This window comes from Streptomyces sp. SAS_281 (assembly GCF_052542855.1).
Map to the genome: position 1 here is coordinate 1 of NZ_JBMNDO010000036.1, position 53,373 is coordinate 53,373.

Annotated in this window: 57 protein-coding genes and 1 pseudogene (1 of these 58 only partly in view); 24 read left to right on the forward strand and 34 right to left on the reverse strand. The window is 73.2% G+C overall.

Annotated features, from left to right (window positions below; genetic code table 11):
• Positions 1-322: 322 nt before the first annotated feature.
• The 6 genes from ACN6LM_RS16110 to ACN6LM_RS16135 all read right to left on the reverse strand — a co-directional run bounded on the left by ACN6LM_RS16110 (position 323) and on the right by ACN6LM_RS16135 (position 7,082).
• On the reverse strand, positions 323-973 hold the full coding sequence (locus ACN6LM_RS16110; RefSeq protein ID WP_445066041.1) for a TIGR03086 family metal-binding protein: 651 nt from the start codon (positions 971-973) through the stop codon (positions 323-325).
• Positions 970-1,419: a hypothetical protein gene (locus ACN6LM_RS16115; protein WP_445066042.1), complete on the reverse strand. Its 450-nt coding sequence runs from the start codon at positions 1,417-1,419 to the stop codon at positions 970-972. The genes ACN6LM_RS16110 and ACN6LM_RS16115 overlap by 4 nt, the downstream gene beginning before the upstream one ends.
• 77 nt (positions 1,420-1,496) lie before the next feature.
• On the reverse strand, positions 1,497-2,168 hold the full coding sequence (locus ACN6LM_RS16120; RefSeq protein WP_445066043.1) for a TetR/AcrR family transcriptional regulator: 672 nt from the start codon (positions 2,166-2,168) through the stop codon (positions 1,497-1,499).
• 165 nt (positions 2,169-2,333) lie between these two features.
• Positions 2,334-2,963, reverse strand: a complete 630-nt coding sequence (locus tag ACN6LM_RS16125; protein WP_445066044.1) for an FG-GAP repeat domain-containing protein — start codon at positions 2,961-2,963, stop codon at positions 2,334-2,336.
• Positions 2,964-3,537: 574 nt separating this feature from the next.
• Positions 3,538-6,291, reverse strand: a complete 2,754-nt coding sequence (locus ACN6LM_RS16130) for an ABC transporter permease (protein ID WP_445066045.1) — start codon at positions 6,289-6,291, stop codon at positions 3,538-3,540.
• Complete coding sequence (locus ACN6LM_RS16135) at positions 6,288-7,082, reverse strand: ABC transporter ATP-binding protein (RefSeq protein ID WP_445066046.1); 795 nt, start codon at positions 7,080-7,082, stop codon at positions 6,288-6,290. Before ACN6LM_RS16135 ends, ACN6LM_RS16130 begins: the two co-directional genes overlap by 4 nt.
• Positions 7,083-7,253: 171 nt before the next feature.
• On the opposite strand from ACN6LM_RS16135, the gene ACN6LM_RS16140 reads away from it, so the two are divergent.
• On the forward strand, positions 7,254-8,414 hold the full coding sequence (locus ACN6LM_RS16140) for a sensor histidine kinase (RefSeq protein ID WP_445066047.1): 1,161 nt from the start codon (positions 7,254-7,256) through the stop codon (positions 8,412-8,414).
• On the forward strand, positions 8,402-9,073 hold the full coding sequence (locus ACN6LM_RS16145) for a response regulator transcription factor (protein ID WP_445066048.1): 672 nt from the start codon (positions 8,402-8,404) through the stop codon (positions 9,071-9,073). Before ACN6LM_RS16140 ends, ACN6LM_RS16145 begins: the two co-directional genes overlap by 13 nt.
• A gap of 23 nt (positions 9,074-9,096) precedes the next feature.
• On the opposite strand, the gene ACN6LM_RS16150 is transcribed toward ACN6LM_RS16145, so the two are convergent.
• The 5 genes from ACN6LM_RS16150 to ACN6LM_RS16170 form a co-directional block, all read right to left on the reverse strand.
• Positions 9,097-9,525: a hypothetical protein gene (locus ACN6LM_RS16150; RefSeq protein ID WP_445066049.1), complete on the reverse strand. Its 429-nt coding sequence runs from the start codon at positions 9,523-9,525 to the stop codon at positions 9,097-9,099.
• A 26-nt stretch (positions 9,526-9,551) separates the two neighbouring features.
• On the reverse strand, positions 9,552-9,776 hold the full coding sequence (locus ACN6LM_RS16155) for a hypothetical protein (RefSeq protein WP_445066050.1): 225 nt from the start codon (positions 9,774-9,776) through the stop codon (positions 9,552-9,554).
• 202 nt (positions 9,777-9,978) lie between these two features.
• Positions 9,979-10,635 carry a maleylpyruvate isomerase N-terminal domain-containing protein gene (locus tag ACN6LM_RS16160; RefSeq protein ID WP_445066051.1) on the reverse strand — a complete coding sequence of 219 codons (657 nt, stop codon included), beginning with the start codon at positions 10,633-10,635 and terminating at the stop codon, positions 9,979-9,981.
• A gap of 25 nt (positions 10,636-10,660) precedes the next feature.
• Positions 10,661-12,286, reverse strand: a complete 1,626-nt coding sequence (locus ACN6LM_RS16165; protein ID WP_445066052.1) for an ArnT family glycosyltransferase — start codon at positions 12,284-12,286, stop codon at positions 10,661-10,663.
• A gap of 103 nt (positions 12,287-12,389) precedes the next feature.
• The gene (locus ACN6LM_RS16170; RefSeq protein WP_445066053.1) at positions 12,390-13,220 is read right to left on the reverse strand and encodes a helix-turn-helix domain-containing protein; all 831 of its coding nucleotides are present in this window, start codon (positions 13,218-13,220) and stop codon (positions 12,390-12,392) included.
• Positions 13,221-13,292: 72 nt separating this feature from the next.
• On the opposite strand from ACN6LM_RS16170, the gene ACN6LM_RS16175 reads away from it, so the two are divergent.
• Positions 13,293-14,135 (forward strand): alpha/beta fold hydrolase, encoded by an 843-nt coding sequence (locus tag ACN6LM_RS16175; protein WP_445066054.1) that lies wholly within the window; start codon positions 13,293-13,295, stop codon positions 14,133-14,135.
• A 44-nt stretch (positions 14,136-14,179) separates the two neighbouring features.
• Here the strand turns inward: ACN6LM_RS16175 and ACN6LM_RS16180 are convergent, their stop codons facing one another.
• Both ACN6LM_RS16180 and ACN6LM_RS16185 read right to left on the reverse strand, forming a co-directional pair.
• Positions 14,180-14,575: an SRPBCC family protein gene (locus ACN6LM_RS16180; protein WP_445066055.1), complete on the reverse strand. Its 396-nt coding sequence runs from the start codon at positions 14,573-14,575 to the stop codon at positions 14,180-14,182.
• Between the two features lie 3 nt (positions 14,576-14,578).
• Entirely contained in the window at positions 14,579-15,178 is a 600-nt protein-coding gene (locus ACN6LM_RS16185; RefSeq protein ID WP_445066056.1) for a CGNR zinc finger domain-containing protein, read from the reverse strand.
• Positions 15,179-15,290: 112 nt separating this feature from the next.
• On the opposite strand from ACN6LM_RS16185, the gene ACN6LM_RS16190 reads away from it, so the two are divergent.
• The 3 genes from ACN6LM_RS16190 to ACN6LM_RS16200 all read left to right on the forward strand — a co-directional run bounded on the left by ACN6LM_RS16190 (position 15,291) and on the right by ACN6LM_RS16200 (position 18,034).
• Positions 15,291-16,538 (forward strand): NAD(P)/FAD-dependent oxidoreductase, encoded by a 1,248-nt coding sequence (locus ACN6LM_RS16190; RefSeq protein WP_445066057.1) that lies wholly within the window; start codon positions 15,291-15,293, stop codon positions 16,536-16,538.
• A complete protein-coding gene (locus ACN6LM_RS16195; protein ID WP_445066058.1) occupies positions 16,535-17,503 on the forward strand; it encodes an RNA polymerase sigma-70 factor in 969 nt (322 codons plus the stop codon). The genes ACN6LM_RS16190 and ACN6LM_RS16195 overlap by 4 nt, the downstream gene beginning before the upstream one ends.
• A gap of 177 nt (positions 17,504-17,680) precedes the next feature.
• Entirely contained in the window at positions 17,681-18,034 is a 354-nt protein-coding gene (locus ACN6LM_RS16200) for a beta/gamma crystallin domain-containing protein (RefSeq protein WP_445066059.1), read from the forward strand.
• A gap of 51 nt (positions 18,035-18,085) precedes the next feature.
• Here the strand turns inward: ACN6LM_RS16200 and ACN6LM_RS16205 are convergent, their stop codons facing one another.
• On the reverse strand, positions 18,086-18,571 hold the full coding sequence (locus tag ACN6LM_RS16205; RefSeq protein WP_445066060.1) for a VOC family protein: 486 nt from the start codon (positions 18,569-18,571) through the stop codon (positions 18,086-18,088).
• 81 nt (positions 18,572-18,652) lie between these two features.
• Between ACN6LM_RS16205 and ACN6LM_RS16210 the strand changes: the two genes are divergently transcribed.
• The 6 genes from ACN6LM_RS16210 (at position 18,653) to ACN6LM_RS16235 (ending at position 23,275) form a co-directional block, all read left to right on the forward strand.
• Complete coding sequence (locus ACN6LM_RS16210) at positions 18,653-19,129, forward strand: nuclear transport factor 2 family protein (protein WP_445066061.1); 477 nt, start codon at positions 18,653-18,655, stop codon at positions 19,127-19,129.
• A gap of 96 nt (positions 19,130-19,225) precedes the next feature.
• The gene (locus tag ACN6LM_RS16215) at positions 19,226-19,858 is read left to right on the forward strand and encodes an RNA polymerase sigma factor (RefSeq protein ID WP_445066062.1); all 633 of its coding nucleotides are present in this window, start codon (positions 19,226-19,228) and stop codon (positions 19,856-19,858) included.
• Positions 19,855-20,916, forward strand: coding sequence for a CU044_5270 family protein (locus ACN6LM_RS16220; RefSeq protein ID WP_445066063.1), 1,062 nt, complete (start codon positions 19,855-19,857; stop codon positions 20,914-20,916). The genes ACN6LM_RS16215 and ACN6LM_RS16220 overlap by 4 nt, the downstream gene beginning before the upstream one ends.
• Positions 20,917-20,945: 29 nt before the next feature.
• Complete coding sequence (locus tag ACN6LM_RS16225; RefSeq protein WP_445066064.1) at positions 20,946-21,689, forward strand: histidine phosphatase family protein; 744 nt, start codon at positions 20,946-20,948, stop codon at positions 21,687-21,689.
• Positions 21,690-22,160: 471 nt separating this feature from the next.
• Entirely contained in the window at positions 22,161-22,652 is a 492-nt protein-coding gene (locus ACN6LM_RS16230; RefSeq protein WP_445066065.1) for a nucleotidyltransferase domain-containing protein, read from the forward strand.
• Between the two features lie 176 nt (positions 22,653-22,828).
• Positions 22,829-23,275: a DUF2871 domain-containing protein gene (locus tag ACN6LM_RS16235; protein WP_445066066.1), complete on the forward strand. Its 447-nt coding sequence runs from the start codon at positions 22,829-22,831 to the stop codon at positions 23,273-23,275.
• A 68-nt stretch (positions 23,276-23,343) separates the two neighbouring features.
• On the opposite strand, the gene ACN6LM_RS16240 is transcribed toward ACN6LM_RS16235, so the two are convergent.
• Entirely contained in the window at positions 23,344-24,540 is a 1,197-nt protein-coding gene (locus ACN6LM_RS16240) for an alpha/beta hydrolase family protein (protein WP_445066067.1), read from the reverse strand.
• Between ACN6LM_RS16240 and ACN6LM_RS16245 the strand changes: the two are divergent.
• Positions 24,539-24,898 (forward strand): annotated as a pseudogene (locus ACN6LM_RS16245) (sigma factor); the annotation flags it as partial. The gene ACN6LM_RS16240 and the pseudogene ACN6LM_RS16245 sit on opposite strands and share 2 nt — an antisense overlap.
• Before the next feature lie 189 nt (positions 24,899-25,087).
• On the opposite strand, the gene ACN6LM_RS16250 reads toward ACN6LM_RS16245, so the two are convergent.
• The gene (locus ACN6LM_RS16250) at positions 25,088-26,011 is read right to left on the reverse strand and encodes an NAD(P)/FAD-dependent oxidoreductase (RefSeq protein ID WP_445066068.1); all 924 of its coding nucleotides are present in this window, start codon (positions 26,009-26,011) and stop codon (positions 25,088-25,090) included.
• A gap of 188 nt (positions 26,012-26,199) precedes the next feature.
• Here ACN6LM_RS16250 and ACN6LM_RS16255 point away from each other — a divergent pair, with 188 nt between their 5' ends.
• A complete protein-coding gene (locus ACN6LM_RS16255) occupies positions 26,200-27,039 on the forward strand; it encodes a class I SAM-dependent methyltransferase (protein ID WP_445066069.1) in 840 nt (279 codons plus the stop codon).
• Between the two features lie 3 nt (positions 27,040-27,042).
• Here ACN6LM_RS16255 and ACN6LM_RS16260 read toward each other — a convergent pair whose 3' ends face one another.
• Positions 27,043-27,648, reverse strand: a complete 606-nt coding sequence (locus tag ACN6LM_RS16260; RefSeq protein ID WP_445066070.1) for a hypothetical protein — start codon at positions 27,646-27,648, stop codon at positions 27,043-27,045.
• A gap of 206 nt (positions 27,649-27,854) precedes the next feature.
• On the opposite strand from ACN6LM_RS16260, the gene ACN6LM_RS16265 reads away from it, so the two are divergent.
• The 4 genes from ACN6LM_RS16265 to ACN6LM_RS16280 all read left to right on the forward strand — a co-directional run bounded on the left by ACN6LM_RS16265 (position 27,855) and on the right by ACN6LM_RS16280 (position 32,070).
• Entirely contained in the window at positions 27,855-28,898 is a 1,044-nt protein-coding gene (locus ACN6LM_RS16265) for an SGNH/GDSL hydrolase family protein (RefSeq protein WP_445066071.1), read from the forward strand.
• Positions 28,899-29,210: 312 nt separating this feature from the next.
• Positions 29,211-30,560 carry a vWA domain-containing protein gene (locus ACN6LM_RS16270; RefSeq protein ID WP_445066072.1) on the forward strand — a complete coding sequence of 450 codons (1,350 nt, stop codon included), beginning with the start codon at positions 29,211-29,213 and terminating at the stop codon, positions 30,558-30,560.
• Between the two features lies 1 nt (position 30,561).
• Positions 30,562-31,458: a hypothetical protein gene (locus ACN6LM_RS16275; RefSeq protein WP_445066073.1), complete on the forward strand. Its 897-nt coding sequence runs from the start codon at positions 30,562-30,564 to the stop codon at positions 31,456-31,458.
• Positions 31,459-31,509: 51 nt separating this feature from the next.
• Positions 31,510-32,070: a hypothetical protein gene (locus tag ACN6LM_RS16280; protein ID WP_445066074.1), complete on the forward strand. Its 561-nt coding sequence runs from the start codon at positions 31,510-31,512 to the stop codon at positions 32,068-32,070.
• 81 nt (positions 32,071-32,151) lie between these two features.
• Here ACN6LM_RS16280 and ACN6LM_RS16285 read toward each other — a convergent pair whose 3' ends face one another.
• Positions 32,152-33,084, reverse strand: a complete 933-nt coding sequence (locus ACN6LM_RS16285; protein ID WP_445066075.1) for a LysR family transcriptional regulator — start codon at positions 33,082-33,084, stop codon at positions 32,152-32,154.
• A 122-nt stretch (positions 33,085-33,206) separates the two neighbouring features.
• On the opposite strand from ACN6LM_RS16285, the gene ACN6LM_RS16290 reads away from it, so the two are divergent.
• Positions 33,207-34,442, forward strand: coding sequence for an MFS transporter (locus ACN6LM_RS16290; protein ID WP_445066076.1), 1,236 nt, complete (start codon positions 33,207-33,209; stop codon positions 34,440-34,442).
• Positions 34,443-34,506: 64 nt separating this feature from the next.
• On the opposite strand, the gene ACN6LM_RS16295 is transcribed toward ACN6LM_RS16290, so the two are convergent.
• Positions 34,507-35,292: a VOC family protein gene (locus ACN6LM_RS16295; RefSeq protein WP_445066103.1), complete on the reverse strand. Its 786-nt coding sequence runs from the start codon at positions 35,290-35,292 to the stop codon at positions 34,507-34,509.
• A gap of 100 nt (positions 35,293-35,392) precedes the next feature.
• A complete protein-coding gene (locus ACN6LM_RS16300; RefSeq protein ID WP_445066077.1) occupies positions 35,393-36,445 on the reverse strand; it encodes a phosphotransferase family protein in 1,053 nt (350 codons plus the stop codon).
• A 135-nt stretch (positions 36,446-36,580) separates the two neighbouring features.
• On the opposite strand from ACN6LM_RS16300, the gene ACN6LM_RS16305 reads away from it, so the two are divergent.
• Positions 36,581-37,117 carry a pyridoxamine 5'-phosphate oxidase family protein gene (locus ACN6LM_RS16305; RefSeq protein WP_445066078.1) on the forward strand — a complete coding sequence of 179 codons (537 nt, stop codon included), beginning with the start codon at positions 36,581-36,583 and terminating at the stop codon, positions 37,115-37,117.
• Positions 37,118-37,121: 4 nt separating this feature from the next.
• Here the strand turns inward: ACN6LM_RS16305 and ACN6LM_RS16310 are convergent, their stop codons facing one another.
• A complete protein-coding gene (locus ACN6LM_RS16310) occupies positions 37,122-37,703 on the reverse strand; it encodes an SMI1/KNR4 family protein (protein WP_445066079.1) in 582 nt (193 codons plus the stop codon).
• 146 nt (positions 37,704-37,849) lie between these two features.
• On the opposite strand from ACN6LM_RS16310, the gene ACN6LM_RS16315 reads away from it, so the two are divergent.
• Positions 37,850-38,344 carry an anthrone oxygenase family protein gene (locus ACN6LM_RS16315; protein ID WP_445066080.1) on the forward strand — a complete coding sequence of 165 codons (495 nt, stop codon included), beginning with the start codon at positions 37,850-37,852 and terminating at the stop codon, positions 38,342-38,344.
• 61 nt (positions 38,345-38,405) lie between these two features.
• Here the strand turns inward: ACN6LM_RS16315 and ACN6LM_RS16320 are convergent, their stop codons facing one another.
• The gene (locus ACN6LM_RS16320; protein ID WP_445066081.1) at positions 38,406-39,032 is read right to left on the reverse strand and encodes an anthrone oxygenase family protein; all 627 of its coding nucleotides are present in this window, start codon (positions 39,030-39,032) and stop codon (positions 38,406-38,408) included.
• A 175-nt stretch (positions 39,033-39,207) separates the two neighbouring features.
• Positions 39,208-40,674: a multicopper oxidase family protein gene (locus tag ACN6LM_RS16325; protein WP_445066082.1), complete on the reverse strand. Its 1,467-nt coding sequence runs from the start codon at positions 40,672-40,674 to the stop codon at positions 39,208-39,210.
• Positions 40,675-40,912: 238 nt separating this feature from the next.
• Between ACN6LM_RS16325 and ACN6LM_RS16330 the strand changes: the two genes are divergently transcribed.
• From ACN6LM_RS16330 to ACN6LM_RS16340, 3 genes are read left to right on the forward strand one after another with little or no spacing between them, the layout of a single operon-like run.
• Complete coding sequence (locus ACN6LM_RS16330) at positions 40,913-42,334, forward strand: pyridoxal phosphate-dependent decarboxylase family protein (RefSeq protein WP_445066083.1); 1,422 nt, start codon at positions 40,913-40,915, stop codon at positions 42,332-42,334.
• On the forward strand, positions 42,331-42,975 hold the full coding sequence (locus tag ACN6LM_RS16335; RefSeq protein ID WP_445066084.1) for a hypothetical protein: 645 nt from the start codon (positions 42,331-42,333) through the stop codon (positions 42,973-42,975). The genes ACN6LM_RS16330 and ACN6LM_RS16335 overlap by 4 nt, the downstream gene beginning before the upstream one ends.
• Positions 42,972-43,607 carry a DUF6875 domain-containing protein gene (locus tag ACN6LM_RS16340; protein WP_445066085.1) on the forward strand — a complete coding sequence of 212 codons (636 nt, stop codon included), beginning with the start codon at positions 42,972-42,974 and terminating at the stop codon, positions 43,605-43,607. The genes ACN6LM_RS16335 and ACN6LM_RS16340 overlap by 4 nt, the downstream gene beginning before the upstream one ends.
• A gap of 60 nt (positions 43,608-43,667) precedes the next feature.
• Here ACN6LM_RS16340 and ACN6LM_RS16345 read toward each other — a convergent pair whose 3' ends face one another.
• The 11 genes in view from ACN6LM_RS16345 to ACN6LM_RS16395 are tightly spaced (at most 46 nt apart) and all read right to left on the reverse strand, a layout consistent with a single transcriptional unit that may run on beyond the window.
• Positions 43,668-44,384, reverse strand: a complete 717-nt coding sequence (locus tag ACN6LM_RS16345) for an indole-3-glycerol-phosphate synthase (RefSeq protein ID WP_445066086.1) — start codon at positions 44,382-44,384, stop codon at positions 43,668-43,670.
• Positions 44,381-45,136 carry a phosphoribosylanthranilate isomerase gene (locus ACN6LM_RS16350; RefSeq protein ID WP_445066087.1) on the reverse strand — a complete coding sequence of 252 codons (756 nt, stop codon included), beginning with the start codon at positions 45,134-45,136 and terminating at the stop codon, positions 44,381-44,383. Before ACN6LM_RS16350 ends, ACN6LM_RS16345 begins: the two co-directional genes overlap by 4 nt.
• A complete protein-coding gene (locus tag ACN6LM_RS16355) occupies positions 45,133-46,278 on the reverse strand; it encodes an acyl-CoA dehydrogenase family protein (RefSeq protein WP_445066088.1) in 1,146 nt (381 codons plus the stop codon). Before ACN6LM_RS16355 ends, ACN6LM_RS16350 begins: the two co-directional genes overlap by 4 nt.
• Before the next feature lie 37 nt (positions 46,279-46,315).
• A complete protein-coding gene (locus tag ACN6LM_RS16360) occupies positions 46,316-46,690 on the reverse strand; it encodes an ectoine synthase (protein ID WP_161209518.1) in 375 nt (124 codons plus the stop codon).
• Positions 46,691-46,692: 2 nt separating this feature from the next.
• The gene (gene trpA, locus ACN6LM_RS16365; protein WP_445066089.1) at positions 46,693-47,529 is read right to left on the reverse strand and encodes a tryptophan synthase subunit alpha; all 837 of its coding nucleotides are present in this window, start codon (positions 47,527-47,529) and stop codon (positions 46,693-46,695) included.
• Positions 47,522-48,568, reverse strand: coding sequence for a hypothetical protein (locus ACN6LM_RS16370; RefSeq protein ID WP_445066090.1), 1,047 nt, complete (start codon positions 48,566-48,568; stop codon positions 47,522-47,524). Before ACN6LM_RS16370 ends, trpA begins: the two co-directional genes overlap by 8 nt.
• A 2-nt stretch (positions 48,569-48,570) precedes the next feature.
• Positions 48,571-48,828 carry an acyl carrier protein gene (locus ACN6LM_RS16375; RefSeq protein ID WP_445066091.1) on the reverse strand — a complete coding sequence of 86 codons (258 nt, stop codon included), beginning with the start codon at positions 48,826-48,828 and terminating at the stop codon, positions 48,571-48,573.
• On the reverse strand, positions 48,825-50,369 hold the full coding sequence (locus ACN6LM_RS16380) for an AMP-binding protein (RefSeq protein ID WP_445066092.1): 1,545 nt from the start codon (positions 50,367-50,369) through the stop codon (positions 48,825-48,827). Before ACN6LM_RS16380 ends, ACN6LM_RS16375 begins: the two co-directional genes overlap by 4 nt.
• Positions 50,366-51,220: a MaoC/PaaZ C-terminal domain-containing protein gene (locus tag ACN6LM_RS16385; protein WP_445066093.1), complete on the reverse strand. Its 855-nt coding sequence runs from the start codon at positions 51,218-51,220 to the stop codon at positions 50,366-50,368. Before ACN6LM_RS16385 ends, ACN6LM_RS16380 begins: the two co-directional genes overlap by 4 nt.
• Positions 51,217-52,467 carry a beta-ketoacyl-[acyl-carrier-protein] synthase family protein gene (locus ACN6LM_RS16390; RefSeq protein ID WP_445066094.1) on the reverse strand — a complete coding sequence of 417 codons (1,251 nt, stop codon included), beginning with the start codon at positions 52,465-52,467 and terminating at the stop codon, positions 51,217-51,219. Before ACN6LM_RS16390 ends, ACN6LM_RS16385 begins: the two co-directional genes overlap by 4 nt.
• A gap of 46 nt (positions 52,468-52,513) precedes the next feature.
• Positions 52,514-53,373, reverse strand: the 3' portion of a protein-coding gene (locus ACN6LM_RS16395; protein ID WP_445066095.1) for an aminotransferase class I/II-fold pyridoxal phosphate-dependent enzyme. Its footprint extends 358 nt past the window's final position; only the last 860 of its 1,218 coding nucleotides appear in the window; the start codon falls outside the window, past its right edge — the gene reads right to left on this strand; the stop codon is at positions 52,514-52,516.

Below are 53,373 nucleotides of genomic sequence, written 5' to 3' on the forward strand. Positions count from 1 at the left end.
TCCGCTTCGCTCCAGAGGGCTGTGAACCGGCTCGCTTCGCTCCCCGGCCCGCGCAAAGCGCGGGCGTTCCCTCCGCTTCGCTCCGTGAACGCAGTGAACGGGCCTCGCTTCGCAATGCCCCTGATGGGCAGCCACTTCATGGCTGTCCATCAGGGGGTTCCGCTTCGCTCCACCCTGGCCCGTCCGCTCCACCCCGGCCCGTCCGCTTCGCTCCCGGGCCAAGAGACCCGCTTCGCGGGCAGCTGACTACAGGGAGGCGCCGGGGGCAATGGCGTGCAACTCCTCAGTGTGCTTCATTTTGAAGTGCAGATTATAACTGGACTCATGCCCCTCCACCGGAGGGAGGGCAGTGGTCGCCCTGCAGTCCACGGGACCAGTGAGGGTTCCGCCCGAGCAGGGTCAAGGTCTCCGACAGGGGCGTCACCGGCGCGGACGGTGGCAGGGCCGGGGCGAAGAAGGCGTCGGGCCCTCGTGTCTGCTCGTCGGTCGGTACGCGACGCGCCACTTGCAGGGCCGCCGCCCAGATGTCTCCCGGAAGTTGCACCTCCAGTGCGAGGGTGCGGGCGAGGTCCCAGGCGTGCACTACGAGGTCGAGGAAGTGGAATGAGACGGCCAGCCGGCCGGGAACCGCGCGGCCCAGTTCGGGCAGCACGAACTCCGACTCGCCTCCGCCCGCTTCGGCGAACGGCACGATGAGCGCGGCCACGGACTCCCCGTAGGCGCGTGCCGGATCGGCGGTGATGTCCGCGACCCGCCAGTGTGCAGGCAGCCCGCCCTCGCCCCGTGCGGCCGCAGCGAAGCCGTGGTTCTGCGCCGTCATGTGCGCGAGGAGATCAAGCAGGGACCAGCCGGAGCAGGGAGTCTGCCGGTCCCAGGTCTCTGTACCGTCGCCGGCAGCGGCGTCGGCCGCGCAACGCACGAGACGTAACGTCTCCAGCGCGGCGATGCGGTCCAGCTCCACGAAGTTCGTCACGCGTCCTCCAGGCGGACGAGGCCCTGCGGCCAGGGAGTCTTGCCGGTGAGCATGGTGCGGGCCCGGCCCCACACGGCGTCCGGGTCAAAATCCTCGGCCTCCCAGGCGGCGGCCCTCATCGTGCCGCGGCCCCGGTGAGCCCGAACGACCGCCATGTGGTCGGAGCGGCCGACGAACGCACTGAGCGCGGCCTCGTCGCGCCACACGCTGACCGAGCCTGAGCGCCGGCCCGCCACCTCGGCCCACAGCCACATGCCGAGCGCGCCCGGCGTCTTCGGCCAGGTGCGGCGAAGACGCAGGCCCGAGAGAGCGATCGCGCCCGCCTGCGGATGACTCGTCGCGGTGAAGTCGGTGACGCTCACGACGACGGGGCACAGGGCCAGCGGTACGGGGCCGGAACGCCAGCGGGTGCGCAGCAGCCGGTAGGTCACAGGTCGAGTGGTCATGACGCCGAGCATAAAACTAAACGATCGGTCGTGCTAATACTTTGTCGTGCTCGATCGGGGCCAATAGCAGCACAATTTCAGATCGTTTGGGGCACCAGTGAAGGATCCGTTGCCGTCGCCAGCAGCCTGGAGATGATGCCTGTCCGCGCCCGGTCGTACGGCAGGGTCTCCGCGGTCAGGAGCGAGTGCGCGTTGGCCGTCTCCATGAGCGCCACCAACTCGAAGGCCAGCTGCGCCATGTCGCTGTCGCCGCGGAGTTCACCGCCTGCCCGCGCGTCGACCGCGCAGCCCTCCACGTACGCCATCCACGTGGCCAGCGACTGCACGAGCGCGTCGTGGACCGGGCCCTGTCGGGCGTCGAACTCGGCCATCACTGCGGAGAAGAAGCAGCCTCCGGGAAACACCCGGCGCTGCGAGTAGTCGAGCCAGCTCCCGCAGAGGTGCGCAAGGCGGGCCACTCCGGAGGGAATGCCGTCCACCGGCTCCAGCACCTCGTCGGCGAAGATCCTCGAAGCGGCCCGGACCGTAGCCAGTTGTAGCTCCTCCTTGGAACCGAACAGCGCGAACACCCCGCTCTTGCTCAGCCCGAGCTCGGTCGCAAGCCGTCCCACCGACAGGGCTTCGAGCCCCTCGACGGAGGCGATGTCAACGGTCCGGCGCAGCACGAGGCGCCGGGTGCGATTGCCGCGCTCGACCCGTCCATCCGCCTTGGGGGCGCCCGCCCCGGCGCTGATGTCGTTGCTGCTCACCCGCCCAGTCTGCCAGCACAGCTGGTGCGACCGAGGGGCGGCTGCCGGTGCCGGAGAAGTCTTGGCCAAGGGCACGGAGGCGCCTCCGGAACAGAAGGAGAGCGTGCCGCACCCCCAACAACGGGGATGCGGCACGCTCTTCAGGTGCCGGGGCCAGCAGGGCGCTCAGTAGAGGAAGGAGTACATGTTCCAGCCTCTGCTGTCGTTCTTGGGCCCGCCGATGACCTTCGCCTTGGGCTTGTACGGTGCCGCGGCATTGCCGGTTCCTGCGTACTGCCACAGCACACCCGCTGAGTCGCGGGCGAAGAGGTCGGTTCGGCCGTCCTTGTTGACGTCGCCGGTGGAGATGAGCCAGTTGTACTGGTTCCAGCCGCTGCCGATCTTGGTGCGCTTGGCGTACGGGGCGGCGGCGTCGCCGGTGCCCTTGTAGAGCCACAGGACGCCGGACTTGTCGCGGGCGACGAAGTCGTTCCTGCCGTCACCGTCCAGGTCGCCGTTGCCGGCGAAGGCGGTGTAGATGTCGAAGCCGTAGCCCACCTTGGCGCGCTTGGCCAGCTTCCCGCTCGTGTACCCCAGGTAGAGGTAGAGGTCGCCCTTCGCGTCACGGGCGAGGATGTCACTGGGCACGTCCCCGCCGAGGTTGCCCGGCGAGAACGTCATGTTGTAGATGTCCCAGCCGTAGCCGACGTCATCGCCCCACATCTCGCTCGGCGGGCGGTAGTTGACGCTGCCGGACGTCCCGAAGGTGTAGATCCCGTCGGCCCGGCCATCACCCGTGTGATCCACCTTGGCCACTGCGCGGATTCCGCTCCAGCCACGTTCCTCACTGCCGTCGGAAACAAGTCCGTCACCCTCGTACGACGGTGACCAGCACACGCGGAACAGGTTGGGGTCGATGCCGCACAGGTTGAACTGGGGGGTCGGTACTGTGGTCGCCGCTGCTGCCGCGGACGGGTGCGTCCGTGCCCGGTCGGACGGCTTCGGGATATCGGCCGCGACCGCGGAAGTGCCTGCGGCAAGGACAGCGGCGAGCGCCGGGACCGCGGCACGAGCGGCTATACGTGTGCGGTACCGGGCGGGGATTCCAGCCACAGAGACTCCATGGGTCGTCGAGTAACGTTCCCGCCAGCATTCGGGTAAGAACGTTGATCTGGCAGCATCGTGACAGTACGTCACGATCACCGACCTGCGATACGTGGTTACGGCGGCCGCGCCGGGCAGTAGCAGCATGGAGCCGGCGGTCCCGCTCGCCGCTTCGGGCTCCACGCCGGTGAACAGGTCCGTCAGCTTGACCTCGCACGGTTCTCGGCCCTCGTACCAGGGCCGGGTCCGGGGCGTCGTCGTCGGTCCTGTTCTGCCCGACGGCTCGTCAGGAACGGTGCAGGGCAGCCGGGCGCCGGCGGCGCAGCGCCGGGCGGGCCGGCAGGAGGGTGCCCGCGGCCACGGTCACGACGACGACCAGGACGATGGCCCCCACCTGGACCGGCGGCAGATAGGGCAGCGATCCGGTGACGGACAGGCTGAACGCGGTGAGGGGGATCAGGGCGGCCAGCGAGCCGACCACCAGTCCGGTGACGGTCACGATCGCCGCCTCGACCCGCAGCATGCGCCGGACCTGGCCGCGCCCCGCGCCCACCAGTCGGAGCAGGACCAGTTCCTGCCGGCGTCCGATGACGATCAGCACCAGGGTGCTGAGGACGGCGATGACGGTGAACCCGCCGACGACGGCGACGGCAACGGCGGTGAGCACCTGGCTCACACCCCGGTCCTCGGACTGGAGGTGCTCCGGGCTCGGGTGCGCGGTCACCCGTGCGCCGAGCACGGCACCGGAGATCGCCTTGTCCACCGCCTCCCGCACGTCCTCCTGGTCGGTGTCCGGGACGACCCGGGCGAGGATGCGGGTGTCCAGCGGCGCGGTCACGTGCCGCGCCAGTGCCTCGCGGGCGAACAGGAAGTCGCCGAGTGCTAGGCCCCGTTGGTAGACCGCGACCACCCGCAGGGAGGCGGTGACGCCGTCGCCGTAGCGCAGCCGCACCGTGGAGCCGACCCCGGCGTCCAGCGCATCGGCCCGGGCTGCGCCGAGCGCGACGGTTCCCTCGCGCAGGTCCCGCAGGGAGCCGGAGGTGACGTCGGGGTCGAGCGTGGCGGGCAGGGCGCCGGGCGTGACGCCCACCACCGGGAGCCGTTCGAGGACGGGGTCGCCGGCCTCCTTCCCGGCGAGGACGACCGTGCTGTGGAGTGCGCCCGTGGCGGCCTCGACGCCCGGTACGGCGGCTACGCGGCGGGCGGCCCCGGCGGGCAGTCCGGCGTCCTCGGTGGTCACGACGAGGTTCGCGCGCATCGCCTGCCGCGCCTGGGCGCTGCCCTCGTGGTCCATGGTGGCGCCCGCCGCGAGCTGGACGCCCACGAAGGCGACGACCAGGGCGACCGGGGTGATGGCCGCCCCCAGTTGGCGCGAGTTCGCGGTGGTGGACGCGGCGGCGAGGTAGCCCCCGGTGCCGCCGAGTCTCCGTGCGGGCGGTGCGAGCAGGCGCAGGGCGCCCCGGGCGATCCAGGGGCCGAGGAGCGCGCAGGCGATCACCAGGGCGAGGGCTGCGCTGCCCGCCGCCATGGCCGCGAGTTCTCCCGACTGCAATGCCGCGGTGCCCGCGGAGCTGAGGCCCGCGAAGAGCACGACGAGGCCGGTCGCGGTGCGGCCCCGGCCGGGCCGGCCCGGTTCGCTCTGGGCCTCGCCGAGCGCCTGGGCGGGGCGGATTCTGGCGATGCGGCCGCAGGCCAGGGCGGCCGCGGCCCGGGCCACGGCCAGGGTCAGGAGGGCCGTCAGGGCCGGGGTCGCGAACATCCAGGGCAGGGCCGGGAGGTCGAGTCCGACGGGGACGGCGCCGCGGTCGCGCAGCATCCGCAGCAGCGTCAGGAAGACCGGGACGGCGCCCACCGCGCCGACCGCGGCCGCCGTGGTGGCGATGCCGGTCACCTCCCGGCCGACCGTCGCCCGCAGCTGCCAGGGGGTCGCTCCGACCGCGCGCAGCAGCGCGAGCTCCCGGGCCCGCTGGTGGACCGCCTGGGTGACCGTGCCGGCCACCACGAGCACGGCGATCATGAGGACGGTCGCGCACAGCATGGCCAGCAGGCTGAGCAGGCCGGTCCGGCTCGGCGCCGCGTCCAGGAACTCCGCCTGGCCGCGCCCGTTGCCGGTCAGGACCCGCAGCAGGGAGCTGTCCTGCGGGTCCCGGCTGCCCGCGGCGGCGTCACGGGCGGGATGGTCGCCGGCCAGGGCCTTGCGCAGGGCGGGGTAGAGCTCGTGCACGCTCACGCCGTCGTCGGCGACCACGCCGATGGCGTCGACGGTGCCGGGGTGGCCGGACAGCCGGACGGCCTCGCCCTCGGTGAAGAAGACGGCGCCCTGGTGGGCGAGTCCGGTGTCGTCGGCGTCGCCCTGCGGGGCGACGACGCCGGAGACGATGTACTCGGCGGGTGCGCCGAGCGTCTGGAGCCGGAGCCGGTCGCCGGGGCGTACGCCTGCGCGTGCGGCGAGATCGCCGTCGACCGCCACCTGGCGGGCCTTGTCGGGCGCCTGGCCCGCGCGCAGGGTGAACGGGGCGAGTGCCGCCGTCGGCCAGCCGTGGCCGTACACGGGCGCGGTGCCGGAGTCGCTGTCCGGTCCGGGCACGCCCCGGCCGTCGGGGGTGGCGAGGGCGACCGGGAAGCTGCGGTCCGGGACGGCGGCGCGTACGCCGGGCACCTCGGCGAGCCGGTCCACGACACCCGCGGGGACGCGGACGCGTTCGGTGAGGGACTGGGTGACCGTGGTCATGGGGTCGCCCCAGGGCTTGGCCCGGTAGCGGGTGGTCTGGTCGGCGGCGACGACGGCGGTGGTCGCCTCGTACCGCTCGACGTGGGCGTGGCCCACGAACGCCGACAGGGCGGCCAGGGCGAAGCTGCCGAGGAGCAGCGCGGTGAGCACGAGGGCGGCGAAGACGGCGGTCCATGCCTTGCGGTGCAGCCGCATGGAGCGGCGGGCGAGGAAGCGGGCGGTGCGCCGGCCGCGCCCGACCGGCTCGCCGTACGGCTTCCGGGAGCCGGTGCGGCCGGCGGGCGGCCGGGGGCCGACGGGCACGGTCATCGCTCCCCGAGCCCGGCGAGCAGCCGGGCCACGGTCTCCGGCTCGGGGCGGTCCTCGCGGGCGACGATGCGTCCGGTATCGATGAAGATCGCCTCGTCGGTCCAGGCGGCGGCCTGCGGGTCGTGGGTCACCATCACCACGGTGTGGCCGGACGTGTCCACGGCCTCGCGCAGCAGCCGCAGCACCTCGCGGGCGGTGACGGGGTCGAGCGCCCCGGTTGGTTCGTCGGCGAAGACCACGGCGGGGTCGGTGACCAGGGCCCGGGCGATGGCGACGCGCTGCTGCTGGCCGCCCGAGAGCCGGAGCGGGGAGTCGTCCGCGCGGTCGCCGAGTCCGACGGCCGCCAGCATTCTGTGGGCGCGCTCGCGCACGGCGGGGTCCTGGGGGTTCATGCCGCGCAGCAGCAGCGGCAGGGCGGTGTTCTCTCCGACAGTGAGCGACGGTACGAGGTTGAGGGACTGGAAGACGAAGCCGATCCGGTCCCTGCGCAGCCGGGTGAGCGCCGCCTCGGACAGCCCGGACAGGTCGGTGCCGCCGACCCTTACCGTGCCGGAGGTGGGCTGGTCGAGCCCGGCGGCGCATTGCAGGAAGGTGGTCTTGCCGGAGCCGGAGCGGCCCATGACGGCCAGGAAACGGCCCGGCGGCACTTCCATGCTCACGTTGTCCAGCGCGTGGAAGTCCCTCCCGCCGCGCCGGTAGCGCCGGGTGACGGATTCGAGGGTGAGCGCGTCGGCGCCCGCCGCCTCCGCTTGTGCGGGCCCGAGGGCCCGTTTCCTCATGCGCAGTGCCATTGGTTCGCCTTCCGGGTCGTGCTCCTGCCGCGCCTCTGTGGCGACGGTAGGGCCGCGGCCGGGGTCGGCACGATGGAGCGCTCACCCGTGTACGGGTTCAGCCGGCACCACCCGGCTTCCGGGTGGCTGAGTCCACTGACCGGGGGCCCTGCCGCCAACTACGGTGCCTTCATGGCGTACCTCTCGTCCCAGCTCCGGCGGTCCTGGCAGGCGTCCTGCCAGCTGTTCTTCGGGCTGCCGGTGGCCATGGCCGCGTTCCTGGGCTGCTTCGCGGTCCCGGCCGGGGTGTTCTTCACGCTGGTCCTGGTCGGCGCTCCGGCGTGGCCGGAGATCGTGCGTGGACTGCGCCGGTTCGCCGGATACGAACGGGTGCGGGCCGGCGGGTGGCTGGGGAAGCCGGTTCCGGAGCTGTATCTGCCGCTGGACGGCTCGCCGAGCGACCGGGTGCGCCTGGCGCTCACCGATCCCGGCACGTGGCGGGACGCGCTCTGGCTGCCGTACGCGACCCTCAGCATCCTCGGCTTCAGCGCGGTCGTGCTGGTGCTGTGGCCGGTGGCGCTGCTCGTCGACGGTGCGGCGGCCGTGTTCGGCCCCCGGCCCCGCGCGTTGCCGGTGTTCGAGAGCCTGGCGGACGTACAGGCCCGGTGGACCGCCGCGCTGTTGAAGCCGTCGCCATCGGCGAAACTCGGCCAACGTGTCGCGGAGCTCTCCGAGTCCCGGGCCGGGGCCATGGAGTCGCACAGCGCCGAGCTGCGCCGTATCGAACGTGACCTGCACGACGGGGTGCAGGCCCAGCTCGTGGCGTTGTCCATGCGGGTCGGGCTGGCGCGCCAGCAGGTGAGGAGCGACCCGGACGCGGCTACGCGGTGGCTGGCGGAGGCCCAGGAGGGGATCGATGCCACGCTCGCGGCGTTGCGGGGCATCGTGCGTACGGTGCATCCCCCGGTTCTCACCGATCGTGGACTGGCCGGGGCGGTGCGGACGCTCGCGGTCTCGGCGGACATTCCGGTGGAGATGAACCTGGCGGCCGTGGAGAGCGGTCACCGGCTGCCGGCGGCCGTGGAGGCCGCGGTCTATTTCGTGATCGCGGAGTGTCTGACGAACATCCGTAAGCACAGTGGGGCGACCCATGCCTCAGTACGCTTCGCCAGGGCCGACGGGTTCCTCCAGGTCGTCGTCACCGACAACGGGCGCGGCGGGGCCGAGGAGCACGGCGGGAGCGGGCTGCTCGGCATCCGCCGCCGGATCGCGGCGCTCGACGGCACGAGTGAGATCACCAGCCCTCCCGGGGGGCCGACGAGGACGAAGGTGGAGCTGCCATGCGGATCCTGATCGCGGAGGACAACGCGTTGCTCCGGGAGGGGATGACGCTGCTGCTGACGCACAACGGCCACGAGGTGGTGGGGACGTGCGTGTCGGGGCCGGAGATCATGCCGATGCTGCGCCGCACCCGGCCGGACGCCGCGGTCCTGGATGTGCGGTTGCCGCCGAGCTTCCGCGACGAGGGCCTGCGCGCGGCGGTCGCGGCCCGGCAGGAGTTCCCGGACCTGCCCGTTCTCGTACTGTCGCAGTACGTCGAACAGGCTTACGCGGCCGAGCTGCTGGCGCTCGGCGCGCGCGGGATCGGTTATCTGCTCAAGGACCGGGTGGGCCGGGTCGAGCAGTTTCTGGAGGCCCTGGAGCGCATCGTCGAGGGCGGCACGGCGCTGGACCCGGAGGTGGTCAACGAGATCATCCAGCAGCGGGCGTCGGCGCGGGCACTGGACGGGCTGACGGCGCGTGAGCACGAGGTGCTGGAGCTGATGGCTCAGGGGCTGGCGAACGCGACCATCGCGGAACGGCTGTTCGTCACGGAGCGGGCGGTCAGCAAACACATCCGGGGCATCTTCGACAAGCTGAACCTGCCTGCGGAGGGCACCAGCGTCCACCGCCGTGTGCTGGCAGTCCTCGCGTATCTGGGGAACGACATCACGGGCGAGGCGTCGCGGTAGACCGCAGACGTCTCTGTGTGGTGTCAGCCGAAGTCACCGATGTCGGTGCACGTCCTGCGCAGCGCCTTCAGCCGGCCGTTCTGCTCCGTGACGTACTCCGGGACCGACCCGGCCTTCAGGTCCTTGCCGGCGGCGGACCGTAGTTCCTTCGCGGTCTTCTCGGCGGCGTCGCGCAGTTCGCCGTCGGCTGTCCTGCCGGCGATCTTGTCGATCCTGTCGGCCCGGTCCCGTACGTCCTTGCGGGCCTCGTCCGCGCTCGACGGGTCCGGGTCGAAGAGCGCGACGTCGAGGATGTCGAGGCACAGGTCGCCGCGGTCCAGCGCGTCCTGCGCGGAATCGCAGGCGGTCAGTCCGAGTGCGGCCGGCACGGCGATGATTCCGCCGGCCAGGAGTGCGGTCCACCTCCGGTGCGGTCCCGATGAGCGGGTCCGCGGGCCCGGTGACGACTTCATAGAGCTTTCTCTCCCTGAGTACGTGGTCAGCTCGCGGACCGGCGCCATCGGACGACCGCCCAGATCACCGCGATCGCGTCAAGGGTGAAGCCCGCGCTCATCACGGCGGTGTAGGCCGCGTCGTCCACGGCGTGCGAGACCACGGAGGTGAGCATGGCGCCCGCGAGGAACACCAGCAGTGGCGGCGCGTACCACGCTCCTCTGGCTTTGCGGGGGGCGCGGTCCTCGTCGTAGTCGGTCGAACGTGCCATGAGAACTCCTGTTTCGCTCCGTGCGCGTCACGCGGTCCCCCCGCGCCGTCCCCTCCATGCTGCCGGGCCGGGGGGTGCGGGTCAGTACACCGCGCACCCGAACCGGGGTGAAGCCTGCACCACCATCCGGGGCTGTCGTACCGCCGCTTTCGCCGACCAGCCGCCGCGGAGCAGCTGTGCGGCGCCGGCAGCGGCTGAGGGGTCAGCCGAGGACGAGCGGAAGCCGTGCCGCCAGGCCGCCCAGTTCCGCCGTCTGCGCGGCGGTCGGTGTGCGGCGCCCCGTGCCGATCCGCAGCGCGTCGGCGTCCGCCAGCGAGGCGGGGAACGTGGCGTTCGCGACGGACTCCAGCGCGGTGCGGGCCATGGCCAGGGTCTCGGCGGGCGGCCCCGGGGCGGCGGGCAGGTGGGCCACCAGGTCGAGGTGGTGCAGGGTGCCTTCGAGGACGTACGCCGAGAGATAGTCGGCGACCGTGAGGACCATGTCCTGTGTACGGACCCGGGCGGCCGGGTCCGCGAGACCGGCGGCGCGGACAGCCGCTGTGCCGACGTCGTCGATGTGGTGCTTGAGCAGGCGCGGTTCGCCGTACGCCGCCGCCAGGCGGGGGATGAGCGCGTCGAGCGGGTCGTCGCCCGTCGGGAGCTGGGGCAGGAGGTCCCAGTAGCCGGGCGCGTCGGTCGTGGCGGGCCCGTCGGCGGGGGTGGCCAGGGTGATCAGGACGTCCTGCGCGTCGATGACCAGGTGGCACACCAGGTCCCGGACGAGCCACCCCGTACAGCCGGAAGGTTTCGGGAAGTCCTCGTCGGGAAGACCGGCCACGGCGTCGAGCAGCGCTGTCCAGGAACGCGAAAAGGCATGCATGGGTGCACGCTAGGGTGTGCGCGCCTCATCCGTAGTGGCGCAACTGCGGCCACGTCTTGGCCCAGGGACGGCGCGGCCCGGTACAGACGTAGACGTGACCGCCCTGTTCCACGTTGTGCATGCCGTACGGGTTGGTGAGTCCGGCGGCCACGGTGACGTGCCGGAAGTAGCGGCGCAGCCGGGCGGCGTAGTCGGGGGCGTGCTCCGGGCCGGGGGCCACGGCCAGGACGGTGGTGGCGGCCGGGTCGCCGGGGCCCCACCACCAGTCGGTGTTGTGGGCGCTCACGGCGTGCGGCAGGCCGGTGCCGCGCCCGAGTTCGTTGAGGGCGCCGGCTTCTCCGTAGTCGGCCGTGTAGATCACCGCGTGTGCGCGCTGCTCCGGGGGGAGGCCGTCCCATACCTGGTGCACGGTGCCGACGAGTCGGGGCCAGCCCAGGGTCTCCCCCGTGTTCGTGCTGACGCCGTACGTCCAGGCGGCCGCGCCCGGCGGCAGGACGGGGAGGACGATGACGGCGAGCAGCGCGGTCGAGGCTGCCGTCGCGATCATGAGGTCCCGCAGGCGGTCGCGGCGGGCGTGCAGCCATCCGTCGAGCCCGACGGCGCCGGCCGCCAGCAGGCACACGTACAGACCGCCCAGGTAGTAGATCTGGGCCCCTGTGGTGACCGCGAACAGCACGAACAGCACGGCGTACGCGGCGACCAGGCACTGCCACAGGGGCCGGCCGGAGCGCCAGAGGAAGCGCAGGCCCGCGAACCAGAGGATCGCCGTCGCGAACCCGGTCGTCGCGATCTGGCCGACGATCCAGGTGGGGATGTGGCCCGGGCCTCCGTTCTTCTCGTTGAGCGCCCGGGTCATCTCGAACATCGCCCAGTCGTGGTCTGCCTGCCACCACAGGTCCGGTAGCACGAGCAGCACGGCGAGCGCCGTCCCGGCCAGAAGCCACCGGTCGGCCACCGTGCGCCGGGCCGGGCCGAGCAGGACGGCGGCCACCAGGACGACCCCGAAGATGCCGGCGAGGTGGTTGAACTCGGCCCCGATCCCGGCGAGCGCCCCGGCCGCGAGCCACCAGCGGGTGTCGCCGGTGCGGCCGATCCGTACGACCACGAGCGCGATCGCCGCCCAGGCCAGCACCTCGTACGACGTGGTGTTGGCGAGGTGCGCGCCGCCCAGGAGCACGGGCATGGCTGCGGTCGCGATCGCCGCGACGAGCTGTGTCCGCCGGGTGCCGCCGAACTCACGCGCCGTCAGCCCGCCCACGACGACCGTCCCGGCGGCGGCGAGCGCGGGCCACAGCCGCAGCCCGGCCTCCGATACGCCGAACAGCTCGAGTGAGACGCGCGCCAGCAGCGGGGCCAGGACCGGCTGGTCCACGTAACTCGCCTGGAGGTGCCTGGCGCAGTCGAGGAAGTACAGCTCGTCCATGTGGAAGCCGTAGCGCGTGGACAGCGCCATGAGGAGGGCGAAGACCCCGCCGGCGACGAGGAGCACACGGCGGTCGTACGGGGCGAGGGGGTGGCTCGTGGTGATCGCCGCGGCCGGGCCCGGTCCCGGTGTGTCCGGCTCGTCCGCCATGTCGTCCGTCCCCCCGGTGCCGGTGTCCCGGGGCGTCTCGACGGCCCGGGCGGCCCGTGCGCCGCGGGCCGCACACACCTTAAGCCCTTTTCCTGTAAGGGGAGTTGCCCCTTCATGCTGCGCGGCCTGCGCGACCTGCGTGAGGCCCGGCTCGCCGAGGTGCGTCGCGCCCAGGCGCCCCTCAGGGCCCCGGCCAGGCGATGTCGTCCACGGCGAGGAAGGGTTCGCCGGCCAGTGCCGCCGGGGTGGCCCCGGTGAACGCCATGACGTCGCGGTGCAGGTGTGACTGGTCGGCGTAGCCGGTGTCGGCGGCCACCCGGGCCGGGCCCTCGCCCGCGACCAGGCGGTGGGCGGCGTGGTCGAAGCGGACCAGGGTGGCCGCGCGCTTGGGCGGCAGCCCGAGCTGGGAGCGGAAGCGGGACCACAGCCGCTTGCGGCTCCAGCCGACATCGGCGGCGAGCTCCTCCACTCTGGGCAGGCCGTGCCCGTCGGTGAGCCGCCGCCAGGCCCGCGCCACCTCCGGGTCCACCGGGGAGCCGGCCGCGTACCGGCGCGTGATCAGGGCCTCCGCGAGCGCGAATCGGGCCTGCCAGGACGGGGCTTCGCCGAGTTGTTCGCGGATCCGGGACGCTTCGCGGCCCCACAGGGCGTCCAGCGGGACGACGGCGCCGTCGAGCTCGGAGGGCGGCACGCCGAGGACCGCGCGGGCGATCACGGGGGACAGCCGCACCTGCACGCACTCGACGTCCCGCCCGCGCACCCGTACCGCTCCCCCGGAACCGAGCCCGGGGCCGGCGACGAGGCATCCGCGCTGCTGCTCACCGGTGGCGCGGTCGAGGACGGGCGTGCCGGCGCCGAATTCGAGGAGCAGCGTGACCGCCGGGTGCGGGACCATGCGCAACGCGTCCAGGTCGTGCACGCCGAACCCGGCCATGGTGACTCCGGCCACCCGGCTGGGCCGCCGCGGACGGGCGACGTCCCACGCGGTCGTACCGTGCATGAACGTGTGCACCCTTCCATGCTACGAGGGCCGACCGGAACATTCGTTCAATACGCGGGCGGGGCCGGTCGCGACAGTGGAGCCATGACTGCTTCGAGGACCACCGAGTCGTCGCTCCTCACACTGGACGACGGCGACACCATCCATGTGTGCCAGGACGGGCCGCGCGAGGCTCCCGTGCTTCTGCTGATCCACGGTTCGGCGTCCTCGGCGCGCTCGTGGGACGCGCTCGTACCGCTGCTGACGGGAGCCGGGAGCGGGGCCGGGTCCGGGGCGCACCGCGTCGTGCGCGTCGATCTGCTCGGGCACGGCGGCTCGGACAAGCCGGACGGCGGCCGTTACGCCATTCCCGACCAGGCCCGGCGGGCCGGCGACGTGCTGGACCGGCTCGGTGCCGGGCGGGCCGTGGTGGTGGGGCATTCCAGCGGCGGGGTGACCGCGACGGCCCTCGCCGAGGAGCGCCCCGGGCTGGTGTCGGCGCTGGTGCTCGTCAACACCGGCCCGAACCTGGGTGCGTTCATCGCCACCGGCTCCGGCGCGGCCGGTCCCGCCCAGTGGCCGCCGAGCGACGAGCAGATCCGGCAGCTCGCGAGCACGGGCTTCAGCCGCCCCGGCTACCGGGTGCCGGACGCGCTGCTGGACGAGGTCCGCGCCATGACACCGCACTCCTTCGCGGCCACCATGCAGGCCACCCGCGCGTATATGGAGGAGGGGGCGCTGCCGGAGCGGCTGGCGGTGCTCGGCAAGCCGCTGCTGGTGCTCTTCGGCGAGGACGACCGCCGCTGGCGCTCCTCGTCCGCCGCCGGCTACCGCGCCGTGCCGGGCGCCCGGGTGGAGCTGCTGCCGGGGCTGGGGCACTCGCCGATCCTGGAGGACCCGCCCCGGGTCGCCGCGCCCCTGCTGGACTTCGCCGCCCTGCATCGCTGACGGAAGGACGTCGTGCGGATTCACGTCTCAGGGGCCGGGACCTCCTACGGCCGGTCCAAGGCGGCTTCCACCTCGTCCATGACGTGCTGCCAGTGGGTTCGCCCGCGTTCGCGGTCCTCCGCGCTCGCCAGGTGCTCCTGGTGGAAGCGGAGCATCGTGCGGGTGCCGTCGGCGGCCGGGGTCATGGCCACCTGGAGGGTGGTGGTGCCGTGGGTGACGCGGATGCGGTCCGGCGGGCGGTAGCCGCGTACTTCGCCGGTCACTCCCGCCGCGGTCCGGTACGGCGCACCGCGCTCCGGGGTCAGCGCCGCGTCCGGGCCGAGCCAGAGGGCGAGTCCTTCGGGGCCGCTGATGAAGTCCCAGACGGCGGACGGGGGGTGGGGCAGCGTGCGGGACACGCCGATCTGCCAGCCCGCGTCCCTGGTGAGTCCGGTGGGCATGGGTCATCCTTCCTCGGAGTGGCGGGCGCGCAGCGCCCTGACCTTGTGGCGGTTGCCGCAGTGCTCCATCGAGCACCAGCGGCGGCGGCCGGGGCGCGAGGTGTCCACGTAGACGAGGTGGCAGTCCTCGGCGGCGCAGATGCGGACGCGGTGCGCGTGGGCGCCCGTCAGCAGCTCGACGGCGTCGCGCGCGACGGTGGCGGCCAGCGCCGCCCCTCCGGGGGTGCCGGCCCACCGGCGGCTGCCGTCGGGGGCGATGGCGGGCGCCAGGGCGGGGCGCGCGGCGGCCTCGTTGATGACCGCCAGGTCGCCGGGGGGGTGCGGTTCGCCGCGTGTGTGGGCGATGACCACCCGGAACAGCGCGTCGCGCAGCATCCGTAGCGCCGCGACCTCCTCCGCGGAGACGGCCAGCTCGGGGGTCGGGGTCAGCCGGGAGCGTTCCGCCCAGGCGGTCACGTCGGCGGGCCGGTGCAGGACCTCGTACCGCTGGTAGGGCCCGGGCCCGCCGGTCGTCAGCAGTTCCAGGCACAGGGTGCCCGGGTCGAACCGGTAGGCGGCGCCGGTGGTGGACCGCAGGGTCAGTCCCGGGGGCGTGACATCCATGTAACCACTATAAGCGGTTACGAGTGACGCGCGCCACAGTCCCGCCATGTCACATCCGAAGGCCCCGCCCCCATCCCCTGGTTGTCAGCAGCCGATGGAGAAGGGACCGATCATGAACACGCAGCGGGAGACTCGTACGGACGGCGAGCACCACGTGGTGATTCTGGGGGCCGGGTACGCGGGCATGGCCGCCGCCGTGCAGCTGGCGGCCCGGACGGGGAAGCGGCGGGACGCGGTGCGGGTGACCGTGGTGAACGCGGGGGAACGGTTCACCGAGCGGATGCGGCTGCACATGACCGCCGCCGGCCGCCCCCTCGACACGATGAGCGTCCCGGAGATGCTGGAGGGCACGGGCGCGCGGTTCACGCGGGGCTGGGTGACGGCGGTGGACGCCGGGGCCAGGACCGTACGCATCGACGACGAACGTGTCCTGTCCTACGACACGCTGGTGTACGCGCTGGGCGGGGTCGCCGACACCTCGCCGGTGCCCGGCGCCGACGACTACGCGTACACGCTGAGCAGTGCCCAGGACGCGCGGCTGCTCGCCGACCGGCTGAAGGGCCTCGGTGGCGAAGACCCCGAGGGCGGCGAGGACCGCGAACGCGGCAACGGCACTGTGGTCGTCGTCGGCACCGGCCTCACCGGCGTCGAGTCGGCGGCCGAGATCGCCGAGCGGTACCCCCGCCTCGACGTGGTGCTGCTGGGCGGCGAGGAGCCCGGCGCGGCCATGAACGACAAGGCCCGGGCGCATGTACGGGCCGCCCTCGACCGCCTCGGCGTGCGGGTCAGCAGCGGCGTCCGTGTGGCGAAGGTGCTCGCCGGTTCGGTGGAGTTGGAGGGCGGCGAGAGCATCGCGGCCGACGCGGTCCTCTGGACGGGCGGCACCCGGGTGGCACCGCTCGCGGCCGCCGCCGGACTGGAGGTGGATGAGCGCGGACGGGTCGTCACGGACCAGGCGCTGCGCTCCGTTTCGCACCCCGAGGTGTACGCGGTCGGCGACGCGGCCGCTATCCGCCAGGGCTACGGGGTCATGCACGGGACCTGCCAGGGCGGCATGCCGACCGGGGTGCACGCGGCGCTGTCGATCGACCGGGTCCTCCGGGGCAAGGAGCCGAAGCCCTTCCGGTTCGGCTACTACCACACGCCGGTGAGCCTGGGCCGGGGCGACGCGGTCGTGCAGTTCACCCGGCCCGACGACAGCCCGCGCCGAATCTGCCTGGTGGGCGCGATGGCCGTCCGGTACAAGGAGACCGTGACAGCCTCGCCCTGGCCGACGTACGGCCGTATGAAGAAGATGCCCGCGTCGGGCGCGTTCTGGCCTCGCGGAGGCCGCTTCACCCGCATCCGAGGGGACAAATGACCAGCGCCGCCGACCGCTTCGCCCATCCCGACCGTTTCGCCCATCCCGGTCAGCAGGTCTTCCTGGAGTACCGGCGCCTGCTGTTCTCCGTGGCGTACCGCGTCCTCGGCACCGCCGCCGATGCCGAGGACGCCGTCCAGGACGCCTGGCTCAAGTGGTCCGCCGCGGACCGTTCGCAGGTGGCCGACCCCAAGGCGTACCTGACCAGGATCGTGACCAACCTGGCGCTGGAGCGGCTGCGCTCCGCCCGGTACAAGCGGGAGACGTACGTCGGGCCGTGGCTGCCCGAGCCCATCCTGACCGGCGGGGGCGCCCCCGAGGCGGTCCCGGACGCCGAATCGGCCGCGCTGGGCGCCGAGTCGGTGTCGATGGCCATGCTGGTGGTGCTCGAAACGCTCAGTCCGCTGGAACGCGCGGTGTTCGTGCTGAAGGAGGTGTTCGCCTTCAGCCACGCCGAGATCGCCGAGGCGGTGGAGCGCTCCGAGGCGGCGGTACGGCAGGCCGCGCACCGCGCCCGTGAGCACGTGCGGGCCCGGCGTCCGCGCTTCGAGGCGGACCGGGCCAGGCAGCGCGAGGCGGCGGAACGTTTCCACGCCGCCGCGACGGGCGGTGACGTCAACGCGCTCCTCGAACTCCTCTCCCCCGACGTCACCCTGTGGACCGACGGCGGCGGCAAGGTCCGCCAGGCCCTGCGCCCGGTGACCGGCGCGGCCACGGTGGCCGGCTGGTTCTCGGCGATCGGCACGGTCGCCTACCAGGGCGTCGAGCCGGCCGACATGAAGGCCGGGCTCGCGGAGATCAACGGCGGGCCGGGGCTCGTGTTCAGCGGCCCGGACCGCGTCATCGCCACCATGACCTTCGACTTCGACGCGCAGGGGCGCATCACCGCGATCCACAACGTGGCCAACCCGGACAAGCTGCGGGCGGTCTCCGAGGGGGTCGCGTACGACATCGGGGCACGGTAGCCCTCGCCCGATCGGGTCGAAAACCGGCGGCGCCGCTCCGCCTTCCGCGCCTGCCGGTGGCGCGGCTACAAGATCGTCAACGAGTCGCCACCGGCTCGGCGGAGCGCGCCCGTTCGTCGCTGCGCCACGTCACCGACACGGCCGGGCCCCGGCCCGGACCCGTACGAAGGAGATCCCGTGATCGCACAGGGCAAGCGGATCCTCGGCTCCCTGGCCATGGCATTCGCCGCCGCGGCCTCGCTGACCGTCGCCGTACCCGCAGGGTCCGCCTACGCCATCGACCACGTGGAGTGCATCGGCGGCGCGGACTTCCTGAAGATCTACTCCCACCTCGACGGCCGTCAGAGCGTCGACTGCTACGCCAACGCCGGCCGGACCGACTTCGGCGGCTGGTGGGCCGACCGGATCGTCACCGGCAACAACGACCTCATCTACTACGACGTCAACGGGGACTCGGTCCGGATCAACCGCTGGACGGACATCACGTTCCCGAACAACCCGCCCCGGATCAAGAGCATCCAGATCCTGTGAGCGCCCGGAAGTGAACCACCGGCCACCGCCGTGCGCGAACGGCGGTGGCCGTCAGACCACGTCGAACTCGTTGCCCTCCGGGTCCAGCATGGCGGTGGCGCAGAAGTCCATGTCCGGCAGCTCCCTGACCTCCGCGACCGTGGCACCGGCCTCGACCAGCCGCGCCACCGTGGCATTGACCCGCTGCTTGCGGACCTCCAGCGGGACGCCGCGCCCCCCGCCGACCTTGAGGTCGAAGTGCCACCGGTTCTTGACCGCCTTCACCTCCGGGACCCGCTGGAACCACACCCGCGGCCCGTGCCCGGCGGGATCGACGATCGACTCCGGCACGTCCCCGGCGCCGGGCGCGAGCTCCTCCGCGGGCACCCCCATGTCCTCCCAGTAGGCGCGCCAGCTGTCATGCCCCTCCGGCGGCGGCTCGGGGACGTAGCCCAGGGCCCCGGCCCAGAAGGCCACCATCCGCTGCGGGTCGGCGCAGTCGATCACCAGCTGCATCGTCATCCCGGCCGTCATCCCGGGCTCCCTCTCACTCTCCATCGCCGAAGCATCGCAGGCGGGTCCGACAACGCAGCGGGAGCGCCTTGACCTCAAGTCCGCTTGAGGAACGAGTCTTGCACCATGACTACCGACGAGGTGCAGCGGCAGCTGCGACACCTGACCGACCGCGCCGAGATCACCGACCTCCTGGACCGCTTTCTCCGTTCCCTGGACCACGGAGTCCTCGACGACGAGTGGGCCCGCGCGTTCCACACCGAGGACGTCACCGCCGAGATGCCCATCGGCACCGTCCATGGCCGCGACGCCGTGCTGGACCGCGTGCGGCAGGGCATGGCGCTGTTCGACCGGACCGTGCATTTCGGTACGAACAACGTCATCGACATCGACGGCGACAGGGCCACGGCTCGTGGTGCCCAGCTGAGCACCCACGTCCACGCGGACGGCTCGGAGGGCGTCTTCGTCTCCGCCGGGCACACCGACACCGAGCTGGTCAGGACGGCCGACGGCTGGCGGATCTCCGCCACCGCGCTGCGGATCGTGTGGACCCGGGGAAATCCGCCGCGCCTGCCCGCGGAGTTCGTACCGGCCGCCGTCTGACGCGCACACCCCGGTGTGGCGGGGGTCACCGGAACCCGCCGGGACGGCCGGAGAGGTAGAGGTGTGAGATGTGATGATCAGGAAGACGGGGAGCGCATGCGCACACGCATCAGGGCGGGCGACCGCCAGGCGTTCGCCGCGCTCTACGAGGAGTACGCGCGGCCGGTCTACAACCATGCCTACCGGCTGACGGGTGACTGGTCGACGGCCGAGGAGGTCATGTCCGAGACCTTCCTCGCCGCCTGGCGCACCCGGCAGGCCGTCGAGCCGGAGGGCGGATCGCTGCTGCCGTGGCTGCTCGGCATCGCCACGAACAAGGCGCGCAACGCCAACCGGGGCACCGGCCGACGGATCGCTTTCCTGGCCCGCCGCCCCGCTCCCGATCCCGTCGCGGACATCGCGGACGCCGCTGCCGGGCAGGTGGACGACGCCCGGCGGCTCGCCGCGGTCCGGGAGGCGCTGGACGGACTGCGCCGCCAGGACCGCGAGGTGCTGGCCCTCTGCGTCTGGTCCGGCCTCGACTACGCGGAGGCCGCCGAGGCGCTGGGCGTCCCGGTCGGCACAGTGCGGTCGCGGCTGTCCCGCGCCCGCGAGCGGCTGAGGCGGCTCACGGACGAGCGGCTGGCCCGGGAACGGAACGACCACGCCACGGAACCCCGCCCCCGTCGCGGAGAGGTACAGGGCAGGGCCGCGTTCGTGGCCCTGCCCCTCCAGGAGGAAGCCCGATGAACGACCGCACCTCCGGCCCCACCCGGGCCGAACGCGAGGAGCTGGCCCGGCTGCTGCCGGCCCCGGCCGAACGGGACCTGCCCCCGGGGCGCCATCTCCACCACAAGGAAACCCTGATGCAGCTGATCGACCAGGACGGCGACCGCGCCACCGCACGCCCCCGGCCCCGCCTCCTGCGCCCCGCCGTCCTGCTGCCCGCCGCCGGACTGGCCCTGGGCGGGATCCTGTTCACGACCCTCGCCGTGACGGGCCGGGACCAGACCCCCCGCACCGCCGCCACGGCCACGGCCCCGCGCGGCGCGACCGTGCTGCTGGACCGGATCGCCACGGTCGCCTCGAAGAGCGACGCGCTCGAGGTCGCCGACGACCAGTACGTGTACGTCAGGACGTTGCAGACCGAGAACGAGGGCGCGTTCGGCGGTCCGGTGAAGCTGGGCGAGCCCGGTGAGCGCGAGGTCTGGATGACCCAGAAGGCGGGACCGGTGATCAATGAGGGGCTGATCCACCAGGACGGCAGGTACTACCCGATCACGGTCGGCGTCCCGGACGGCGAGAAGCCCGTCGGCTACCCGGCGGGCCTCAACCGGCCCACGTACACCTGGCTCGCCTCCCTGCCCACCGGCCCCGACGCCCTGCTCCGCAGGCTCGCCGCCGAGATCACCGCGGACCAGGACGCGCGCGACACCCCGGCCGACGAGCGGGACCCGGACCAGGACGCCTTCGAGGCCATCGGCGAGCTGCTGCGGGAGACCCTGATGCCGCCGAAGACCGCCGCCGCCCTGTACAAGGCCGCGGCGAGGATCCCCGGCGTGAGCGTGGACACCGACGCGGTGGACGCGGCCGGCCGGCACGGTATCGGCGTGGCCCGGGACAACGAGCGCGCCGGCTGGCGCACCGTCTGGATCTTCGACGCGAAGACCCTGGCGTACCTGGGCGAGCGGACCTACCTCATCCGGGACACCGCCATGGGCAGGAAGGGCACCGTCACGAACACGTCGGCGGTCCTGCAGCGCGCGGTGGTCGACGCCCTCCGCGAGAAGCCGTCGGCCACGGCCTGATCCGGGCCGCGGGGACCTAACCTGACGCCATGACGGACGCGGTACGGGGAAGCGGCGAGGCGGCATCCTGGCGTCCCGAAGGGGGACTAGGCGGGGCGCCCCTCGCCGTACCGAACGCGCTCGGCGCACTGTGGGCGGTCCGGCACGGGCAGAGCACCGCCAATGCCGCCTTCGCCGAGGCGGGTGCGACGCCCCTGGAAGGCCGCGACCGCGACGTACCGCTGTCCGCACTCGGGCGGGCACAGGCACGGGCGCTCGGGCGATGGCTGGTGGAGCACGCCGGGGACCTGGACCTCGTCGTGTGCTCGCCGTACCTACGGGCTGGGCAGACCTGGCAGGTGATGGCCGGGTACGCGGCCGGTGAGGGCGTCGCTCCGCTTCCGCTTCTGGTGGACGAACGGTTGCGTGACCGGGAGATGGGCGTCTTCGAGCTGTACCCGCCGGCCGCGCTGGTGGCGCGGGACCCGGAGGAGGCAGCGCGCCGGGACCGGCTGGGCGAGTGGTTCCATCGCCCGCCGGGCGGGGAATCCCTCGCCGATGTCGCCCTGCGGGTGCGCGGTTTCCTCGCCGATCTGGAACGGGCCGCGCCCGGGCGGCGGGTGCTGATCGTCGCCCATGACGCGGCGGTCGTCGCCGTCCGCTTCGCCCTGGCGGGCCTCGGGGCGGCGGCTCCCGAGAGCGTGCCGCCGGTGCCCAACGCGTCGCTCTCCCACTGGCAGGGCGACGGCCACCGTCTGAGCCTGCGGCTCTGGGGCGGGACCGCGCATCTCTGATACGGCCCCGGGCGACCGATACGACCACGGGCCGCGCTCAACGCGGTGGTCATGGGCGGCCGGCTCCTGCCGGCCGTCGGCGCGGGCCGGGCGCCGATGCGTGCCGGGCGCCGATGCGTGCCGGGCCTCGGTGCCCGGGCCGTTCCGCGCCGTGGCCGTGGCCGTAGCCGTGGCTTCGACGATGCCGCTGGGCGTGCTCAAGGGAACGGCCTTCCTGTCGGTGGCCGCGGCCGTGCGGCTGTGCCGGGACGCTCCTCTTCGGTCGGGCCGGATGAGCGGGCCCGGACGCGGCCCCGGATATCGTCGGCCCATGCACTTCACGAGGCGGCGTACTGGGGGGGGCGCATCTGCTGGTGCTCGATGGCTCCCGGGGGCCCGGCCCGGACCGCCCCCTCCCTCGGGGAGCTCACGGACCAGCCCCTGTGAGCCGGGGCTCGTCACCACCACTCCTCGGGGAAAGCGACGGACCACATGACCGGTGACAATGTGCTGGAGATCCTGGACCTGCTGCGGAAGGCCGGTGCGGAGGTCTGGGTCGGCGGGGGCTGGGGCATCGATGCCCTGGTGGGGCGGCAGACCCGGGAGCACCAGGATCTGGACCTGATGCACCGCCTGGAGCAGGAGCCGGCCGTCGTCGCCGCTCTTGCCGCGGCGGGGTTCACCGAAACGCTCGACTGGCGGCCCGCTCGGTTCGTCCTCGCGGACGGGGCGGAGCGTCAGATCGACCTGCACCCCCTGTCGTTCGGCCCCGACGGGAGCGCACGCCAGGAGTCGCTGGAGCCCGGGAAGCCGTTCGTCTATCCGGCCGACTGCTTCGTCACGGGCAGCGTCGGGGGCCGTACCGTGCCCTGCCTGTCCGCCGCCCAGCAGGTCCGCTTCCACCAGGGGTACGAGCCCAGGGACCGGGACCTCCACGACATGGCCCGGCTCCGCGAGACGTTCGGGGTCAGCACGCACTTCTGATCCTGGAGCGAGGCGTGACCGGTGGCCCGTCCGCGTACGGGAAGCGCTCGAAGGTGGCTTGAGGCGCGCTCGTGGAGCGCCCCGATGCGCCGGACGAAACACCCGTACGCGCGGGGCCGGGTGCTTGAATGGCCCCGATCAGTACGGTATTCGACCCAGGGGGGGCGAAGTCCGCCATGCGGAAGTCGTATTACGCAGCACACGTCTACATGATCGTCGGAGTGGTCTCCGGGCTCTTCTACCGGGAGTTCACCAAGATCAAGGACTTCCACGGCGACACCCAGTTGGCGCTCATGCACACCCATCTGCTGGCGCTGGGCATGCTCGTCTTCCTGATCGTCCTCGCCCTGGACAAGGTCTTCGGGCTGTCCGGCTCGAAGCTGTTCACCGCGTTCTTCTGGTTCTACAACATCGGCATCGCCATCTCGACGGCGATGATGGGCGTCCACGGCATCCTGACCGTGCTCGGGCGCGACGAGGACCACATCGCGGAGGTCGTGCCGCTGACCGCCGGGCTCGGCCACATCCTGTTGACCGTGGGGCTGGTCCTGCTCTTCATCCTGCTCGGCAAGCGCGTCAACGAGCACGTCAAGCCGGCCGCGGGGACCGCGGGCGCCGCCTGACCCCGCACATGGGGGCCCTCGATTATTACGGCGTAATAATCGAGGGCCCCCACGTCGTGCGCAGCCCGCTACCGCGCCGGCGCCTGGAACGTCACCTCGGGATTGCCCGGCGTCGGACCGTCGAGCAGACGCTGCGGTACGCCCTTGAGGTGGAGGTCGAAGAAGGCGGCGACGTAGTCGCGGGTGATGTCGCCGGAGCGATCCGCGGGCAGCGGGGCCGAGGGGTCGGTGATGCCCAGTTCCGCCGCGAGGACCGGCAGGTCGGTGAAGGTGAAGTGGCCGGCGTCGGCAACCGTGAGCCACCTCTTCCAGCCGTCGAGGCGCTTCCAGTCCCGGTCCCACGTGGTGTCGAAGGTGCCGCCGGAGGCGTGGTCGACTTCGGTGCCGAGCATCATGAACGGCCGGCCCCGGAGCCCTGCGGCGGGGACCCGGTCGTAGAACGTGCCGTCCATGTTCACGCCCGCGCGCACGCGCCGGTCGGCGGCCATCGTGGACGCGGCGGAGTCACCGCCGATGGAGTGCCCGGCCATGCCGACGTGCCGCCGGTCGATCATCGAGGCGTACCGCCAGGCGGGGTGACGGCCGGTCAGCCGGTCCAGCAGGAACGACACGTCCTTGGCCCGACCCCGGGCGACCTCCGCGAGTCCCGCGTCACCGGCCCGCTCCACGTAGTCGCAGGCGGCGCACGGCAGGACGCGCCCGCCCGGGAAGACGGTGGCGACGGACTCGTGGGCGTGGTCCACGACGGCGACGACGTACCCCCGGGACGCCAGGTCGGTCGCGAGGTGCGTCAGCGTGAAACGGCTCTGCCCGAACCCGGGCGACAGCACGACGAGCGGGAACCGCCCGGGCGCGGGCGCGGCGCCGGTGCGCGCGTGCGTCTCGGTGGCCGCGATGACCTCGGGCGCGACGGCCCCGCCCAGCCCCCTCGAATCCAGAAGCATTTCCGCCTCCTTCGCGCTCATGTACGGGGCGCGCACCCTGGTCCCGGCCCGCGCCGGATGGAACACGGACACCAGCAGCTCGCGTGCGCCCGCCGCCGGTACGTACGGGTCGGCGCGCCCGGTGTCCCGCAGGTGCAGGGTGCTCTCACCGACGGCGTACGGCCCGGTCGGCGCGGGGAGCCGCAGCTGCGGGGCGGGGACGGCGGCGACGGACGTGCCGGGGGCGGGCTGCGGGGCGGCGGCGACGGCAGGGGTGACGGCCGTCGCGCCCAGGGCGAGGACGAGGAGCGTGGCGGCCACGGCGTGGTGACGAGTTCTCATGATCCGAACGCTAGGCGGGGGCCGGGCGCGTCGACGTCCGCCCACGGGACGCGATCCGGTACCTCTCGGGTCGCAAGGGCGGGGCGTGCGCCCTACTACGGGCCTACCGGCACGCGGTGACCGGGAGCGGGCGGCGGGTCCAGGGGTTCTTGGCCGCCGGCCGCCGTCGAAGTCCTGTCCTCTGCCGCGACGGCGAACGCTCGCCGCGACGGTGCGCGTCACCCGCGATCTCGGCCTCGCCGAGGAGTGTGCCCAGGACGCGTACGCCCAGGCGCTGCGGAAGTGGGACGCGGGCGGTGTCCCGGAGCGGCCGGGCGCCTGGCTGACCACCGTCGCACGCAACCGCGCGAAGGACGTCCTGCGCCGGGGGTCCGTCCTGCGCTCGGCCCTGCCGCCGCTGGTCATGGACGACGTCGTGCCCGGGCCGCAGGACGGGGAGGATCTCCGGGCCGTCGACGACGACTGGTTGCGGCTCATCTTCACGTGCTGTCATCCGGCGCTCTCGCGCGACGCCCGGGTGGCGCTGACCCTGCGGCTGATCCGCTCCTCACTGGCGATCCGTCGTCGCGGTCCCCGGCGCCTCCGGTTGCGCGAGCAGGTCCCGCCCCGCGTAGTACGCGTGCAGCGCGGCCTCGCTGCCGGAGCCGAACGCGGTCATGATCCGCTGGTAGCGCGCCGAGCGGAGGTCGCCGGCGACGAGGACGCGGGGGTGCTGGCCGTTGGGGGCGCAGTAGCCGTCGGGGCTCCGGACCAGGTCGCCGGGCGGGGCGGTCGGGGCGCTGCCGAGGCTGAGGAAGACGGCGTCGGCGGCGAGCGTCCGCCGTAGTGCGTCCGGGGCTGTCACCTCCGCCGCGCCCGAGAGCGTCAGGTGTTCGACGGGGACGAGCGTGACCCGGGGGTCGTCGCGGATCTCGTCCGTCTTGTACGCGTCGGCCGCGGGGTACGCCACGAGCAGGCGGGTGCCGGTGTCCGGGTGGGCGCGCAGGAAGGTCCCGATCGGCCGGTCGCCTCCGAGGACGAGGAGGGCCCGGCCCTCTTCCGCCCCGGCCTGCCACAGCGGCGGCAGGGTGAGCCCGTCCGGTGCGGTGATCCAGGGGACGTCGCGCGGCTGGAGCGGCCCGACGCCGGTGGCGACGACGGCGTACGGGGCGGTGAGGCGGGCTCCGGTGCCGAGTGTGACGGCCACTCGGTCGTCGTCGGCGTGCAACTCGTCCACGGAACACCCGAGTTCGAGTCGGCACAGCTCCGTGCCCATGACCTCCGCGGTGATGGCGTCGGCGAGCGCGGGGCCGCTGGTGTGGCCGCCGAGCACGTTGTCGAGCGCGGGGATGCGGTAGAGGTTCCGGCACAGCCGGTCCGGCTCGACCAGCACCGTACGCAGCCCCACCCCGGCGGCGGTCCGTACGGCGGCACAGCCGGCGGGGCCGCCGCCGATGACGAGCAGGTCGGTGTCGTACAGCGTGTCGCCCATGGGGCCATTCCAGCACCCGGGGCCCGGAAGGCCGGCCCCGGCTGACGGACCTTGTGACTGACCGCCATCCGTGCTCCTCGACCCGGGCACCGCCGTACGGACCCGGCGCCCCCTCTCCGTCGCCCGCGCCCTGGGCGCCACGCCCGGCCAGGTCGTCGGCGCGCTCTGCGTCGCCTACGCTGCCCCGCATGCCCGAAATCACCACACCTGCCCGCCGCGACGACAGCCCCGAGGACTCCGTGCGGGAGCGGCTGCGGCAGACGTTCGACGAGGACGCGGAGCTGTACGACCGGGCCCGGCCGGGCTATCCGGCGGCGTTGTACGACGACCTCGCGGAGCTCGCCGGGGCCCGCCCCGGCAGCCGCGTGCTGGAGGTGGGCTGCGGGACCGGGCAGGCCACGGTCCCGTTGGCCCGGCGGGGGTGCCGGATCACGGCCGTGGAGGCGGGCCCGGGCATGGCCGCGGTCGCCCGGCGCAATCTGGCCGGGGCGCCGGACGTGGAGGTGGTGACGGCCGCGTTCGAGGGCTGGCCGTTGCCGGCGGAGCCGTACGACACCGTGCTCGTCGTCACGGCGTTCCACTGGATCGACCCGGCGGTGCGCGTGCCCAAGGCCGCCGACGCTCTGCGTACGGGCGGGGCGCTCGCCGTGGTGCGGACCCAGCATGTGCGGGGCGGCACCGAGGAGTTCTTCGTGGAGGTCCAGCGCTGCTACGAGCGCTTCGACCCGGGGACCGAGCCCGGGACGCGGCCTCCCACCGCCGCCGAGGTCGGCAACGGGGACCACGCGGAGGAGGTGGCGCGCAGCGGCCGCTTCGGGCCGACGGTCTTCCGCCGCTACGAGCACGACGTCACGTACACCACGGCGGAGTACCTGGACGTGCTGCGCACGTACTCCGGCCACCGGGCGCTCCCCGAGGCCGCCCGGAGCGGGTTGCTGGACTCCATCGCGGAGCTGATCGACGGGCGGTACGGAGCCCGGGTGACGAAGCGGTACCTGGTCGAGCTGGGGGTCTCCCGCAGGCGGTGACCGCTACTCGCTCACGCCCGCGATCCCCCAGCCCCGGCGGGCGGCCTCGGCCAGGACTTCGCCCCAGTCGGCCAGGAGGCGCACGAAGGCGTCGAAGTCGGTGTACCGGAACGCTGCGGAGTGCTCCTCGAAGGGCGCGCGAAGCTCTTCGAGCCGGGGCCGCAGGCGCTCCCAGGTCGCGAGCAGTTCCCGTACGCCCTCCGGGGTCTTCGCGACCAGCAGGCCGTGGCCGCCGGAGAAGAAGGCGTAGCCCTCGCCCGGCTCGTCGTCATCGAAGTCCGGCCCGTTCCAGATCAGCCCGCCGAGGAGCGCGTCCAGCTCCACCCGCACGGCCGGGCCGACGTGGTCGCGTGCCTTCTCCCACGCCTCCCCCGCCCAGAAGTGCGGCTTGTACGAGCCGAGGGTGCCGGGGAACTCGTACACGCCGAAGTACGCGCTGTGCGGCCCGCTCGGCCACTCCCACCCGTACGTCACCGTCACCGACGTGTCGTCCCACAACCCGGTGGCCTCGTCGTACCAGGCGTCCCGCAGCCGCTCCAGCCGCTCGGGGGGCGGGACCTCGGCCAGCCAGGACCAGTCGGCGATCAGTGTGGTGAGGTCGACGCCCATGGTGGTCAACCTATCGACCGGTACGGATCGTCAGGCGCTCGTCGGCAGCGCCGGATCTCCGACGCCTTCCCCCGATCGGGGCACGTTCGCCCGAGGTACCGGAATGCCGGCCGGGCGCCGTGGATGATCTTGGGGGAGCTGCCCTCCGCCTCCCGGAGGAGCCGACCGGCCCCCGGGCGCCCTTCCCCCCCCCACCTGGAGCATCCATGCGACACCGTGTGTCCCGTCTGCGCACGCGCGCCCTGGCCGTCGGGCTCGCCCTCACGGCGTCGGCGCTGCTGCCCTCCGGCTCCGCCGGTGCGGCCGACTCGTACCAGTGGGCCGCGCTGGGCGACTCGTACACCGCCGGCGTCTTCGTCGGAGCCCCGCAGCCGCCGCTGGGCGACGCGTCGCGCGACGGCTGCGCCCGCACCGCGGGTGCCTACCCGGACCTCGTGGACCGGGAACTCGCCGAGTTCCCGCCCGGCAGGCCCGTCAGCCTGACCGACGTCAGCTGCGGCGGCGCCACGATCTCCGACATCGCCACGACCCGGCAGACTCCGATCGGCCCGGTCCAGCCGCCCGCCGCCGGCTGGCCGTCGGTGGCCCCGCAGACCGAGCGGGCCGGACTCGGCGACGGGACGGACGTCGTCACCATCGGCGTCGGCGGCAACAGCCTGCCCTTCACCGACATCCTGGCCACGTGCCTGGAGATGGGCGCGGCCGGCCGGTCCTGCCGCGACCACTACACCAGCCCGCCCGAGGGAGAGGAGAGCCTTCGGGACAAGCTCGCCCGGGTCCAGGGCGAATACATCGGGATGCTGGTCCAGGTGCACCGGGCGGCACCCAACGCCAAGGTCGTCACGGTCGGCTACCCGGCCGCCCTCCCCGAGGACAGCGGTGACTGCGACCGTCTGTCCCTCACCGAGCTGAGCCTCATCGGCCACGCCGACGTCGACTGGCTCCGCGACGAAGTCCTCAAGCCGCTGAACAGCACCATCCGGGAGGTGAGCGGCTTCTTCGGCGACCGCTACGTGGACGTCTACTCCTCCAGCGTGGGCCACGACGTCTGCCGGCCGGCGGACACCAAGTGGGTCGAGGGCATCTGCGGCGACGCCGAGGACTACTGGCCCGCCGAACTCCCGGGCACGGCGCTGAACTGCGGTGCCATCGACAAGAAGGTCACGCTGGTCCACCCCAACGCCGACGGCCACGCAGCCATGGCGGCCCCCGTGGAGCGGGCCATTCGCGTCGCCCTCCTCGAACGCTGACCGTTGCGGAAGCGACGGTGGCCGGCGGTGTTGCGGGTGCGGCGGGCCGGGTGCGGCCGATCCCGGAACGAGCCCGGCCGGCACACGGGGGCCCGTGATCCGCAATTCCCTCTTGCATTTGCGAAAGCAACGCTATAGTTTCCCCTCGTGAGCACCACGGCGAGGAGTCAAGGCTCCTTGCTTGCCTACGAGATGGGGGGAAATTCGCATGCGTCGATTGCCCGCAGAGGTTCGCAAAGTGCAAGCCGCAGCGCATGCGGAGGGCTGCTCGGAGATCGTCGTACGGGCGGCCCGGGCCGAGGGGGACCCCCGGTGACCGCGAAGGCCCGCTTCCGGGCCGGCTTCGCCCTGGCTCTCGCCGCCGTCGTACTGGCGGGCACCCCGGCCGGGGCCGCACCCGCCGCGGAGAAGGCGCCGCCCCGTATCGAGACGGTCCTCGATGTGTCCGGGTCGATGGCGACCGAGGACGCGGGCGGGCAGACCAGGCTCGCCGCCGCCAAGACCGCCGTCCGCCGCCTCCTCGACGGGACACCCGACGGCACGGCCATGGGGCTGCGTGTGTACGGATCCGAGTACGCCGGTGAGGCCAAAGGCCCCGGATGCAAGGACACCGAACTCCTCGCCCCTGTCGCCCGGATGGATTCCGCCTCGAAGGCGTCCGCGCTGGCCCGGGTGCAGGCGCTGAAGCCGGTCGGGATGACGCCGATCGGCCGCAGCCTCCGGGCCGCGGCCGCCGACCTCGGTGACACCGGACCGCGCCGGATCATCCTCGTCAGCGACGGTGAGGACAACTGCGCTCCGCCGAGCCCGTGCCAGGTCGCCCGTGAGCTCAAGGGGGCAGGGATCGACCTGGTCATCGACACCGTCGGCCTCAGGGTCAACGCCGCCGCCAAGCGCGAGCTGACGTGCATCGCGAACGCCACGAAGGGAACCTATGTGGACGCGGGTGACGCGGACGAACTGGCCGACCGGCTCGACCAGTCCGTGAAACGCGCCCTCACTCCGTACGCGCGGAGCGGCACCAGGGTCAGCGGCGGCAAGGACTGTCCCAGCGCCCCCACCCTTGTCCCCGGCCAGTACCTCGACAGGATCCGCGACGGCGAGTCCCGCTGGTACAAGGTCACGCTGCATCCGGGACAGTCGCTCCGGTTCTCCGGCTCCGTCATTCCGGCCGGCGCGTGGGAGACCCCGACCTCGGTCAACGCCCAGTTGTCGCTGCCCGGCCGGGCCGGAGTGTGGGCGACGGAGACGGCGGTCGAGGACCGGTGGTCCAACGTCATGTCCATCGGCGTACAGTCCGAACGCCTGTCCTGGGACGAGATTCCCGCCGGGGCCGACAGCACCGAGGTCTGTGCCCGGATCCACAGCGAGGTCCGGACGGCGCAGGCCGAGCCGGTCGAGGTGGCCGTCGGCATCGCCGACCGGGCCGTCCGCCCGGACGGAACCCCCGACGAACGGGTCACCGGTGCGGGCGCCGAGGCCGGACAGCCCACCGCACCCCCGCACACCGAAAGCCCCCGTGCCGGGGCCACCGAGACGACCGCGGCCGCCACGTCCTTCATGGACCGCCCAGCGGCCCTCGCCATCGCCGCCGCAGCCGCTTTCCTGCTGACCCTGGCCATTCGATCCGTCGTCACCCGCAACCGCCGCAGGGGAGCCTGACATGCGCGTACGCACCGCACTCATGACCGCCGCGGCGTTCGGTTTCCTCGCCACCGGCCCCGCGAACGCCGCCGACGGCGACACGGGATCGGCGGGGGGCTACTCGTTCAACAGCAGCACCCCGCTCGCCGGGGGCGCCCAGCGGCAGCTCACGGTCGGCGACTTCCCCATCTGGAGGATCACCCTCAAGCCCGGCCAGCGCCTGGACATCAAGGCATCGGTCGAGGTGCCCGGCGGCTACGATCCCGGCCCCTCACCCCACTACGAGCGGCTCGGTGTGCGGATCTACGACCCCACCCGCCGGCCCCTCCTGTGCGACGGCAGCTCCGACGGCACCAAGATGATCTACCGCGGGCACGCCACGGCCCTGAGCGGCGGCACCTTCACCGCCGAATGCACCGTGGGAACCGTCGACTACAAGCCCATCGAGCGAGCCGGGACCTACTACGTCCAGGTCGGCATCGGCGGAGCCACCCGGACCAAGGGCGACACGCTCCCGCTCACGGTGTCCGCCGGCACCGGCACCGGCGTCACGCCCAGGCCCGCCGAGTCCTGGAACCCCGGCACTCCGGCCGGCGCCGTCCCCGCCGAGCCGAAGCCCGCCGCCGCGACCACGCCACCCGCGGCGGCCACGGACACGGCTCCCGCCGCTGCCGCCGCCGCGACAAGCACGGGGCTGCCGCCCTGGGCGATGCCCGGCGCGCTGGTCGGAGGTGCGGTCGCCGCTCTCGCCCTCGGCGCGGTACGCCGCCGCCCCGGCCGCGAGGCGCAGCAGCGGCTCATGCCCCCACCCGCACCCGCACCCGGAACCGTGCCCAACGGCCCACCGCCGTACGGTGCCTGGCAGCAGCCGCCCTCCTCCGGCGGCCCCGGTGGGCCGCCGCCCTCCCCGTTCTGAACCGGACGTGGGACCTTGTCACCAGCCTGGCCGGACGGCAGGGTGAGGGCCGTGAACCCCTCCTTCTTACGTGAGGACCTGCAGGGCGCGGTGACCGTGACGCTGGAGCGCGTCGGCGACCCCGCGGCCGTGGGCAAGCACCCGTCCTCCGCCGGTTTTCCGAGTTGCACGGCCGTGGTGGACTACCCGGGCAAGGGGTACCGGGCCATGTTCGGCTGGGTCCAGCTGGTGCGTTCGACGGACAACTCCTCCGAGGGGGCCGCGTTCGACATGGACCCCTTCTACCTCTTCGAGGACGCGCCGTCGCCCTACGCGTTCTTCGGTCTCAACCCGACGCTGTTCGATGCCCCGTCACGGGCTGAACGGGCCGTCCTGGACTGGACGGCGCACAGCTTCCTCGCCTGGACGCCGATGGACGACGCCGAACGGCGCGTCGTGCCGCCGGCCGGCTTCTCGTGGGGGTTCGGCATCGACGCGGCCGGCGAGATCGCGTTGCACGGGGTTCAGCCTCTGGCGGCTGAGGACTGGGCCGAGCACCTGCCGTACCTCGGCACCTCCTACCCGGGCTGGGGCTTCGACAAGTGGCTGCCCGAAGCAGCCCGGAGTCGTTGAGCGCCCAGGCCGCCGCGAGCGCATGAGCCGGCCACCGACACCGGCCCGGATGCCGTGCGCGTGCGACGGACCGCCTCTGGTTCACCGCCCGGTCGCCCACCCCGGCACCCAGGTCCCCGCCGCCCCGTAGTCCCCCGCCGTCGCCAGGTGCGTCCGCAGCGTCGCCAGTGCCGGGTGCGGGTTGTCGCGGTGCCAGAGGAGGGAGTGGGGGTAGACCGGGGCCGGGTCCGTGACCGGGATGCGGCGCAGGTCGTGGGTCCGGGGCCAGATGAGGCGGGAGTGTTCGCCCATGAACGTGGCCAGGGACGGGGTGTCCGCGATGGTGTCGAGCAGGACGTCCGAGCCGAAGTTGGGGCCCGTCGCCTCGATGGTGAGGTCGAACTCCGCGACCAGGTCGTCGTAGTACGCGCCCCACTCCGTGCCGGGGGCGATGCCCGGCATCCAGATGCGGTGGCCGGCCAGGTCCGCGAGGGTCACCGAGGGGGCGTCGGCCAGGGTGTGGGCGGGGCCGGTGAGGAGCTGGAGGGGTTCGTCCAGGACGCGGGCGGACGCGATGTCGTCGGGGAGGGGGCGGCCGGGGGCGCCCACCGCGCGGAAGGTCGCGTCGAGTTCACCGGTGCGGAGGGCGGCCACGGCCGTGTCCATGCTGACCAGCATCATCACGTCGAGGGCGATCCCGGAGTGCGCGCGGTGGAAGGCGCGCATCAGGCTCGACTGCGCGGTGCGGGACGCGATCACATCGACGCGCAGCGGGCGGCTGCCGGGGCGTACGGACGCGCTCGCGCGCTCGGCCGCGCGCAGCAGTTCGCGCGCGTGGGGCAGGAACGCCCGGCCGTCGATGGTCAGCTCGGCGCCGCGCGGGGCGCGCGTGAAGAGGCGTACGCCGAGGGCCTGCTCCAGGGCGGCGATGCGCTTGGAGACGGCCTGCTGGGTGACCGCGAGGTCGGCCGCGGCCCTCTGGAACCCGCCCGCTTCCGTGACGGCGACGAACGTGCGCACTGCTTGGAGGTCCATGGCAGGCCAGCCTAGTGAACAACCCCTGGTTGTGCTGTGACCGGTCGATGGTTGTTTGACCTGCGCTTCTGCTGAGCGATTAGCTCTCGTTCGGCAATTTCGGGTTGTGTGGGTGAGGCGGCGTGGGCAGAAGAGCGTTGGGGCGGCCGTTCGGCCGGCTGTGGGCCGCGTACGCGGTGAGCGCGTACGGGTCGGGGCTCGGGTTCGGGGCCCTGCCGCTGCTCGCCGTGCTGGTGCTCAACGCCGGGCCCGCCCAGGTGTCCGCGCTGTCGGCGGTCGGGCCCGCCGTGGGAGCGCTGATCGCGGTGCCGCTCGCGCCGTGGGTGGAGTTCCGGCGTAAGCGGCCCGTCATGATCGGGATGGACCTGGTCCGGTTCGCGGCCATGGCGTCGATCCCGGTCGCGTACGCCTTCGGGCTGCTCGGGTTCGTCCAGCTGCTGGTCGTGTCGGCGGTGATCGCCGCGGCGAAGATCGCGTTCGGCGCGGCGAGCGGCGCGTATCTGAAGGCGCTCGTCCGCCAGGAGGACCTGCTGGTCGCCAACGCGCGCTTCGAGTCCACGAACTGGAGCTCCATCGCGGCCGGCCCGCCCCTCGGCGGCGCGGCGATCGGGATCTTCGGGCCGGTCACCACCGTGGTGGCCGACGCGCTCAGCTATCTGCTCTCCGCGCTCGGCATCACCTCGATCCGGGAGAGGGAAGACGCGCCACGTCCCAAGGACGGGAGCGCGCACGGGGCGGACGCGCTGCTCGCCGGGTGGCGGCACATCTTCAGCCACCCCGTGCTGCGGGCGCTCTACCTCAACCAGGTCCTCGTCGGCGGCCTGATCATGGCCACCGAACCGCTGCTGGCCGTGCTCCTGCTGCGCCGGCTCGGGTTCCCGCCCTGGCAGTACGGTCTCGCCTTCGCCGCTCCGTGTCTCGGCGGGCTCATCGGCTCGCGGCTGGCCCGCCGGGTCGTCGCCCGCTACGGCCGCGACCGGGTCTTCCGGACCGTCGGCACCCTGCGCGCGGTCTGGCTGATCGGGCTGGTGTTCGTACGCCCGGGAGTCGTCGGGCTCATCACGGTGATGGCCGTCGAGCTGGCGATCATCGTCAACATGAGCCTGTACGGGCCGGTGCTCTCCACGTACCGGCTGGAACACACGCCCAAGCACCTCGTCGCCCGCACGCTCACCGCCTGGTCGATCGGGCAGCAGGCGTCCATCGCCGTGCTCACCGCGCTCGCCGGGCTGCTCGCCGACGCCACCGGCCCGCGCACGGCCCTCGCGGTCGCCGGGGTGCTCGTCCTGGGCACGCCGTTCCTGCTCCCCGGGCGGAGGCGGGTGCCCCGGGCGGCCCTGGATCCCAACAGGGCTTGAGGGAGGCGTGACGGTCCGGCTGGGCGCTGGGCGCGGTCTCCCCCGCGCCCCGCCGGACCGGGTGCTACGACGACTTCGGCGCGATGACCGAGAACGCCCCGCCCTGCGGGTCCGCCAGGACGGCCATGCGGCCGGCGACCATGTCGAAGGCGGGGGCCAGGACCGTCGCGCCGGCGCGGACGGCGGCCGACTGGATGTCGTCCACGCTGTCCACCGCGAAGTACGGCTGCCAGTGCGGCGAGACGCCGGGCGGCACCTTGCTCATGTCCATCATGCCGCCCACCGCCCGCCCGTCGACCTGGAACTCGACGTAGCCGTCGGCGCCCTCCATCTCGGAGGGGGTCGCCGTCACCGGCAGGGCGGCGGAGTAGAACGCGGACGCCGCGTCCGGGTCGGGGGTGGTCAGCTCGCTCCAGACCAGCGCGCCGTGCTCGTTGACGATGCCCGCACCGGCGAAGGTGCCGGGCTGCCACAGGCCGAAGACGGCGCCCGCCGGGTCGGCGAGCACGGTCATGCGGCCGAGGTCCATGACGTCCATCGGGGGGACGACGACCGTGCCGCCGGCGTCGGTGACGGACGTGATGGTGGAGTCGACGGCGTCGGTCGACAGGTACGTCGTCCACGCCGCCGGCGGCATCGGGTCCGGCACCGTGCCGTCCGGGTTCATGGCCTTCATGATCCCGGCGACCGGCTTGCCCTTGAGCGTGCAGACGGAGTAGCCGCCGTGTTCCGCCGGGCCCACCTCGCCCTGCCAGCCGAAGAGGTCGGAGTAGAAGTCGATGGCCGCCTGCTGGTCGGGGACCATCAGGTCGATCCAGCAGGGGGTGCCGGGCCGGTAGGGGTCGTTCATTTCGGGCACGGGTGCCTCCGGGAGGCTGCTCGGGGACGGACGGGCCGTCCTTACCCGCACCCCGCGCGAGCGGAATCGACCCGTACGGGTGACAGCCCGTTCAGTACCAGGGCCGCTCGTCCGGCGCGGGCAGCGGGCGCAGGGCCGGCCAGTTCTCCAGCAGGCGGGCGGCCAGGGCGGAGGTGAGGCCGCCGAGCGCGTGCAGGCGGTCGTGGTCGCGGGTGAGGTCCGCGACCACGCCCAGGCGGTGCACGAGGCGTTCGCGGGCGGAGACGTACCCCCACTCGAAGTCCTCGGCGGGCACCCGGGCGAAGTGGTCGGCCGTCCCGCGATGCGCCCGTTCGACCAGTGCGTCGCCCTGGATGAGCCAGCCCGCGCACGCGTCGGCGAGGTCGCCCGGTACGTCCCTGCCCGTGAGGTCGCGCCAGGTGGTCCGGTAGACGGCCTCGACCTCGGTGAGCGGCGCGGCGGTGACCGACAGGGCGCACCAGCAGGTGGGGAAGCCGATGCGGAAGTACGCGAGCTCGACGAGGCCGTTGCCGAGGGCGGCGCCCTCGAAGTCGACGAAGCGGACGCCGTCCGGGGTGCGGAGGTCGTTGCCGGGGCAGGGGTCGCCGTGGAGCAGGGCGTGGTGCCCGGTGGGGTCGAGCCGTTCCAGGAGCCCGGCGAGTTCGTCCGGGACGGCGGCCGGTACGGGCACGTCGAGCGCGCGGGCGAGGGCGAGGAAGGACTCCGCGTCGGCGGCCGTGGGCCCCGTCCAGGCCGGGAGCGCGCCCGCGTCGGCGGGTCCGGTCAGGGCGTGGAGCCGGGCGAGCGCGTCGGCGTACCCGGGCATCCAGTCGTCGGTGCGGCCGAGGTCCTCCACGTATTCGAGGAGCATGACCCGTGCCGCCGGGTCCGCGGCGAGCAGCGCGGGCGCCACTGAGCCGCGTCCCGCGAGGCGCAGCCCGGCGACCTCCCGGGCGAAGCGCGCGTCCGCGCCGGCGCGGGTGTCCCCGTCGCCGGTGATCTGCTTGAGGATCACGGGCCGCCCGTCCTCCGCCCGCAGCCGCCACACCCGGGACCGGGGGCTGCTGTCCAGGGGCTCGGCCTGTGCGGGGATGCCGCCCATGGCGGAGAGCAGGGGGGTGGTCAGCGGAAGGGGGTTCGGCATAGGGGTGAGCGTAGCCGGGGGCTTCGGCGGGACCCTCGTTCCGGGGAATCCTCCGGGGGGATGGCCCCGCATGCGGGTGGGGGCGGTGACGGCCGCGCAGACTGGTGTCCCCAGGACCGTGTCGAGGGCGGAGTCATGATGAACGAACCTGTCGCCGAGCTTCATCCCGGCTACAGCAGTGCCGGTGCCGCGGCGACCCCGTGGGCCGAGGTGGTGGCCGTCCTGGAGCGGGCCGAGATGTTCTGGCTCTCGACGGTACGGCCGGACGGGCGTCCGCATGTGACGCCGCTGCCGGCGGTGTGGCTCGACGGGGCGCTGCACTTCTCGACGGGGCTGGAGGAGCAGAAGGGCCGCAACCTCACCCGCAATCCGAACTGCGTCCTGACGACGGGCAACAACGCGTACGGGCGGGGGCTCGATGTGGTCGTCGAGGGGCCGGCGCTGCGGGTCGCCGAGCGCCCGGTGCTGGAGCGGCTCGCGGAGCTGTGGATGGCGAAGATCCGGTGGCCGTACGACGTGGTGGAGGGCGGCTTCCGGCACCGGCCTGACGGTCCTCAGCCGGAGGGTTCCGGGGAGCCGGGCGCGGTCGTCCCGGTGTTCGCCGTCCGGCCGGTGAAGGTCCTCGCGTTCGGCCGGGGCGAGGCGTTCAGCCAGACCCGTTTCCGGCCCTGACGGGCTACGGCCGCTGGATCCAGGTGATCTCCGGCCGGATTCCCGGCAGGCTCCAGAACTCCAGGGCGCCGCCGGCCAGGTCGGCGAGGAACTGCACCGCTCCGCCGGTGTAGTGCCACCAGGCGCCGTTGCGCGAGGCGACCGTCACCGTCCAGGCCGATGGGCCGGACGGGCTGGTGGACCAGAGGAAGTAGTCCCCGTCGTAGGAGGACGCCCAGGGCAGCAGGCCGCCGGGGGCCGGGTACGGGTGCAGGGGGACGGCGAGGTCGGCGTCCTCGCACCACTCGGCCAGGGTCTCCAGGTCGTCGTCGTCCTCGGCCCAGGCCGCTTCGTTGCCCGGTGCCGGGCCGCCCACATGCAGGAAGTCGCTCAGCACGAACGTCGGGTAGCGGTCGCACAGGAGCTTGTAGTCGGCGGGCAGGGGCGTCCCCAGGGCGGTTTCCAGGCGGGTCCAGTCGACGCCCGGCGGGGCCGGCAGGCGGTGTGCCGCGAGAGCGGGCAGCACGCGTTCGAGTTCCGCGAGCGCCTCGACGGGGTCGGTGAGGCGGCGGGCCGGGGCCTGCGTACCGACGAGATCGTCTTCCACCCGCGCAGGGTGCCACAACAGGCCCCCGCCGCCGCGGCCGCCCCCGTACTCTGTTGTCCTTGACCTTCCTGTTGCATTCCCTTTGCGCAGAGGAGAGTTGACTTGGACAGGCACCGCCGCACCGGCAGAAGCTGAAGGGTCAGGCAATGGAGATCGCACAAACGCTCGCGCTCATCGCGGCCACCGTGACGACGGGGCTGGTCAGCGGGCTGTTCTACGGCTTCGCCATCTCCGTGATGCCGGCGCTGCGCGGTGCGGGGGACCGTACGTTCATCGATGTGATGCAGCGGGTCAACGTGGCCATCCTCAACGGGTGGTTCGTGCTCGGTTACATCGGGGCCCTTTTGTTCACGGGGCTCGCGGTCGGGCTCCAGTTCGGCGGCGGGAACCGGGACGCCGTGGTGCCGACCGTCGCGGCGCTCGTCTGCTACATCGCGTCGATGGGGGTCACCAGCCGCCTGAACATCCCGCTGAACAACGCGCTGGAGGCCGCGGGCCCGGTGGACGGGATCGCGCGGCCCGAGGCGGTGCGGGCGGCGTTCGAGGGGGCCTGGGCGCGCGGGAACGTGCTGCGCACACTGCTGTGCACCGCCGCCACCGGGCTGCTGTGCTGGGCCCTCGTCCTGAACGGCGGAAGCTGAACACGCGGGAGGGCGGGTACGGGGCTCGTGCCCGTACCCGCCCTCCCGGAAGAGCGTCGGCTCAGCGGCCGACGGACAGCAGCGCCTCGGCGCGGCCGTGCAGCTTGGCGGCGTACGCCGCGCAGCCCAGGGCCGCCGTGTTGAGGAGCGTACGGAAGATGTTGACGGTCTCCCAGGTCCCCTTGAACTTGTCGACCAGGGAGAAGTCGTGGATCTTGGCCGGGTTGCCGAGGTCGGCGAGCTGGTTGTTGAGCGGGATCTCGACGCCCATCGTGAGCATCAGGACGACGAGATAGAGGACGGCGGCGAGGCCGGCCCACAGGGCGATGGTCCTGCGTCCCCGGCGGAACTCCAGGAACGCGGCGAGGCCTGCGGCGACGATGGCCCCCATGAAGATGAGCGCGAACAGGCCGTTGCCGTCGATCTCCGCGTTGAACTGCTGCATCGCGGTCACGTAGGTGCGGTCGTCGGTCTTGGCGAGGCCGGGCATGACCGAGACGTCGAAGGCGAAGAACAGGCCGGCCATGAGCCCGAGCGTGATCACCGAGATCATGTGCAGCCAGCCCGCGGCCTTGTTCGGGCGGTCCTCCCGCGGCGGCACGGGCGCGGCGGGCTGACCCCACGGCTGCTGGTACGGCGCCTGTCCGCCGGCGGGGCCCTGCTGCTGCTGATACGGATTGGGTGTCATCGGTACGTCCTCGCTCTTGTCCGGTTCGTAAGTGGGGTGCCGAGGCGCGCTGTTGACGAGGATAGAGGTGCTTCTGCTCCCGCCGCGGGCGCGGAGGCCGCCCTGGACAGGATCACGAGCGTTCCTCCAGCGAACGTCGAGTGATACTCGAACGGGCGTGCCCGGGTGCGACGGGTCAGCGGATGCGCATCTGCGCCATCATGCCCATCGCCGAGTGGTCGAGCAGGTGGCAGTGGTAGACGTAGGTGCCCCGGTAGGAGTCGAACGTCGCCTGCAGTCCGACGGTCTCGCCGGGCATCAGGCACACGGTGTCCTTCAGGCCCGCCTCGGCGCCGGTCGGCGACTTTCCGTTGCGTTCCAGGACGCGGAACTGCACCAGGTGCATGTGGAAGTTGTGCGGCACGTCGGTGTTGGTGTTGGTGACGGTCCAGATCTCGCTGGCGCCGTACGGGATCTCGGTGTCGACGCGCGCCGGATCGTACACGCGGCCGTTGATGGTGCCCTGCGGTTCGCCGCCGACGAGGGCGACGTTCAGGTCGAAGGAGCGCCGCCCGGTCACCGGCGGCAGCGGCGGGAGTGTACGCAGTACGGACGGCACCCGGCTGGGGTCGGCGGCCTCGCGCACCACGTCGAAGCGCATGACCTTGCCCGTCCGGTCCGGGTCGCCGGGGCCGAGGGTGTTCTCCAGGACGAGCCGGGTGCCCACCGGGTAGCGGGAGAAGTCGATGACGATGTCCGCGCGCTCGGCCGGTGACAGGAGCAGCGCGTCGGTGGTGAAGGGGCGCGGCAGCAGGCCCCCGTCGGAGCCGATCTGCGTGAAGGACGAGCCGTCGGCCAGGCGCAGCGCGAAGAACCGCAGGTTGGACGAGTTCAGCAGCCGGAAGCGGTACTTGCGGGCGGCGACCCGGAGGTAGGGGTACGGCTTGCCGTTCGCGAGGATCGTGGAGCGGCCCTCCGCGTCGTCCATGATGTACAGCAGCTGCCCGTCGTCGTCGAAGTGGGCGTCGCGCAGCGCCACGGTGACGTCGTAGCGCCCGGCAGGCAGCGGCAGCGCCTCCTCCACGTCGTCGGTGAGCAGATAGCTGCCCGACAGGCCCCGGTAGCAGTTCTCGGACTCCGAGTGGTGGGCGTGGTCGTGGTACCAGAGCGAGGCGTGCGGCTGCTGGTTGGGGTACGTGTAGGTGCGGCTCGTCCCGGAGGCGAAGGTGTTCATCGGGCCGCCGTCGCTGTCGACGGGTACCGAGGCGCCGTGCAGGTGCACCGAGGTGTCGACGCCCAGCTGGTTGTGCTGGCGCATCATCACGGGGCGCCCGGAGCGGGCCCGGACGATGCCGCCGGGGAAGTGCCCGTCGTAGGTGAGGACGTCGGTGCTCAGGCCCGGCAGGATCTCGGCGCGGGTGCGGCGCATCGTGATGTCGTAGACGTCGGCGCCGCCGCGCGTCGCGGTGGGAGTCAGCACCGGCAGCAGGGGCAGCGGCACCTGGAACGGCTGGACGGCGGGGCCCACGGGGACGGCCGTGCCGGCCGGGGCGGCGTCGCGCGGGGCGGCGCCCGCCGTCATCAGCGGGGTGAGAGCCGCGCCGGTGAACAGCCCGGCGCCGGTGACGCTCAGGGCGGTCATCAGAGTGCGTCTGGTCACCATCACGGAACTCCTGCTGCTGGATTCGGCGGACGCGCCGAGTGCAGCAAGGACGGCTCGCACGCATCTCGGGTGCTGCTAGGACGGGCACGGGGCCGCCCGTTGTGTCATGCGGCGTCCGTTATGGCGCTTGAGAACGGGGCCAGAGCCGACCCAGAACCGCCAGGGAACCGCTTGCGGTCGGCTTGCGCTCCGCTCCGTATACCTGAGCCGTCCGCTGCCCCCCACCGGAAGGCCGACCGTGGATCTTCGTTACTGGCTGCCGCGTGCCGTAGACGTGGCCGAACACTGGGGAGAGCGCTTCGGCCCGTACCGGGAGCACCCGTCGCACCTGGTCGGGGACGAGGAGTTCGGTGCCGCGTTCGCCGCGTTCTCGAAGCGGCTGGACGACAACTATCCGTTCTTCCATCCGCGCTACGCGGGGCAGATGGTCAAGCCGCCGCATCCCGCGGCGGTCGTCGGTTACGTCACGGCGATGCTGTTCAACCCGAACAACCACGCCGCCGAGGGCGGCCCGGCCACCACCGAGATGGAACGCGAGTGCGTGGACCTGCTCGCCGGGATGTTCGGCTTCCGGGGCACGCATCTCGGCCACCTGACGACGAGCGGCACCATGGCCAACCTGGAGGCGCTGTACGTGGCGCGCCAGACGCACCCCGGACGCGGCATCGCGTACAGCGCCGAGTGCCACTACACGCACGCCCGGATGTGCGGGGTGCTCGGCGTCGAGGGCCACCGGGTGCCCGCCGACGGACTGGGCCGCATCGACCTGGACGCCCTGGAGAAGCTGCTCGCGGCCGGCCGGGTCGGCACGGTGGTGGTGACCACGGGGACGACGGGACTGGGGGCGGTCGACCCGGTGCACGAGGTGGTGCCGCTGGCCCGGCGTTACGGCGTACGGGTGCACGTGGACGCCGCCTATGGCGGGTTCTACGCGCTCCTCGGGCGCTCGGACCGGCCCGAGGGCATCGACGTGCGCCCGTGGCGGGCGATCGCGGACTGCGACTCGGTCGTCGTGGACCCGCACAAGCACGGCCTCCAGCCCTACGGGTGCGGGGCGGTGCTGTTCAACGACGCCGCCGCCCGGAACCACTTCGCGCACGACTCGCCGTACACCTACTTCACCGAGTCCGAACTGCACCTGGGCGAGATCAGCCTGGAGTGCTCGCGGGCCGGGGCGGCGGCCGCCGCGCTCTGGCTGACGCTGCAGCTGCTGCCGCTGACCCGGGACGGCTTCGGCGAGGTCCTGGCCGGCAGCCGCCGGGCGGCCGTGGGATGGGCGGAGCGCATCGAGGCGTCCGAGGAGCTGGAGACGTACCAGGCACCGCAGCTGGACATCGTCAGCTACTTCCCCGCGACGCGGCCGCTGTCGCTGTCCGCCGTCGACGCCGCGTCCGGCCGGCTGCTCACGGACGGCATGCACGCGGAGCAGGACCCCGTGTTCCTCAGTGTGCTGCGGACCGACGCGGCGGACTTCGCACGGCGCAGACCCGACGTCGTGGCCGACGCCCCGACCGCCCGGGTGATGCGCAGCGTCCTGATCAAACCCGAAGCCGAACTGCACCTGGACCAGCTGCACGCCCGGGTGGAGCAGCTGGCCTCGACCGGGCGCGCCCGACCGCCGCGCCCGGCACACCCATCGAACGGGAGGAGAACTTCGTGACCCACCTGTCCACGTTCCCGCCACCGCCCTTGCCGACAGCGCCCCGGCCGGCCCTGCGGCGCGCCCGGCGGGCCGAAGCCGGCGCCCTCGCGGCGCTGCTGGCGGACGCGTTCCACGACGACCCGCTCACCCGCTGGATCACCCCGGACCCCGAGCGCAGGGCGCGGGTGCTGCCCGCTCTGTTCAGGGTGTTCCTCGACATGTCGTTCGCGTACGACGCGGTGACCTGCACTCCCGGCCTGGAGGCCGTGCTGCTGTGGACGCCGCCGGACGCCCAGGCCGAACCGGAGGCGCGGGGCGAGGAGTTCGCCGGGCGCTTCGAGGACGTCCTCGGGGTCCGCGAGGCCGCCTCGCTGGCGCTGATCGCCGAGCTCCAGGCGTCCCGGCACCCGGCCCGGCCGCACTACTACGCCGCGTTCGGCGCGGTGCGCGGCGGGGCGCGCGGCCGGGGGCTGCTCGGCGCCCTGGTCGCCGAGGTGCTGCGGGAGGCCGACGCGGCGGGGTGCGGAGCGTATGCGGAGGCCAGTTCGGCCGGCGGCGAGGCGTCGGCGCGGGGGCAGGGCTTCGTGCGGCTGGGCGAGGACATCGTGCTGCCGGACGGCGGGCCACGCCTCCGGCCGATGTGGCGGGAGCCGCGATGAGGGGCGACAGCCGGCTGCAGATCTACACGCCGGGTCAGGTGGACCGGGGCCTCGTGCCGGCCGGGCAGCTCGGGCCGCTCCGCGAGGTGCTGGAGTGGAGCCGGACCTTCCTGGTGTCGAGCCACCCCGAGCTGGGACGCAGCGGTCCGGTGTGCCCGTACACCCAGCCCTCGTTGCGTGCCGGCCGGTTCCTGCTCGCGGTGCCCGCGCAGAGCACCCCGGCCGCGCTGCCCGGTGCCGTGGAGGCCCTGCGCAGCTGGTACGAACGGCTGGCGTCGGAGCTGCCGGAGGACGAGCGGGAGCTCCTCACCGTACTGATGGTGCTCCCGGAGCTGGACCACGCGGACCCGGCCGGCCTGGACCTGTTGCAGGCGGACGCGAAGGACGACTTCGTCGCCCAGGGGCTGATGATCGGCCAGTTCCATCCGCTGTGCGCCGAGCCGGGGTTGTGGAACGAGGACTTCGCGCCGCTGCGCTCGCCGGTGCCGCTGCTCGCGGTGCGGCGGCTGCTCGTGTTCGACCTGCCGTTCCTGGTCGGCGCGGACCGGCACATCGACCACTATCTGCGCCGGTTCGCCCCCGGCATCCCGGCACGGGTGCGTGACCAGCTGGTCAACCGCGTCGTGTCCTGAAGGACGGGCATGCGAAGGGGGCTCCGTGGCCACGGAGCCCCCTTCGCGCGGTGCGGACACTCACGACGGGTGGAGGGCAGGCTGCGCGGTGCGCCGGCTGCTCTCCAGTGTGCGCAGCCACTCGCCGGGGTCGCCGCTGCGCAGCAGGGCGGTGCCGACGAGGAGGCCCTTGAAGCCGGCGTCGAGCAGCCGGGCCGCCGTCTGCGGGCTGTCGATGGCGCTGGCGCTCACCGGGCAGGGGGTGCCGCTCGCGCGCAGGGCGGGCAGCAGTTCGAAGCTGCGGGCCAGGTCTCCCCGGTCGCGTTCCCGGGTCTTGATGTCCTTGTTGTTCACGGCGATGACGCACTCGTCGGCGTGCGGCACGGCCTCGATCTCGGCCTCGGTGGTGGCCTCGACGAACGGGGTCAGGCCCGCGCTGAGCGCGGCGGTGGTGAGGCCGCGCAGGGCGGAGGCGGACAGCAGTCCGGCGGTGAGCAGGACAGCCGACGCGCCGAGCTCCCGCGCGGTCTCCAGCTGGTCCTTGCGGGTGATGAAGTCCTTCTGGAGCAGGGGAAGTTCGGTCAGCCGGGCGACATCGCGGAGCAGTTCGCGGGTGCCGCCGAACCAGCGTCCCGTGACGACCGAGATGCAGGGCGCCCCGGCCTTCTCGTAAGCGGTGACGATCTCTGCGGGGGTGTGGCCGGAGATGAGGTCGAAGCCGAACGCGTCGCGCCGCTTGACCTCCATCACCAGGGGCTGCGGGGCCGACAGCAGGGACTCGATGAAGGGAAGGCTCATGGCTGCTCCGTAGGCCGTGTGGTCGGGGTGTCCGTGGCGGAAGGAGTGCGGGGGTCCGGGTGGCCCGGCCCGGTGTCCCAGGCGTGGGCCAGTCCGGCCACCTCGGGTGCGCCGAAGCGGCCGTCGCCGCCGCGGGCCGCGGTGTCGACGTCGATGCCGCGCAGCCGGGGGTGGCTCAGGACCCGTTCGTACGCGGACCGGTTGGTCCGGGTGAGTCCGCCGGCGAGCCAGAACGGCAGGGTGAACCGTTCGGCCAGCCGGAGGACGGTGTCCTCGTCCAAGCGCTGCCCCGTGGAGCCGACGCGGCCGTCGGCGGTGGTGGCGTCGATGAGGAAGAGGTCGGTGCCGGCCCGTTCGTACGCTCCGATCAGGGGGCGTTCCGGGCAGGTGCCGTCCGCGACGTGCAGCACCTTGACGATGACGGCGTCGGGCAGGGCCGTACGCAGGGCGCGGACGGTGGCGGGCGGCTGGTAGGCGTGGAGCTGGACGGTGCGGATGCCGGTGCGGCGCATGACGTCCGCGACCGCGTCCGGGTCACCGAGGAAGGTGACCAGGACGGGATGCAGGGTGCCGGTGGCGCGGACGGCCGCCGCGAGGGCGGCCACCTCGTGCACGGGCAGGTCCGCGGGGCCGCCGGGGACGCCGTGCCACAGGCCGACGAGTCCGGCACCGGCACCGGCCAGCACCTCGACGTCGCGGGTGCTGGTGGCGCCGCAGACCTTGAGGGTGAGCGGTGGGGACAGGGTGGTCATCGGCCCAGGCCCAGCTTGGACGCGATGCGGTTGTACTGGATCTCGTTGCTGCCCGAGTAGATCGTGCCGCCCACGGCGTTGCGGACGTCGATCTCCAGCCCGTACTCGCTCATGTAGCCGTGCCCGCCGAAGATCTGGACGGCGGTCAGCGAGCCGGCGAGGTTGGCCTCGCTGGTGACCAGCTTGGCGATGGCCAGGTCCTCGGTGACGTCCTGGCCCTCCTCCAGGCGCTCGGCGGTGTCGTAGAGCCACTTCCTGGCCGACTCCAGGCCGATCTTGGCGTCGACGATCTTGTTGGCGACGGACTGGTACGAGCCGATCGTCCTGCCGAAGGACCGGCGGGTGCGGGCGTACTCGACGCAGCGGTCGAACCGGTGCTGCATCTCCCCCACGTTCACGATGAACGAGAGGAGGATCTCCCGCTTCATCACGTAGTCGAGGACGATGAACCCGCCGCCCACCCGGCCGAGGACCCGGTCGCGCGGGATGCGGCAGTCGTCGAAGTACAGCTCGCTGAGCGGGGAGGTGCGCAGGCCCATCTTCTTGACGGGCTTGCCGACGGTCAGCCCCGGGGTGTCCCGGTCCACGAGGAACGCGGTCACGCCCAGGGCGCCGCCGTCGGGGTGGGTGCGCGCGTACACGACGAACACGTCGGCGACGGGGCCGTTGCTGACGAAGCACTTGCTTCCGTTCAGCACGAAGTCGTCGCCGTCGCGTTCGGCGCGCGTGGCCATCGCCATCGCGTCGCTGCCGGACTCCGACTCGGTGATCGCGTGGGCGCCGATCGCCTCGCCGGAGCTGATCCGGGGCAGGTAGGTCTCCTTCTGCGCGGGCGTGCCGAAGCGCATGAGGGGGACGCCGGTGCTGGCGAGCGTGGTGGTGACGCAGAAGTTCAGACCCGCGTCACGGCAGTGCTCGCCGAGCCCTTCCAGGACGTACATGGTGGTGAGGAGGGACTGGCCCAGGCCGCCGTGCTCCTCGGCGAAGGGCAGGGCGAGGATGCCGGACCGGCGCACCAGTTTCCACTTCTCCCAGGAGAACTCCGCTCGTTCGTCCTGGGCGATGTGGTCGGCGCTGAGTGCCTCGCCCCACCGGGCCAGGCCGGCCCGGAGGTCGGCCTGGTCGGTGTTCCAGCGGATCACTGGGACCCCTTTCAGAGGTGCGGGTGCCGGGTGCGGATCAGTAGGCGGAGGAGGTGTGCGCGTCGAGGCTGTGCACCTCGTCGCCCTGGAGCGCCGGGGTGAAGACGCAGACGAGCCGCAGGTCCTCGTGCGGGGAGGCGACGAGGTAGTGCGCGTCGTGCTCGTCCAGGGAGTACAGCCGGCCCGGCGTGATGGGGTGCACGGTGCCGTCGAGCTCGACCACCTCGCCGGAGCCCTCGATGCAGTAGCAGGACTCCAGGTGGTTGCGGTACTCCAGGCGGGACTTGGTGCCGGCGCGGACCGTGGTGTCGGTGATCGAGTAGCCGACGCCGTCGGACTCGGTGAGGAAGCGACGGCTGAGCCCGTTGCCCCAGTCGACGCTCTTGACGGTCTCCAGGTCACGGATGATCATGGTCAACTCCTTGTTCGGATAGGGGTATTGGCCGTACTGGTCTCGTCCGGTCCGGGCTGGAGCGACCGGACGAAGTCGCGCAGTGCCGTGGTGGCGGAGCCCTCCTCTTCGAGGGCCTGCTCCACGCGGGCCACGCCCGCGGAGCCGACGATCGCTGCGTCGGCCCCGCTCGCGGCGACCGCCGCGACGTGGCTGCGCGTACTGACCCCGAAGCCGACGGCGATCGGGGAGTTCGTGTGGGCCCGCAGCCCGGCGACGACCGGGGCGAGCGCGGCGTGCCCGGCGGGCGGCGCGGTGCCGCTGCGGCCGTAGTGCGCCACCAGGTAGACGTACGCGGAGGACTCGCGGGCGGCCCGGGTCCGGGTCTCCTCCGGGCTGGTCGGGTAGCAGGTGGTGACGACCGCGGTTCCGGCCGCCTCGGTCGCCTCCCGGTACGCGGTGCGCAGCCGGGGCGGCAGGCCGTGCACCAGGAGGCCGTCGGCGCCGGACGCGGTGATGTCCTTGACGGCCGCGCCCAGGTCCCGGTGCTTGAGGGAGTGGCTCCAGTCGGCGAGCAGCGCGATCCGCAGCCGCCGGAGCCCAGGCCGGACGCGGGCGACGAAGCCGAGGACGTCGTCCAGGCCGGTGCCCCGGTCCAGGGCGCGGCGGGCGGAGCGGCGTACGACCGGCCCGTCGGTGAAGGAGTCCGGGAAGGGCACCGCCAGTTCGAGGCAGTCGACGCCCTCCTCGTCGAGCATGTGCACGACGTCGGCGAGTTCGTCCAGGGGCGGGTCGCCCGCGTTGAGGAACAGGGTGAGCCCGGGCCGGCCGGGTCCGCGCCCGGTGAAGAAGTCAGCCATGCCGGACCGCCCCCGCCCCCGCCGTCGCCGCGGTCCGCCGGGAGCGCAGCCGCTCGACCAGGGCCACGGCGGCCCCGCTGGTGACGGCGTCGTCGGTGGCGTCGAGCGCGTCGCGCCAGGTGGTGTGGTGGCCGGCCGCGAGGGCGAGCGCGGCGGCGTTGAGCCGGACGGTGTGGGTGGCCGCCGGATGGGCGCGCCCGGCGAGCACGGCCAGGAAGTGGTCGGTGGCCGCGTCCTTGGGCGCCGGGGCCAGCGCCTCGAAGCCGCCGTCGGCCGGGATCAGCGCGCCGGGTTCCAGGACCTGGTCCTCGCCCCGTGCGATGTGGACGGTGTTGCGGGCGAAGCCGAGGAGTTCGTCGGCGCCCCGGTCGTTGCTGGTGAGCCACACCGTGCGGCCGGTGACCGTGGCGGCGAGGCGGCGCAGGTCGTCCAGGGGCATGGTGTGCGAGACGCCGGTGACCTGGGCGGTGACCGGCAGATCGGCGAGGAGGGGGCCGAGCGCGTTGAGGAACCGCCCGAACGGCTTCATGCTCACCGGTGCGATCAGCCGGGCGAGCCGGGCGAGCTCGACCGGGTAGGCGAACGGCCCGGTGAAGGCGATCCCGTCCCGCTCCAGGTGCTCCTCGGTCTGCTCGTACGAGGAGGTCAGACGCACTCCGAGGCGTTCGAGGAGGTCGACGGAGCCGAGGCTGGAGGTGTAGGCCCGGGAGCCGGACTTGACGACACGCACCCCGGCGGCGGCCGCGACGAAGGCCGCCGCGGTTGAGACGTTGAAGGTGGCGGGCCCGCCCCCGGTGCCCACGACGTTGACGGTCGCGGGCCAGGCGGGCCCGGGGCGCGCGGGGCGCCGTTCCAGGAGTGTGCCGTGCAGGGCGGCAAGCGTCGCGGGGTCGGGGAGCCGGGTGGTCAGCGAGGCCAGCAGGGCGACGGCCTGCTCCTTGGGGAGCGTGCCGTCGCCGAGCCGGTCCCACAGAGACCTCCAGGTCTCGTGCTCGGCCACCGTGCGCCGCGCCAGCAGGCCGGTGAGCGCGTCGTGCATGGTTACCCGCTCACCCCCTGGCGCGCGTTTGCCACGAAGGCGTCGATGGCGGTGACGCTGCGGAAGTTGTTGGGGTCGAGGTCCGTGTCGTCCACGGCGAGCCCGAAGCGGTCCTCCACCCAGGCGATCAGCTTGAGCAGGCCGAGCGAGTCGATGGCTCCGCTCGACAGCAGGTCCTGGTCGTCGGCGAGTTCGTCCTGGGTGAGGTCCGGCAGGAACTCCTCGATCAGGAACTGCTTGATGGTGGCCGTGTTGCTCATGACGTCCTTCCTTCTACGGTGGTCAGCCGGCGGGAGTGGTCCGGCGCCGGGGACGGCGGCCGGGACGGCCCGCTCAGCCGGTCGAGCGCGGTGCGGTCGACCTTTCCGGTGGCGGTCTTGGGCAGCGGTTCGTCGGTGATCCGCAGGACGCCGGGGACGGCCGCCCTGGGCAGGGCGCGGGCGCAGTGTTCCTTCAGGAGCAGGCTGTTGAGGCCGCTGCCGGGTGCGCGCCGCACCGCGGCGACGAGCCGTTTGCCGGTGAGCGGGTCGGGCTGCGCGGCGACGCCGGCCTCCAGGACGGCGGGGTGGCTCAGCAGCACCTGCTCGATCTCGGCGGTGTTCACGGCGACGCCGCGCACCTTGACCTGGAAGTCGCTGCGCCCGGTCAGGTACAGCAGCCCGTCGGCGTCGCGCCGTACGAGGTCGCCGGTGCGGAACCAGGTGCCGTCGTCGTGGCCGAGCGGGTGTCCGGTGAACCGGTCCCGGCTGCGGGCCGGGTCGAGGTAGCCGGTGGTCTGGAAGGGTGTCCGGACGTGCAGCTCGCCGGCGCCGGGGCCGGTGACCTCGTGGCCGTCGGCGTCCAGGACGAGCACCGAGACGCCGGGGAGCGGGGTGCCGATGGGCAGCGGGCCGAAGACGGTGGCCGTGGTGTCGACGTCGTACGTGAAGCTGTCGTTGGTCTCCGTGCAGCCGTAGATGTTGGTGAGGCGGGCGGCGGGCAGTACGTCACGCAGCTCGGCCAGGGTGCGTTCGGGCAGGACGTCGCCGGTGAAGGCGGCCCGGCGCACCGACGGGAGCAGCACGCCGGCCCGGCGGGCGGCGTCCAGCACGAGCCGGTAGAACATCGGCACGGCCTGGACGATCTCGACGTCGTGGCGCAGCAGCAGGTCGAGCAGGTGGCGTCCGTCGACGGCCTTGTCCGGGTCCACGAGGACGACACGGCCGCCGTGCGCGAGGGTCGTCCACACGTCGAGGAAGCACAGGTCGAAGTTGAGCGGCGCGTAGTTGAGGACGGTGGTCCCGGGTGCGATGGCGAACGCGGGCCCGGCCCAGGACACGAACCGGTCCACCGCCTGCTCGTCGAGCGGGACCGTCTTGGGCAGCCCGGTGGAGCCGGACGTGGTGAGCATGAAGGCGGTACGCGCGGGCACCGGGTAGGCCGCCGAGCGGGCCGGGACGGGCACGCTCCGCGGTTCGCCGCCGCCCGGAGCCAGCACGTGCCGGCAGCCCGCCTGGGCGAACAGCCGGGTCAGCGGCTGCTCGCCCAGGTGCGGGGAGGGCAGCAGGAACGGGCGGTGGGCGAGCAGGCAGCCGAGGACGAGCGCGATGGCGTCGGGCGACTTCTCGGCGAGGATGCCGACGGGTTCGCCGGCCGGGAGCCCGAGCAGGGCGAGGCGCTCGCGTTCGCGGCCCGCGCTCTCGTACAGCTCGCGGTAGCTGGTCTCCTCGCCGCGCCAGACCAGGGCGGGCGCGTCGGGGCGCTCGCGGACCTGGGTGAGGAAGCCGGGAAGCAGTCCGGTGGTGGCGCCCGGGCCGGTCATGGCCGCCGTCCCGCCAGCTGGGCCCACCCGCTCTTCACGGCGATGCCTGAGGGGGTGCGGCAGGTGAAGCGGACGAGGGTGCGGTCGGCGTCCGGGGCGAGTTCGATGCTGAGCGGCACGTCGGGGACCACGGGGGCGGAGAACCGCCCGCTGACGGCGCGGACGCGGGTGACGTCGCCGTCCGCGTACCGGTCGGCGATCTCCTCGACGGCCAGGGCGAGCACGCTCATCCCGTGCGCGATGACACCGGGGAAACCGGCGTCCTCGGCCGCCCGGTCGTCCAGGTGGATCGGGTTGAGGTCCCCGGAGGCGTGCGCGTAGCCGCGGATCCAGTCGGGGGTGAGCCGGTGCTCGGCGGCGGCCGGCTCACCGGCTCCGCCGGACGGGGCGGGCGCGGCCGGTGACGGGATCTGGCCGAAGGGCTCGATGGCGGTGGCGCCCATCAGCAGGGCGCTGGTGAGGAGTTCGGCGCGCGGGGTGCCGTCCTCACCGGTGAGCCGGGCCCGGACGGCGACGCGGGTGCCCCTCGGTTCGCGGCGGGCGCCGGCCACGTCGAGGCCGACGGTGATCCGCTCGCCGGGCAGCAGGGGCTGCTCGATCCGGATGTCCTGGCCGAGGTGGACGACGGAGACGGGCTCGGGCTCGGCCGCCGCCAGGTCGCGTACGGTCGCGTCGGCGAGGGTGTGCGCGAGGACGAAGGCGTGCACCGGCGAGGCGCCGGGCGCCCCGGCCGCGGGCAGGTCCGCGCGGACGGCGGTCCGGAAGGCGGCCACCTCGTCGGCGGTGAGGGTGCGGATCGCGGTGCGGGGCTGGGCGGTGGTCTGGGCGGTGGTCTGGGCGGTGGTCGTCATACCGGCGCCACCACCATGCTCGCGTTGTGGCCGCCGAAGCCGAAGGAGTTCGACAGCGCGGGTCCCAGGGCGACGGGCCGTGGACTGGTGTGCACCACGTCGATCTCCATTCCTGGCTCCAGGTGTTCGTGGTTGGCGGTGGGCGGCACCTCTCGGGCGCGCATGGCCTGGACGGCGGCGATGATCTCGACGGCGCCGGCCGCTCCGATCAGGTGGCCGATGACGCCCTTGGACGCGGTGACGGGCGGACCGTCGGAGCCGAAGACCTTGGTGAGGGCGGTGGCCTCGGCGCGGTCGTTGTGCGGGGTCGAGGTGCCGTGCGCGTTGATGTGCGCGATCTCGTCGGGGGCGAGCCCGGCCGCGGTGAGGGCGCCGGTCATCGCGGAGACCGCACCGGCCCCGTCGGCCAGCGGCATCGACAGGTGGTACGCGTCCGAAGTGGCCGCGTACCCGGCGATCCGGGCGTAGGTGCGGGCGCCGCGGGCCAGTGCGTCGTCGAGGCGTTCCAGGACGACGAAGCCGGCCCCCTCTCCCATGACGAACCCGTCGCGGTCCCGGTCGAACGGGCGGGAGGCGTGTGCCGGGTCGTCGTTGCGCCCGGAGACCGCGTTCAGGTTGCCGAAGGCGGCGAGGGTGACCGGGGTCAGGGTGGACTCGCAGCCGCCCGCGATCGCCACGTCCGCCTGGTTCGACCGCAGGAGCGCGGTGGCGTGCCCGATGGCGTCGACACCGCTGGCGCAGGTGGTGGCGATGGTGGTCGCGGGGCCGGTCCAGCCGAGCCGCATGGCGATCTGGGCGGCCGCCGCGTTCGGCATGGTCAGCAGCGGCATCAGCGGGTTGACCCGGTGCGGGCCCGCCTCGCTGTAGTGCGCGGACTCGCGGTCGCTGGTGGCGCGGCCGCCCACCGCGTTGCCGACGACGATGGCGGTGCGCCCGGGTTCGGGCACGGGGGCGCCGGCGTCGCGGTGGGCGGAGAGCGCCGCCGTGGTGCCGTACAGCGCGAAGGGGTCCATGCGCCGTGCGTCCTTGGCGGACACGAGGGCGTCGGGGCCCTGGGTGTCCAGTCCGCTGACCCGGCAGCCGATCCGGACCCGGTGGCGGGAGAGGTCCAGGTGGTCGAGCGGGGCTGCGGTGGAACGGCCGGCGCGGAGCGCGGCCCACAGGGCCTCGGGGGTGCACCCCGCCGGGGTGACCACACCGATCCCGGTGATCACCACCGGGGTGCGGTGGGAGGCTGCGGCTGTCATCTTCGGTCTCGTCTCCGTCCGGTGTCCCGGGGCCTGGACCGGCCGGTCAGGCCGGGATGATGCCGCACTCGCGGGCGGACTTGATGAACGCCTCGGCGGCGAAGTCGATGTCCTCGGGCGTGTGCCGCGCGGTCACCGCGATCCGCAGCCGGGCCAGGTCGTTGGGGACGGCCGGGGTGACCACGGGGATGCCGATGACACCGTTGCGGCGGCAGGCGGTGGCCAGGTCGTACGCCTTCTCGTCGGAGCCGGCGATCAGCGGCAGCACCGCGGTCTCGCTGTCCTGCGTACGCAGCCCCTGGGCGTTGACCAGGGCGCGCAGGCGGGCCGACTCGCGCTGGATGTGGGTGACCCGCTCCGGTTCGCGGCGCAGGATGCGCAGGCTCTCCAGGGCGGCAGCGGCCTGGGCCGGGGCGAGGGCGGCGGAGAACAGGAACGGCCGGGCGGCGTAGCGCAGGTGGCCGATCAGTTCGGCGGGTCCGGTGACCCAGCCGCCCATGGAGGGGATGCCCTTGGACAGGGTGCCGAGCTTGATGTCGGCCCGCACCCGGTGGTCGAAGTGCTCCTCGATACCGCGGCCGGTGGCGCCGATGGTGCCGAGCGCGTGTGCCTCGTCCACCATGAGCAGCGCGTTGTGCTCGTCGCACACCTTGCGCAGCTCGGGCAGCGGGGCGATGTCGCCGTCCATGGAGTAGACGCTGTCGACGATGACGAGCCGCACCCCGTCGGGCGAGGCGGCGGCCAGGCGCCGGTCGAGGTGGTCGACGTCGTTGTGCCGGAACCGGGTGACGGTGGCGCCGGAGAGCCGGCAGCCGTCCACGATGGAGGCGTGGTCGTACTTGTCGATGAAGACGGTGTCGCCGGCACCGACGAGACCGCCGACGGTGCCCACGTTCGCCGCGTAGC

Excerpts from the sequence above, each read along its gene's own strand:
- ACN6LM_RS16115 (WP_445066042.1), bottom strand. The coding sequence starts at position 1,419 with ATGACCACTCGACCTGTGACCTACCGGCTGCTGCGCACCCGCTGGCGT.
- ACN6LM_RS16130 (WP_445066045.1), bottom strand. The coding sequence starts at position 6,291 with ATGACCGTGCCCGTCGGCCCCCGGCCGCCCGCCGGCCGCACCGGCTCC.
- ACN6LM_RS16135 (WP_445066046.1), bottom strand. The coding sequence starts at position 7,082 with ATGGCACTGCGCATGAGGAAACGGGCCCTCGGGCCCGCACAAGCGGAG.
- ACN6LM_RS16140 (WP_445066047.1), top strand. The coding sequence starts at position 7,254 with ATGGCGTACCTCTCGTCCCAGCTCCGGCGGTCCTGGCAGGCGTCCTGC.
- ACN6LM_RS16145 (WP_445066048.1), top strand. The coding sequence starts at position 8,402 with ATGCGGATCCTGATCGCGGAGGACAACGCGTTGCTCCGGGAGGGGATG.
- ACN6LM_RS16150 (WP_445066049.1), bottom strand. The coding sequence starts at position 9,525 with ATGAAGTCGTCACCGGGCCCGCGGACCCGCTCATCGGGACCGCACCGG.
- ACN6LM_RS16155 (WP_445066050.1), bottom strand. The coding sequence starts at position 9,776 with ATGGCACGTTCGACCGACTACGACGAGGACCGCGCCCCCCGCAAAGCC.
- ACN6LM_RS16160 (WP_445066051.1), bottom strand. The coding sequence starts at position 10,635 with ATGCATGCCTTTTCGCGTTCCTGGACAGCGCTGCTCGACGCCGTGGCC.
- ACN6LM_RS16175 (WP_445066054.1), top strand. The coding sequence starts at position 13,293 with ATGACTGCTTCGAGGACCACCGAGTCGTCGCTCCTCACACTGGACGAC.
- ACN6LM_RS16180 (WP_445066055.1), bottom strand. The coding sequence starts at position 14,575 with ATGCCCACCGGACTCACCAGGGACGCGGGCTGGCAGATCGGCGTGTCC.
- ACN6LM_RS16185 (WP_445066056.1), bottom strand. The coding sequence starts at position 15,178 with ATGGATGTCACGCCCCCGGGACTGACCCTGCGGTCCACCACCGGCGCC.
- ACN6LM_RS16190 (WP_445066057.1), top strand. The coding sequence starts at position 15,291 with ATGAACACGCAGCGGGAGACTCGTACGGACGGCGAGCACCACGTGGTG.
- ACN6LM_RS16195 (WP_445066058.1), top strand. The coding sequence starts at position 16,535 with ATGACCAGCGCCGCCGACCGCTTCGCCCATCCCGACCGTTTCGCCCAT.
- ACN6LM_RS16205 (WP_445066060.1), bottom strand. The coding sequence starts at position 18,571 with ATGGAGAGTGAGAGGGAGCCCGGGATGACGGCCGGGATGACGATGCAG.
- ACN6LM_RS16210 (WP_445066061.1), top strand. The coding sequence starts at position 18,653 with ATGACTACCGACGAGGTGCAGCGGCAGCTGCGACACCTGACCGACCGC.
- ACN6LM_RS16215 (WP_445066062.1), top strand. The coding sequence starts at position 19,226 with ATGCGCACACGCATCAGGGCGGGCGACCGCCAGGCGTTCGCCGCGCTC.
- ACN6LM_RS16220 (WP_445066063.1), top strand. The coding sequence starts at position 19,855 with ATGAACGACCGCACCTCCGGCCCCACCCGGGCCGAACGCGAGGAGCTG.
- ACN6LM_RS16225 (WP_445066064.1), top strand. The coding sequence starts at position 20,946 with ATGACGGACGCGGTACGGGGAAGCGGCGAGGCGGCATCCTGGCGTCCC.
- ACN6LM_RS16230 (WP_445066065.1), top strand. The coding sequence starts at position 22,161 with ATGACCGGTGACAATGTGCTGGAGATCCTGGACCTGCTGCGGAAGGCC.
- ACN6LM_RS16235 (WP_445066066.1), top strand. The coding sequence starts at position 22,829 with ATGCGGAAGTCGTATTACGCAGCACACGTCTACATGATCGTCGGAGTG.
- ACN6LM_RS16240 (WP_445066067.1), bottom strand. The coding sequence starts at position 24,540 with ATGAGAACTCGTCACCACGCCGTGGCCGCCACGCTCCTCGTCCTCGCC.
- ACN6LM_RS16250 (WP_445066068.1), bottom strand. The coding sequence starts at position 26,011 with ATGGGCGACACGCTGTACGACACCGACCTGCTCGTCATCGGCGGCGGC.
- ACN6LM_RS16255 (WP_445066069.1), top strand. The coding sequence starts at position 26,200 with ATGCCCGAAATCACCACACCTGCCCGCCGCGACGACAGCCCCGAGGAC.
- ACN6LM_RS16260 (WP_445066070.1), bottom strand. The coding sequence starts at position 27,648 with ATGGGCGTCGACCTCACCACACTGATCGCCGACTGGTCCTGGCTGGCC.
- ACN6LM_RS16265 (WP_445066071.1), top strand. The coding sequence starts at position 27,855 with ATGCGACACCGTGTGTCCCGTCTGCGCACGCGCGCCCTGGCCGTCGGG.
- ACN6LM_RS16275 (WP_445066073.1), top strand. The coding sequence starts at position 30,562 with ATGCGCGTACGCACCGCACTCATGACCGCCGCGGCGTTCGGTTTCCTC.
- ACN6LM_RS16285 (WP_445066075.1), bottom strand. The coding sequence starts at position 33,084 with ATGGACCTCCAAGCAGTGCGCACGTTCGTCGCCGTCACGGAAGCGGGC.
- ACN6LM_RS16295 (WP_445066103.1), bottom strand. The coding sequence starts at position 35,292 with ATGAACGACCCCTACCGGCCCGGCACCCCCTGCTGGATCGACCTGATG.
- ACN6LM_RS16300 (WP_445066077.1), bottom strand. The coding sequence starts at position 36,445 with ATGCCGAACCCCCTTCCGCTGACCACCCCCCTGCTCTCCGCCATGGGC.
- ACN6LM_RS16305 (WP_445066078.1), top strand. The coding sequence starts at position 36,581 with ATGATGAACGAACCTGTCGCCGAGCTTCATCCCGGCTACAGCAGTGCC.
- ACN6LM_RS16315 (WP_445066080.1), top strand. The coding sequence starts at position 37,850 with ATGGAGATCGCACAAACGCTCGCGCTCATCGCGGCCACCGTGACGACG.
- ACN6LM_RS16320 (WP_445066081.1), bottom strand. The coding sequence starts at position 39,032 with ATGACACCCAATCCGTATCAGCAGCAGCAGGGCCCCGCCGGCGGACAG.
- ACN6LM_RS16325 (WP_445066082.1), bottom strand. The coding sequence starts at position 40,674 with ATGGTGACCAGACGCACTCTGATGACCGCCCTGAGCGTCACCGGCGCC.
- ACN6LM_RS16340 (WP_445066085.1), top strand. The coding sequence starts at position 42,972 with ATGAGGGGCGACAGCCGGCTGCAGATCTACACGCCGGGTCAGGTGGAC.
- ACN6LM_RS16345 (WP_445066086.1), bottom strand. The coding sequence starts at position 44,384 with ATGAGCCTTCCCTTCATCGAGTCCCTGCTGTCGGCCCCGCAGCCCCTG.
- ACN6LM_RS16350 (WP_445066087.1), bottom strand. The coding sequence starts at position 45,136 with ATGACCACCCTGTCCCCACCGCTCACCCTCAAGGTCTGCGGCGCCACC.
- ACN6LM_RS16360 (WP_161209518.1), bottom strand. The coding sequence starts at position 46,690 with ATGATCATCCGTGACCTGGAGACCGTCAAGAGCGTCGACTGGGGCAAC.
- trpA (WP_445066089.1), bottom strand. The coding sequence starts at position 47,529 with ATGGCTGACTTCTTCACCGGGCGCGGACCCGGCCGGCCCGGGCTCACC.
- ACN6LM_RS16370 (WP_445066090.1), bottom strand. The coding sequence starts at position 48,568 with ATGCACGACGCGCTCACCGGCCTGCTGGCGCGGCGCACGGTGGCCGAG.
- ACN6LM_RS16375 (WP_445066091.1), bottom strand. The coding sequence starts at position 48,828 with ATGAGCAACACGGCCACCATCAAGCAGTTCCTGATCGAGGAGTTCCTG.
- ACN6LM_RS16380 (WP_445066092.1), bottom strand. The coding sequence starts at position 50,369 with ATGACCGGCCCGGGCGCCACCACCGGACTGCTTCCCGGCTTCCTCACC.
- ACN6LM_RS16385 (WP_445066093.1), bottom strand. The coding sequence starts at position 51,220 with ATGACGACCACCGCCCAGACCACCGCCCAGACCACCGCCCAGCCCCGC.
- ACN6LM_RS16390 (WP_445066094.1), bottom strand. The coding sequence starts at position 52,467 with ATGACAGCCGCAGCCTCCCACCGCACCCCGGTGGTGATCACCGGGATC.